Here is a 57,241-nt window from a genome sequence, read left to right on the forward strand (position 1 = left end):
CAGCGCCTCGCGCGCCAGGTCCTCGCGGCCGAGCGCGAGCGCCTTGCGGCCCTGGTCCTCCAGCTTGGACGACTGCGACTGGAGCTGGTTCAGCTGCAGTTCGAGGCGCTTGCGGCTGGTCGCCACGTCCGCGACGCCGCGGCGCACCTTCTGCAGCAGCTCCAGCTGCTTCTGGTACGAGTAATCGAGGGTCTCGCGCGGGTCCTCGGCCCGGTCAAGGGCCTTGTTCGCCTTCGCGCGGAAGATCATCCCCATACGCTTCATGACACCGCTCATGGGCTTCGCGCGCCCCCTTCTGACAGTTACGACCGGCCGTTCCAGCCCCAGCACTGCGACAGAACCCAGCCTACGGGCCCTTACTCCATTACCGCACTGTTCGAGCACCGATCGACTCCTCCCCAAGAAGGACTGCGAGGCCGGCTGCTCCAGCCCAGGGAGTAGGTGATCGACGTGGCGATGAAGGGGAAGGTCCCCTTACATCCCCTTGCGGTTGCCTTTGAGCACGTCCGCCGTTGCCGGATCGTTCCCCGCCAGGCTGTGGTCGACACCGGCTACCCCGTACCCTTGGGTTTTGTGTTCCGTAGCCGTTCCAAGGAAGAGAAGGCCCCGACCGCCAAGGCGCCGGTAGCCGACTCCAAGCAGCCCCGCGACCCGCAGGCACCCAAGGGTCGCCCCACCCCGAAGCGCAGCGAGGCCCAGTCGCAGCGCCGCAGCGTGGCGAGTACGCCGACGAACCGCAAGGAGGCGGCCAAGCAGCAGCGCGAGGCCCGCCGTGCGGACATGGCGCGCCAGCGCGAGGCGCTCGCCAGCGGTGACGAGCGCTATCTGCCGGTGCGCGACAAGGGCAAGGTGCGCAAGTTCGCGCGCGACTTCGTCGACTCGCGTTTCTGCATCGCCGAGTACTTCCTGCCGATGGCGGTGATCATCCTCGTCCTCAGCATGCTGCAGAACCGGCAGCTGCAGAACATCTCGCTGCTGCTCTGGCTGGGCGTGATCCTGCTGATCGTCATCGACTCCATCGGCATCTCGATCCGCCTGAAGAAGCAGCTCCGCGAGCGCTTCCCCGACGAGCCGAAGCGCGGCGCCGTCGCGTACGCGCTGATGCGCACGCTCCAGATGCGCCGACTGCGCCTGCCCAAGCCGCAGGTCAAGCGCGGAGAGCGGCCCTGAGCGCACTCGGTTTCGAGGGGGGCGCGGCCGGTTGGCTGAAGGGCCTCGGCGGCCTGCGGAACGTCGTACGACAGGAGCTGGTCGCGCGCCAGCTCGACGAGCAGATCGCTGCCCGGTTCCCGGTCGGACAGCGGCTGCGCGTGCTCGACGTCGGCCTCGGCCAGGGCACCCAGGCGCTGCGGCTCGCGCGCGCCGGGCACCAGGTCACCGGCATCGAGTCGGACGCCGAGATGCTGGCGGCCGCCCGTGCGGCGCTCGCCGCCGAGCCGGACGGCATCCGCGCGCGGGTGCGGCTCCTGGAGGGCGACGGCCGGGACACCGGCGTGCACTTCCTGCCCGGCTCCTTCGACGTGGTCCTCTGCCACGGCGTCCTGATGTACGTGGCCGAGCCGGACGGGATGCTCGCCGGCCTGGCCCGGATGCTGGCGCCCGGCGGGCTGCTCTCGCTGCTCGTGCGGAACGCGGACGCGCTCGCGATGCGCCCCGGCCTGTCCGGCGACTGGTCCGCGGCGATCACCGCGTTCGACACCGCGACGTACACCAACCGCATCGGCCTCGACGTGCGCGCCGACCGCCGGGCCACCCTGACGTCGACGCTCGCGGGCATCGGCGCCCCGCTGCACGCCTGGTACGGCGTACGGGTCTTCACGGACACGGCCCCGGACGACGCCGAGCCGCCGTCGGAAGCGGAACTCACGGCGCTGCTCGCGGCGGAGGAACGCGCGGGGCGCACCGACCCCTACCGGGCGGTGGCGGCGCTCACGCATCTGTGCGGGGTGCGGGGCTGAATCCACGCGGACCGGGTCCGACCGGCATCCAACCCGTCATTTCGGAACGCCCAACTCCCCTTCTGCTGTGAGCAGTAGGGGAGTTCGTGTGTCAGTGGGGTGGGGCAGGATGGGACGCGTGACCAACCAGCAGCAGCCACCGAACCACCCGTACGCCGCCCCGCCGAACCAGCAGTACGCTCCGCAACAGCCGAACCAGCCCTACGCACCCCAGCAGCAGCAACCGCCTCATCCGTACGCGGCCCAGCAGCCCCCGCACCCGCACCCGCAGGCGGCTCAGCAGCCGGGCCCGTATCAGCAGCAGTACGCGCAGCATCCGTATCAGCAACCGCCTCAGCATCCGACGCCGTCCGTGCCGGAGGCGGTCGGGGACTTCCGGCGATGGGGCGCCGCCCTCGTCGACGGCCTGATCGCCCTCTTCGGCGGTTTCAAGCTCGCGGACCTGCTGACCCAGGGCGAGAGCGTCGGGACCTTCTGGGGGTACCTGGTGGGCCTCGTCCTCGGGATCTCGTTCGTGCACCACGTCTTCGGGGCGCTCATCTTCCGCACGACCGTGGGCAAGTTCCTCTGCACCACGCGCGTGGTGCGCTCCGAGGACTGCGGACGGCCGCGCTTCTGGCAGACCGTCCGGCGCTGGCTGCTGGGCCTGACCTGGCTCCCGATGCAGCTGCCCCTCAGCCTGATATCGGGCGAGGGCGAGCCGTACGACGACGACCACTGCGGGCTGCGTTACGTCCGCAGCAAGGATCTCGGCTGAGCCACCGATTCCGTGCCGAGGGCCGGCTCCGTGGGGCAGACCCCACGGAGCCCTCTCGCTCAGTCCTGCGCCGCTTCCTCCGGGTGCAGGCTCATCGGGCCGTAGATCTCCGTGCCGTCCTCGAAGAGGCGGACCTGGTCGGCGCCGCCGTCCTGGAGGTCCTTCCAGACCTCGCCGATCCACGACTCCGCGTCGCCCTGGGTCGTGAAATCCTCGGGCTGCACGGCCGGTTCCACCTCGGTGCCGTCGGACCTCTCGAACCGCCACGTCCACGCCGCCATGTCAGCCTCCCAGGTGCTGGTCCAAGATCCGACTTCTGGCAGCAGCCTATCCAAGCGCGCAAGACCGTCTCGGAAGCGGCAGGATCGTCCCCGTGGAACTGACACTGCTCGGCACCGGCGCCCCCGACGGACTGCCCCGCCCCGACTGCCCCTGCGCCGCCTGCGCGAGCGCCCTCGGCGACGACGTACGCGCCGCGACCGCGCTCCTCGTGGACGGAGTGCTGCTGCTCGACCTGACGCCCGGCGCGGCGTTCGCGGCCGCCCGCGCCGGGCACTCGCTCAGCGGCGTGCGCCAGGTGCTGCTCTCGCACCCGCAGGAGGGCCCGGCCTTCGAGCACCCGGCGGGCCTGCCCGCTGCGGGGCGGGTGCCGGAGGGCCGCGAGCTGGCGCTGCTCGACGGGCACCGGGTGCGGGCGCTCGCGATGGACGCGCCGGGCACCGGTTACGAGGTGACGGGGCCTGACGGGGAGCGGCTGCTGTACCTGCCGCCGGGCTGCGCGCCCGCGGGCCTGAATCATCCGGCGCCGTACGACATGGTCCTGGCCGACGTCGTCGGGCGGCCCGACGCGCTGGCGCGGCTGCGCGCGGCCGGCGCCGTGACCCCCACGACGGACGTGCTCGCGGTGCACCTCGACCACGACGTGCCGCCGGGCGCGGAGCTGCAGCGCCGCCTTGCCGCCGCCGGGGCCCGCGCGGTGCCGGACGGTACGACGCTGGTGGTCGGCGAGTTCCACGCCGTACCGGACCTGCCGCGGCGGACGCTCGTCCTCGGCGGGGCGCGCTCCGGCAAGTCCGTCGAGGCGGAGCGGCGCCTGGAGTCGTTCCCGGAGGTCGTGTACGTGGCGACGGGCGGGAGCAGGGAGGGCGATGCGGAGTGGGCGGCCCGGGTCGGCCTGCACCGGGAGCGCAGGCCGGGCAGTTGGCGTACGGAGGAGACCTGCGAGCTGGTGCCGCTGCTCGACGCGGACGGGCCGCCGCTGCTCATCGACTGCCTGTCGCTGTGGCTGACCGACGCGATGGACCGGGTCGGCGCGTGGGACGACGACAAGTGGGCGGAGGGCGGCGAACGGGCCCTGCGGGAGCGGGTCGCCGAGCTGACGGAAGCGGTGCGCCGGACGGGCAGGACGGTGGTGGCGGTCTCCAACGAGGTCGGCTCTGGCGTGGTCCCCGCGACCGCCGCGGGCCGGCGCTTCCGTGACGAACTCGGCCGCCTGAACGCCTCGTTCGCGACGGAGTGCGAGCAGGTGCTGCTCGTGGTGGCCGGGCAGGCGCTGATGCTGCGGGGGTGAGGGCGCTGCGCGGTCGGGCCGGGTGGGGGGTGTGTTCGAAGGGTCCCGGTACTGTTCGGCGAATGAGCTCGCTGAATCTCGATGACTTCTCCGATCTGATCCAGCGCCCCGACGGCGGGGTGCGCCGCGACGCCGAAGAGCGCAGGGAGCGGCTCGCCGTGCCGCCCGGTGCGCTCGGCCGGCTCGACGAGCTGGGCGAGTGGCTGGCGGCCGCGCAGTCGACGGTGCCGGTGAAGGCGATCGAGCGGCCGCGCGTGCTGCTGTTCGCGGGCGACCACGGTGTGGCCGAGCTCGACGTCTCCGCGCGCCCGGCGGGCGGCGCCCACCGCCTCGTACGCGCCGTGCTCGACGGGGAGAGCCCGGTCGCGGTGCTCGCGCGCCGCGGCGGCGTGCCGGTCCGCGTCCTCGACCTGGCCCTGGACTGCGACCCGGACGAGCTGCCCGCCGATGTCGTACGGCACCGGGTGCGGCGCGGCAGCGGCCGGATCGACATCGAGGACGCGCTCACCCCGGACGAGGTCGAGCAGGCTTTCCGCACCGGCATGGCCATCGCCGACGAAGAGGCCGACGGCGGCACCGACCTGGTGGTCCTCGGCGACATCAGCGTGGGCGGCACGACGGCGGCGGCCACACTCGTCGCGGCGCTGTGCGGGACGGACGCCTCGGTGGTCACCGGGCGCGGCGGCAAGCACATCGACGACCTGGCCTGGATGCGCAAGTGCGCGGCCGTGCGCGACGCGCTGCGCCGGGCACGGCCGGTCCTCGGCGACCAGCTGGAGCTGCTGCGCACGGTGGGCGGCGCCGACCTCGCGGCGATCACCGGGTTCCTGCTGCAGAGCGCGGTGCGCCGTACGCCGGTGGTGCTTGACGGAGTCGTCTCCGCGGCGTGCGCGCTCGTCGCCCAGCGGGTCGCGTTCCGGGCCCCCGACTGGTGGCTCGCGGGGCACCGCAGCGGCGAGCCCGCCCAGGCCAAGGCGCTCGACCGGCTCGCCGTCGACCCGCTGCTCGACCAGGGCGTCACCGCGGGCGAGGGCACGGGCGCGATGCTGGCGCTGCCGCTGGTGCAGGCGGCCGCGGCGCTCGCGGCGGAACTCCCGGAGGCCAAGCCGGAGCCCGAGCCGGAGCCGGAACTCGACGAACCCCAGCCAGGGCTCGACCCCGAACAGCCGGGCGCGGAGTCGCAGTTGGGGAGCCAGGAGCCGGAGTCCCGCCGGTAATCCCCGCACGGGTGGGGTTCGGGCGGCAAGCCCGCCCGAATTCACCCCTTCCGCCCCATATGATCACCGTTCATGGGAACGGCAGAGGCGCTCGAAGCACCCGTAGAACAGACCCCTCCGGTCCGCGCTCCCGGCGAGGAAGCACCCCGCACCGGAACGGGCGGACCCACCGACGGCGCCCCCGGCACCAGCCCCCGCACCGGAACGCGCACCGGAACGGCCGCCGCGCGGGCCGCCGCGTTCACCGTCTGGTACCTGCGCGCCGTCACCTTCATCAACCTCCTCAGCGCCGTCTGGGTCTCCCTCGGCCAGGACCTGCGGCGGCACAACACCGCGGACCTCTTCACGCCGTACCTGCTGACCGCGGGCTTCGGGTCGGCGCTCGTCACGTTCTTCCTCGCCGTCACGATGCGCCGCCGCAAGCGGGCCGCGTGGATCCTCAACCTGGCGCTCAGCGGCCCCTTCCTGCTGCTCTTCGGCCTCGCGATGCTGTTCCCCGAGATCCGCGCGCACGCCCAGAACTGGATCTCGCTCGCCCTGACCGCGGGGTTCGTCGCCGCCCTGGTGGTCGGGCGGCGCGCGTTCTACGCGAAGGGCGACAGGGCCAACCCGAAGCTCGCCGCCGCCGTCGCCGCGGGCGGACTCCTGGTCTGCTCACTGCTCGCCGCGCTCCTCGTCACGCTCACCAACCACGCGCCGGACGCGGCGAGTTCGACGTTCACGGACCGCTGGCGGTACGGCGCGCTCCGGCTCGTCTCGCTCGCCGCCGACGACGCGCGCCTGCCCGGCATCGCCACCCCCGGGTGGGTCGACGTGACCGTGAACGCGATCAGCTTCCTGCTGCTGCTCGCCGTGCTGTTCGCCGCGTTCCGCTCGCGCCGCGCCACCGACCCGCTCACCCCGGCCGACGAGTCCCGCCTGCGCGCCCTGCTCGACCAGCACGGGGAGCGCGACTCGCTCGGCTACTTCGCGCTGCGCCGGGAGAAGAGCACGATGTGGTCGCCGACCGGGAAGGCGGCCGTCGTCTACCGCGTCGTCGGCGGCGTCTCCCTCGCCTCCGGCGACCCGATCGGCGACCCCGAGGCCTGGCCCGGCGCCATCGAGCCCTGGCTCGCCGAGGCCCGCGCGCACGGCTGGACGCCCGCCGTGATGGGCGCGAGCGAGGAGGCCGGCACGATCTACGCCCGGCACGGCCTCGACGCCCTTGAGCTCGGCGACGAAGCCGTCGTACGCACCGCCGAGTTCACCCTCTCCGGCCGCGCGATGCGCACCGTACGACAGGCCCACAACCGCGTACGGCGGTCCGGTTACGAGGTGCGCGTACGCCGCCACCGGGACATTCCCACGGCCGAGTCGGCGCTGCTCGTGCAGCGGGCCGACGACTGGCGGGACGGCGCGACCGAGCGCGGCTTCTCGATGGCGCTCGGGCGGCTCGGCGACCCGGCGGACGGGGACTGCGTGATGCTCGAATGCACCGACGAACACGGGGAGTTGAAGGCCCTGCTGTCGTTCGTGCCGTGGGGCCCGAAGGGGCTCTCGCTCGACCTGATGCGGCGCGACCGGGACACCGGGAACGGCCTGATGGAGTTCATGGTGATCGAACTCCTGCAGCGCGCCGGGGAGCTGGGGATCACTCGGGTCTCGCTGAACTTCGCGATGTTCCGGTCGGTCTTCGAGCGCGGCTCGCGCCTCGGTGCGGGCCCGGTGCTCCGGCTGTGGCGCTCCACGCTCGGCTTCTGCTCGCGCTGGTGGCAGATCGAGTCGCTGTACCGCGCCAACGCCAAGTACCGGCCAGACTGGGAGCCGCGGTTCGTGCTCTTCGAGAAGAGCGGCGACCTCCCGCGCATCTCGCTCGCCGCCGCCCGCGCGGAGGGCTTCCTCGAGCCCCCCGGCCTGCCGAGGCGACTGCGCCGCGGACCGTTGGGCACGCCACGCTGAGACGTGGCGGAGCCGCGTCAGGGGCGGTCGGACGGCCGGCCCTCGTCAGGCCCCGGGCCCGGGTCCAGTCCTGAAGGGTCCGGCCCTGAGGAGTCCGGCCCTGAGGAGTCCGGCCCTGACGGGTCCGGGTCCGGGCGGCCGCCGATCAGGTCCTGGAACTTGCGCCGCGGGCCGTTCCAGCGCCGGTCGTGGCGGAAGGCGCGCAGGCCCGCACGGGCCCGGGTGCGCGGCCGGTGACGGTAGAAGAGCTTCGCCCACGGCGAGGTCGGCCGGGCGAGCCGGACCGCCCCGAAGAGCGCGACGAAGGGCACCACCGCACCGATCAGCGCGACGCGCGGCTTGCCCTTGCCGAGGGCGACCAGGGCGAGGAAGAAGTTCAGGGCCGTGTTCATCACGACGAGCGCGCGGTTGTGCCGTTCCTCGGGCGAGAGCTCGTTCACCCCGAAGGGCAGGAACCCGCCGAGCACCAGGGCCACGAGGGCCGCGGTGAGCACGACGATCTCGACGCTCTTGCGCCCGGCCTCGCTCCAGTACACGTCGTCCAGATGCAGGATCAGCGCGAACTCGTCGAGCACCAGGCCCGCGCCGAGCCCGAAGAGCACGGCGGAGACCAGCGAGGCGAAGCTGTGCCGCCCGGCCGCGACCGCGCCGAAGCCGCCGATGACGGTGAGCACGATGCCCGGGACCACGTGGTGGATGTGCAGGGCGCCGGCCTTGACGTTGCCGAAAGGGCCGCGCCCGGCCCGGATCATCCGCGTGATCACCCGGGTGACCAGGAACGCGAACACGAACGAGAGGAGCGCGAGCAGCAGCGGCAGCTTCCCCGGCTCGACGATGTTCCGGTACCACCAGTCGCTCATCCACCGCTCCCGAATTGCCCGTTACGCGCAATTTAACGCGGTACGGCGCACCGGGCTCGGCCTCCGCCCCCCTGCTTCCGCCTCACCTCAGCCCCGCCTCAGCCTCCGAGGACGAGCACGACGAGCGCCGCCGTGGCCGCCGTCTCCGCGAGCGCCCCGAAGACATCTCCGGTCACCCCGCCGAACCTGCGCACACAGCGCCGCAGCAGCAACTCGGCCGCCCCCGCCGCCACCAGCACGGCGGCCCCGCAACGCAGCGACTCGTACGGCCCCCACAGCGCACCGCCCGCCGCGGCGAGCACCGTGGCGACGGCGAGGGCGAGCAGGGCCGAGCGGACCGTGACCGTGCCGGCGACGGCGGCGCCGAGACCGTCCGGTCGGGCGGCCGGGACCCCGGCGCGCGAGGCGAGGGTGAGCGCGACGCGAGCGGCGACCGCCGAGACGACCGCCGCGAGCGCACCCGCCGCCCAGCCCCCGGACTCGTACGCCCTGAAGAGCGCGGCCACTTGGGCGAGGAGCGCGAAGAGCAGCGTGACCACGCCGAACGGGCCGACGTCGGACCGCTTCATGATGTCGAGCGCGGCCTCGGCGGGCTTGTTGCTGCCGAGGCCGTCGGCGGTGTCGGCGAGGCCGTCGAGGTGCAGGCCGCGGGTGAGCGCGGCGGGCACGGTGACCGTGGCGACGGCGGCGAGCAGCGGGCCCGTGCCGAGGAGCAGCAGGGCCGAGCCGAGGGCGGCGGCGCACAGGCCGACGACGAGTCCGGCGAGCGGCGCGCAGAGCATGCCGGTACGGGCGGCGCCCCGGTCCCAGCGGGTCAGCCGGACCGGAAGGACCGTCAACGTGCCGAAGGCGAACCGGAGTCCGTGCTCCAGGCCGTCCCGCGCGTCCCGTATGCCGTTGCCGCTGTCGTCCCGCACGCCGTCCCCGTCGCCCACTGAGTTCACCGCGGCAGGTTATCGGCAGCCCGGCCCCGCCCACTCCGGGCGGCGGCCCCGGATGCCCGCGTAGGCTCGGCTGCAACGCTTTTCCGGCCCGGTCGTACGATGCGGCTGGGCCCGGTCGACCCGATCCCATCGGCCCCCACCTCAACGGAAGAGAGAATTCACCACCGTGACTGCTCTGACTCTGAAGCCCGCCGCCGCTGCCGGGCAGCGCGCCGACGTGATCGTCGTCGGTGTCGCGAAGGGCGCGAAGGGACCGGTCCTCGCACCGGGCGCCGCCGTCGTGGACGAGGCGTTCGGCGGCAAGCTCGCCGCTGTCCTCGAGACGCTCGGAGCTTCGGGCGGCGAAGGTGAGACGACGAAGCTGCCCGCCGGCGCCACGGGCCTGAAGGCCCCGGTCGTGCTCGCGATCGGGCTCGGCGCACTCCCGGAGAAGGACGAGGCGTTCGACGAGGACGCGCTGCGCCGCGCCGCCGGCGCCGCCGCCCGCGCCCTGGCCGGCACGAAGAAGGCCGTGTTCGCCCTGCCCGTCGATGGCCCGGAGGCCGTGGGCGCGATCGCCGAGGGCGCCGCGCTCGGCGCGTACACGTTCGGCGCGTACAAGGAGAACGGCGACGCGAAGAACGACAAGAGCCCGCTCGGCGAGGCCGCCATCGCCGTGGACAAGCCGCGCGACAAGGCCGCCAAGGCCGCCCTGGAGCGCGCCGTCGCGGTCGCCGAGGAGATCAACCGCTGCCGCGACCTCATCAACACCCCGCCGAACGACCTCACCCCGGAGGCCTTCGCCGCCGTCGCCACGGTCGCGGCCAAGGAGCACGGCATCAAGGTGCAGGTGCTCGACGAGAAGGCGCTCACCAAGGGCGGTTTCGGCGGCATCCTCGGCGTCGGCGCCGGCTCGGACGCCCCGCCGCGCCTGGTGAAGCTCGCGTACACGCACCCGAAGGCGCAGAAGTCGCTCGCGTTCGTCGGCAAGGGCATCACGTACGACTCGGGCGGCATCTCGCTGAAGCCGGCCGGGCACAACGAGACGATGAAGTGCGACATGAGCGGCGCCGCCGCCGTGTTCGCCGCGGTCGTCTCCGCCGCACGCCTCGGCCTGGAGGTGAACGTCACCGGCTGGCTGGCCCTCGCCGAGAACATGCCGTCCGGTTCCGCCACCCGCCCCGGCGACGTGCTGCGGATGTACAGCGGCAAGACCGTCGAGGTCCTCAACACCGACGCCGAGGGCCGGCTCGTCCTGGCCGACGCGCTGTGGAAGGCCTCCGAGTCGAAGCCCGACGCGATCGTCGACGTGGCGACGCTGACCGGCGCGATGATGATGGCGCTCGGCAACCGGACCTTCGGCATCATGGCCAACGACGACGCTTTCCGTACGTCGATCCACGAGATCGCCGAGGAGGTCGGCGAGCCGTCCTGGCCGATGCCGCTCCCCACCCACCTGCAGAAGGGCATGGAGTCCCCGACCGCCGACATCGCCAACATGGGCGAGCGGATGGGCGGCGGCCTCGTGGCCGGTCTGTTCCTGCAGGAGTTCGTGGGCGAGGGCATCACCTGGGCCCACCTCGACATCGCGGGCCCGGCCTTCCACGAGGGCGCCCCGTACGGCTACACCCCCAAGGGCGGCACCGGCACCGCCGTCCGCACCCTGGTCCGCCTCGCCGAGCGCACCGCCGCCGGCGACCTGGGCTGACGGGAATTCCCTGTGCGGCCCCGGAGTTCACGCCCCGGGGCCGTACGCATGACCACCGCCGGAGCCGGATTTCGCTCGCGACGAAACTCGTACGAAATCCGCAGCTCGATACGCAGCAGTAACCGACGAATTCGCTGAGGCGCCCGTCTCAGTCAGCGGCCCGGCGTCCCGTCCCCCGTCGACAAGTGCGAAGATGGGTTCTCGGCAGGACAGGGCCCCCACCACAGGGCCGAAGGAACAAGCGGCCGAACACCAGCCGCCGCGCGGTCATTGGAGACCGGCGTACGGCGCACATGCATGGAGGACGTGACGTGGCGAACGACGCCAGCACCGTTTTCGACCTAGTGATCCTCGGCGGTGGTAGCGGCGGTTATGCCGCAGCCCTGCGCGGAGCGCAGCTGGGCCTTGACGTCGCCCTGATCGAGAAGAACAAGGTCGGCGGCACCTGCCTGCACGTCGGCTGCATCCCGACGAAGGCCCTGCTGCACGCCGGCGAGATCGCCGACCAGGCCCGCGAGTCCGAGCAGTTCGGCGTGAAGGCCACCTTCGAGGGCATCGACATGCCCGCCGTCCAGAAGTACAAGGACGAGGTCATCACGGGCCTGTACAAGGGCCTGCAGGGGCTGATCGCCTCCCGCAAGGTGACCTACATCGAGGGCGAGGGCAAGCTCTCCTCCCCGACCTCCGTCGACGTCAACGGCCAGCGCGTCCAGGGCCGCCACGTGCTGCTCGCGACCGGCTCCGTGCCGAAGTCGCTGCCCGGCCTGGAGATCGACGGCAACCGCATCATCTCCTCGGACCACGCGCTCACCCTGGACCGCGTCCCGGAGTCCGCGATCATCCTGGGCGGCGGCGTCATCGGCGTCGAGTTCGCCTCGGCGTGGAAGTCCTTCGGCGCCGACGTGACGATCGTCGAGGGCCTCAAGCACCTCGTCCCCGTCGAGGACGAGAACAGCTCCAAGCTTCTTGAGCGCGCGTTCCGCAAGCGCGGCATCAAGTTTAACCTCGGCACCTTCTTCGAGAAGGCCGAGTACACGCAGGACGGCGTCCGCGTGACCCTGGCCGACGGCAAGACCTTCGAGGCCGAGGTCCTCCTGGTCGCCATCGGCCGCGGCCCGGTCTCGCAGGGCCTGGGCTACGAGGAGCAGGGCGTCGCGATGGACCGCGGCTACGTCCTGGTCGACGAGTACATGCAGACCAACGTGCCGACCATCTCGGCCGTCGGTGACCTGGCCCCGACCCTCCAGCTCGCGCACGTCGGCTTCGCCGAGGGCATCCTGGTGGCGGAGCGTCTGGCCGGTCTCAAGACCGTTCCGATCGACTACGACGGCGTGCCGAAGGTGACGTACTGCCACCCCGAGGTCGCGTCGGTGGGTCTCTCCGAGGCGAAGGCCAAGGAGGTCTACGGTGCGGACAAGGTCGTCGCCCTGAAGTACAACCTGGCGGGCAACGGCAAGAGCAAGATCCTGAAGACCGCGGGCGAGATCAAGCTCGTGCAGGTCAAGGACGGCGCTGTCGTCGGTGTCCACATGGTCGGCGACCGCATGGGCGAGCAGGTCGGCGAGGCGCAGCTCATCTACAACTGGGAGGCGCTGCCCGCCGAGGTCGCGCAGCTGATCCACGCGCACCCGACGCAGAACGAGGCGCTCGGCGAGGCTCACCTGGCTCTGGCCGGCAAGCCGCTGCACTCGCACGACTAGTCGCTCTCCCGCAGGGATCGCGCCCCCATATCCGTTCGTAGTTCGTTAGGAGCAACCGAAACCATGTCGGTTTCCGTAACCCTGCCGGCGCTCGGCGAGAGCGTTTCCGAAGGCACCGTCACCCGTTGGCTGAAGGCCGAGGGCGAGCGCGTCGAGGCCGACGAGCCGCTGCTCGAGGTCTCGACCGACAAGGTCGACACCGAGATCCCGGCCCCCGCCTCCGGTGTCCTCGCGTCCATCAAGGTCGCTGAGGACGAGACCGTCGAGGTCGGCGCCGAGCTGGCCATCATCGACGACGGCTCGGGCGCCCCGGCTGCTGCCCCGGCCGCCGCCGAGGCCCCCGCCGCCGAGCCCGCCCCGGCCCCGGCCGCCGAGGCTCCGGCCGCTCCGGCGCCCGCCGCCGAGGCCCCTGCCGCCGCCCCCGCCGGTGGTGCCGAGGGCACCGACGTGACGCTGCCCGCCCTGGGCGAGTCCGTCACCGAGGGCACCGTCACCCGCTGGCTGAAGGAGGTCGGCGAGGAGGTCGCGGAGGACGAGCCGCTGCTCGAGGTCTCGACCGACAAGGTCGACACCGAGATCCCGTCGCCCGCCGCAGGTGTCCTGCTCGAGATCGTGGTCGGTGAGGACGAGACCGCCGAGGTCGGCGCCAAGCTCGCCGTCATCGGTGCCGCGGGCGCCGCTCCGGCTGCCGCCCCGGCCGCCCCCGCCGCTCCGGCCGCTGCCGCCCCCGCCCCGGCTGCGCCCGCCGCTCCGGCCGCTCCGGCTCCGGCCCCGGCCGCCGCCCCGGCTGCGCCTGCCGCCCCGGCTCCGGCTCCGGTCGCGCCTGCCGCGCCCGCCCCGGCTGCCCCGGCTGTCGCCCAGGTGGACGACGGCGCCTACGTGACCCCGCTGGTCCGCAAGCTCGCGTCGGAGAACGGCGTGGACCTGTCGACCGTCAAGGGCACCGGCGTCGGCGGTCGTATCCGCAAGCAGGACGTCATCGCCGCCGCGGAGGCCGCCAAGGCCGCCGCTCCGGCCGCTGCCGCCGCCCCGGCCGCCGCCGCGCCGAAGACCCCGGCCCTGGAGGTCTCCCCCCTCCGCGGCCAGACGGTCAAGATGCCGCGCATCCGCAAGGCCATCGCGGACAACATGCACAAGGCCCTGCAGGAGCAGGCGCAGCTGTCCTCGGTCATCGAGGTCGACATCACGAAGCTGATGAAGCTGCGCAACAAGGCCAAGGACGGCTTCGCCGCCCGCGAGGGCGTCAAGCTCTCCCCGATGCCGTTCTTCGTCAAGGCCGCCGTCCAGGCGCTGAAGGCCCACCCGGTCATCAACGCGCGCCTGAACTACGACGAGGGCACCATCACCTACTTCGACTCCGAGAACGTCGGCATCGCCGTCGACTCGGAGAAGGGCCTGATGACCCCGGTCATCAAGGGTGCGGGTGACCTCAACATCGCGGGCATCGCCAAGAAGACCGCGGAGCTGGCCAGCAAGGTCCGCACCAACAAGATCGCCCCGGACGACCTGTCGGGCGCCACCTTCACGATCTCCAACACGGGTTCGCGCGGTGCGCTGTTCGACACGGTCATCGTCCCGCCGAACCAGGTCGCCATCCTGGGCATCGGCGCCACGGTGAAGCGCCCCGTCGTCATCAACCACCCGGACCTGGGCGAGACCATCGCCGTCCGTGACATGACGTACGTGACGCTCTCCTACGACCACCGTCTGGTGGACGGCGCCGACGCCGCCCGCTACCTGACCACGGTCAAGCAGATCCTGGAGGCGGGCGAGTTCGAGGTCGAGCTCGGCCTCTGACCTTCTGGTTTCCGTTGTACGGCGGCAGCCGCGAGTGACGGATCCCGCACCCCGCGCACACCCCAAGGACGTGGTGAACGCCGTATCGTCGTCCCATCGCACCTGCCTGAGGAGCCACCACCCATGAGTTCGAGCCCCGGGGCGGCCATGTCCGCGCCCGTCGTCCACTCGCTGCGCGACCAGATCCGCGAGCACATCGTGGAGGGGATCGTCAGCGGCCGCTGGAAGCCGGGCGAGCGCATCGTGGAGCGCCGGATCGCGGTCGAACTGGAGGTCAGCCAGACTCCGGTGCGGGAGGCGCTGCGCGAGCTGGAGTCGCTCCGCCTGATCGAGTCGGCCCCGAACAAGGGCGTACGCGTACGCAATCTGACCGCGGCCGACCTGGAGGAGAGCTACCCGGTGCGGGCCGGCCTGGAGCAGATCGCCGCCGAGCTGGCCTGCGACCGCCTGGCCGAGGACTGCTCGGCCCTGGAGGCGCACGTGGGGCCGCTGTACGAGGCCGACCGGAACGCCGACGGCACGGCGCAGGTGCGGCACACCGTCGGCTTCCACCGCGAACTGGTGCGCGCCGCCGGCAACTCTGTGCTGCTGCACACCTGGGAGGGCCTCGGCATCGAGGTGTTCACGGCCCTGTCGATCCGCTGGCTCGGCACCCGGCAGCAGTCGTACGCGGAGGAGCACGAGGCTCTTGTCGCGGCGTTCCGTCGCCGTGATCCGCAGATCGGGCCGCTGGTCAAGGAGCACGTTCTGGGTTGCGCGCCGCGGGCATAAGCGCGCCTGCACGACAGGCGACCTGTGCTCATCTGCGGTCGGGCCACGCCAAAATAGCGCCCGAAAAAGACCGAATTGGGCGGCACCCTGTGCCCGAAGCGCAGGCACCGGGTGCCGACTTCTCCGCGTAGAGAAAAATCTCCCCTCCAACCTTTGATCGATCATCGATCAGCGGCTTACAGTCGACCGCGGGCTGCACCCAGCCCGCCGCCCTGTCCTGCCAGATAGGGCCATCTCCACCCCCTCTTCCGCGGTGATGCGGAAGAACCTGTCCGGAAGGCGTCGATCATGACCGACCCCGTAGGCAAGCTTCCGAGCCAGCTGGACCAGCTGCCGGACCGCGACCCCGAGGAGACCGCCGAGTGGGCGGCCTCCGTGGACGCCGTGAGCGAGCACGCCGGTACGCATCGCGCCGAGTACCTGCTCCGTCGTACCCTCCAGCACGCCGAGGACGCGGGCCTCGCCCTGCCGCGGCTCCTGGAGACGGATTACGTCAACACCATCCCCACCTCCGCCGAGCCGGCCATCGACGGCGACGAGGAGATGGAGCGGAAGATCACCGCGTGGAACCGCTGGAACGCGGCCGCCATGGTGACCCGCGGCTCCAAGCACGGCGTCGGCGGCCACATCGCCACCTTCGCCTCCGCGGCCTGGCTCTACGAGACGGGCTTCAACCACTTCTTCCGCGGCAAGGAGCAGGACGGCTCCGGCGACCAGCTCTACATCCAGGGCCACGCCTCGCCCGGCATCTACGCCCGCGCCTTCCTGGACGGCCGCATCTCTGAGCAGCAGCTCGACAACTTCCGGCAGGAGTCCGGCGGCAACGGTCTGCCGTCGTACCCGCACCCGCGCCGCCTCCCCTGGCTGTGGGAGTTCCCCACCGTCTCCATGGGCCTCGGCCCGCTCTCCGCGATCTACCAGGCGCGGTTCAACCGCTACCTGACGAACCGCGGCATCAAGGACGTCTCCAACTCCCACGTGTGGGCGTTCCTCGGTGACGGCGAGATGGACGAGCCCGAGTCGACGGCGGCCCTCGCACTCGCGAGCCGCGAGGGTCTGGACAACCTGACCTTCGTCATCAACTGCAACCTGCAGCGCCTCGACGGCCCGGTCCGCGCCAACTTCAAGATCGTGCAGGAGCTGGAGGCCCAGTTCCGCGGCGCCGGCTGGAACGTCGTGAAGTCGCTGTGGGGCAACGCCTGGGACGAGCTCTTCCAGCTCGACACCAACGGCGCCCTGGTCCGCCGCATCCGTGAGGTTCCGGACGCGCAGATCCAGACGTACCAGACGCGTGACGCCGCCTACATCCGCGACCACTTCTTCGCGGGCGACCCGGCGCTGGTCCAGCTCGGCAAGTCGCTCAGCGACGACAAGATCATCGAGTGCTTCCAGCTGTCGCGCGGTGGCCACGAGCCGCGCAAGGTGTACGCCGCGTACAAGGCCGCCCTCGCGCACAAGGGCGCGCCGACCGTGATCCTGGCGCAGACCGTCAAGGGCTTCACCCTGGGTGAGGGCTTCGCGTCGAAGAACGCGAACCACCAGATGAAGAAGCTCACGACGGACGAGTTCAAGAACATGCGTGATCTTCTTGAACTGCCCATCAAGGACAGCGACTTCGTCGACGGCCAGGTCCCCTACGGCCACCCGGGCGCCGACTCCCCCGAGGTCCGCTACCTGCAGGAGCGCCGCGCGGCCCTCGGCGGCCCGGCCCCGGCCCGCCGTACGCAGCCGCTGCCCGCGCTGCCCGAGGCGTCCGCGAAGACCTTCGCCGCGTTCGACAAGGGCTCCGGCTCGCAGTCGATGGCGACGACGATGGCGTTCGTGCGTCTCGCCAAGGACCTGATGCGGGACAAGACCTCCGGCAAGCGCTGGGTGCCGATCGTCCCCGACGAGGCCCGCACCTTCGGCATGGAGTCGCTGTTCCCGTCGCTCGGCATCTACTCGCCGAAGGGCCAGACGTACGAGCCGGTCGACCGCGACCAGCTGATGTACTACCGCGAGGCCACGAACGGTCAGATCCTCAACGAGGGCATCACCGAGGCCGGCTCGATGGCCGACTTCATCGCTGCCGCGTCGGCGTACGCCACGCACGGCGAGACGATGATCCCCTTCTACATCTTCTATTCGATGTTCGGCTGGCAGCGCACGGCCGACCAGATGTGGCAGCTCGGCGACCAGCTCGGCAAGGGCTTCCTGATCGGCGCCACGGCCGGTCGTACGACGCTGACGGGTGAGGGTCTGCAGCACGCGGACGGCCACTCCCCCGTCATCGCGGCCACCAACCCGGCGGCGCTCACGTACGACCCGGCGTTCGCGTACGAGGTCGCGGCGATCGTCAAGGACGGCCTGCGCCGGATGTACGGAGAGGCCGCGCCGGGCGAGGACTCGGACGTCTTCTACTACCTCACGGTCTACAACGAGCCGATGCCGCAGCCGGCGAAGCCCGAGGGCGTCGACGAGGGCATCGTGAAGGGCCTGTACCGGTTCAACACCGCCGAGTCCGCGGGTCTGTCGGTCTCCGCCGACGCCCCGCGCACCCAGCTGATCTCCTCCGGTACGGCGATCCACTGGGCGCTCAAGGCCCAGCAGCTGCTGTCCGAGGAGTGGGGTGTGGGCGCCGACGTGTGGTCCGCGACCTCCTGGACCGAGCTGCGCCGTGACGCGCTCGAGGCCGACGCGGCGCTGCTGCGCGGCGAGGAGCGCACGCCGTACGTGCGGCAGGCGCTGGAGGGTGTCACCTCGCCGGTGCTCGCCGTCAGCGACTACATGCGGCAGGTGCCGGACCAGATCGCGCAGTGGGTCGAGCAGGACTACACGTCGCTCGGTGCGGACGGCTTCGGTCTGTCCGACACCCGTGACGCGGCCCGCCGCCACTTCGGGGTCGACGCCGAGTCGATCGTCGTTGCCGCTCTTGCGCAGCTGGCGCGGCGCGGTGAGGTGTCCGCTGCCGCGGTCAAGGAGGCTCGGGAGAAGTACGGGCTGTAAGCGCAGCTTGTGAGTCGGCCCCCGTCACGTTTCGTCGTGGCGGGGGCCGCTTTCTTTCCCCTCCCCGCCCCTTCCCGTAACTGGGGCTCCGCCCCAGACCCCGCTCCTCAAACGCCGGAGGGGCTGGATTTAGCCCCGACAGGGGCTGGTCTTTTAGGGGCGCGGGGAACTGCGCGACCAGCCACGACGGCGCGGCAGCCGAAAAGCAGCCGACGGCAGTCTTTCGGGAAGGGGCGGGGAAGGGAGGGGAACAGCTCGCCGCAGGCGGCTGGAGGGGTGGGGGCTCAAGGGGGAGAATGCCCCGCATGCGAGCCGCACGCCTCATCAAGATGGTGCTTCTGCTGCAGAACCGGCCCTCCATGACCGCCGCCGAACTCGCCCAGGAACTGGAAGTCTCCGAGCGCACCGTGACCCGCGACGCCCAGGCCCTCTCCGAGGCCGGCGTCCCCGTGTACGCCGACCGCGGCCGCCTCGGCGGATACCGGCTGATCGGCGGCTACCGCACCCGCCTCACGGGGCTCGCCCGCAGCGAGGCCGAGGCCCTGTTCCTGTCCGGCGTGCCGGGCGCCCTGCGCGAGATGGGCCTGGAGGACGCCGCCTCCGCCGCCCGCCTGAAGGTCTCGGCCGCCCTCCTGCCCAGCCTGCGGGACGCCTCGCGCAGCGCCGCGCAGCGGTTCCACCTGGACGCCCCGGCCTGGTTCCGGGAGGCGGACCCGCCCGAGCTGCTGCCGGTCGTGGCGGACGCGGTCTGGGACGACCGCCGGGTCACCGCCCGCTACCGCCGCCAGGACACCGAGGTGGAGCGGGAGTTGGAGCCGTACGGGCTGATCCTGAAGGCGGGCGCCTGGTACCTGTGCGCCCGGGTGCCGGAGCACGGGGCCCACCGGGTGTACCGGATCGACCGCTTCACCTCCGTCACGCCCGGCGATGACCGCTTCGTACGGGACGAGGAGTTCGAGCTGCCGCGGTTCTGGGAGGAGCGGGCGGCGCAGTTCGCGCGCTCGATCCTCCGCTCCGCGGCCGTCCTGCGCCTCTCCCCCGCGGGCGCGCGCAGCCTGCCGTACGTCACCGATCCGGCCGCGGCCCGCGAGGCGCTCGCCGCGGCGGGCCCCGCCGACGAGCGGGGCTGGGTGCGGATCGTGCTGCCGGTGGAGAACGACGATGTCGCGTACAGCCAGCTGATCGTGCTCGGCGCGGAGTGCGAGGTGCTCGAACCGGCCGCGCTGCGCGGCCGGTTCGAGCAGACCGCCGCCGGGCTGCGCGACCTCTACCGGTAACCGGTGACGTCCGCCTCGGGCGCGGTCTGGTCGACCTCCGTCAGGTACCGCCAGGCGTCCGGCGCCGAGCCGTCCACGTCGGTCACGCCGTAGACCTGCGCGAGGCCGCCGCTGGACAGGGATGCGCCGTTGAACCGGGCCAGGTCCGGGTCGGCGGCGAGCGCGGCCAGGGTGCGGCCGATGTAGGTCGGGGTCTCGGAGATCGCGAAGTGCGGGTTCTGCTCGCAGCCGTCGAGCCAGTTCTCCTCGGTGACCTTGAAGTGTGTGTCGAGCATCGCCTCGGAGCGCAGCCAGCCGGGGGTCAGGGCGACCGCCGTGCAGCCGTACTCCTTGAGCTCCTCGGCGAGGCCGCGGGCCATCCGCAGCGGGGCCGCCTTGGCGAGGTCGTAGTAGAAGGGTTCGCGGTAGCGGCGGTTGTACTCCTCGGTGCCGTCGGTGACCTCCACGACGAGGCCGCCGGGGTTGCGGATAAGGAGCGGGAGCGCGCAGCTGCTGGTGACGATGTGCGACTCGACGCCGAGGCGCAGCGCGCGCAGGCCCTTGTCGAGGTCGTGCTCCCACATCTTGCGGCCCCACTGGACGAAGCCGTCGCCGCCCCAGATGTCGTTGACGAGGATGTCGAGCCGGCCCTGTTCGCGGTCGATCCGGTCGACCAGGGCGCGGACCTGCGCGGGGTCGAGGTGGTCGGTCGGCACGGCGACGCCCCGGCCGCCGGAGCCCGCGTCCGCGCCCGCCGCGGTGACGAGTTCGGCGGTGCCCTCGATGGTCTCGTCGCTGCGGCCGACCTCGCTGATGTGCTCCCGGGTGGTGCGGCCCGTCGCGTACACGGTGGCCCCGGCCCGGCCGAGCTCCACGGCCATGGCCCGCCCTGCGCCCCGGGTCGCGCCGGCGACGAGGGCGACCTTTCCGTGCAGCGGGCCGTGGTCCTGCTGTTCGGTCGCGGTGTCGGAAGTGGCTGCGGCTGCTGTCCTGTTGTCACTCATACGTCGAGCCTGGCAGCGAATCCGGACATCTCCTGTCGGGTAGCCGTACGCGATCCGCGCGTCGCCGCATTCGTCTTACGAGTAAGTCGCCGCATTCGTCGTACGAGTAACAAGACCTGCACTCCGGGTGCGTCGGCCCCTTCCAAGGACGATGCTGGTCCCGTGATGGACGAGACGGAGTTCTGGGAGCTCATCGACAGCACTCGCACGGCCGCCGACGGCGACCCCGAGGACCACGCCGACCTGCTCGTGGAACGCCTGGTGAAGCTCGACCCGGACTCCGTCCTCGACTTCGCCCGGCACTTCGAGGCCCGCTACAACCGCGCCTACCGCTGGGACCTGTGGGGCGCGGCCGCCGTGCTGCTCGACGGGGCCAGCGACGACGCCTTCGACTTCTTCCGCTGCTGGCTGATCGGCCAGGGCCGGGAGGTCTTCGAGGGCGCGCTGCACGACCCGGACGCGCTCGCCGACCTCCTGGACGACTTCGACGACGAGATCGACGGCGACGCCGAGGAGTTGGGGTACGCGGCCGACGAGGCGTACGAGCAGCTGACCGGCGTGGTCGCCGCCGACCTGGGCATTCCGCCCGCCTCTGCCGAGCCGCAGGGCACGCCCATCGACTTCGAGGACGACGCGGCCCTCGCGCGCTACTACCCGAAGCTGTGGGACAGGTTCGGCCCGGAGGGCTGAGCGTCGGCGGGCTGACCGTCGGAGGGCTGAGCGCGGCGGTTCACGTACCGGACTCGGGGTCGGTCTCCATCGGGGCCAGCAGAAGCAGGGCCACGTCGTCCTGGACCTCTCCGGCGAAACCGCGCAGATCCCGCCACAGCGCGCCCACGAGCACCGCGGGATCGCCCTCGCGCACCTCGATCGGCAGCGCGGCAAACCGGTGCACCGGAACGTAGAGGGCGCCCTGCGCGTCCCGCGCCTCGGAGACGCCGTCGGTGTGCGCGAGCAGCCGGTCGCCCGGTGCCAGGTCGAGGTGGAGCGGTCGCGGCGGCGCGTATCCGGACAGGCCGAGGCCGAGCGGGGTGCCGGGCTCCGGCGCCAGCTCCTCGGCCACGCCGGCCCGCAGCAGCAGCGGCGGCGGGTGACCGCAGGTCAGGACGCGTACGGTCCTGGCGCCGGGCGCGAACTCGACGAGCAGCGCGGTGGCGAAGAGCTCGGCGTGGTCGGTGCGGGCGTTGTCGGTGACCAGGCGCCGGTCCAGCTTGGCGGCGAGGCCTTCGAGGTGCGGCTCGTCGAGCACGGCCTCCCGGAACGCCCCGAGGAGCGCGGCGACGGTGCCGACGGCGGCGAGCCCGTGCCCCTGCACGTCCCCGACCAACGCCCGTACGCCCCAAGGCCCTTCGCGTACGTCGTAGAGGTCGCCGCCGACGAGGGTGCCGCGCTCGGCGGCCCGGTAGAGGCCGGCGCAGCGCACCCGGCCGACGTGTTCGGTGAGCGGCGGCAGGACGGCGAGCTGGGCGGCCTCGGCGACCGAGCGCACGCTGACCAGCTGGGCGTCGCGGCGGCTGCGCACCCAGGAGATACCGACACTGAGCACCGCGACGAACGCGACCATGAGGATGTCGCTGTTGCCCGGCTGGGCGGGGCCGGTGCCGGGCAGGGTCACGAGCACCACGGCCGCGAGGCCCATGAAGCCGGTGGCGATCGGCCCGTAGGTGAGCGCGGCGAGCGGCGGGGTGGCGGCGAGCAGGAGGCCCAGCTCGATCTCGGGCGGGGTGAGGGCCTGCACCGCGCCGAGTACGGCGAGCAGGAGGGGCGGCAGTACGCGGGCCCAGCTCGGCGGGCTCGCGCCGCGGCGCAGCCAGGCACCCTGCCCGCCGCCGCGCGACTCGGCGTGCCGGCGGCGGTCGGCCTGGCCGGTCACGCTCCCGTTCCGGGGGCGCAGGGGGCTGCGGAGGTTTCCGGGGTGCTGTGGCTGCTGTGGGTTCTGCGGCTGCTGTCGGTGTTGGGGCTGCTGTGGGTTGCGGGGGCGCCGGAGGTTCCGGGCGGCGTGCCCGATCCGCTCCACCGGTGTCGGGCGGGGCGTCGCAGGGGGCTCATACGGCAACCCTGCGACGCGGCCCGCGCGGGCGCACTCCGGGCCGGTCGGTCAGGGTGACCGGGCCGGGCGGGGTGCGCCGCGCGCCGTCGCGTACGGGATCAGGCGTCGCGTACGGATCAGAAGTGCGTGCCGCCGTCGATGCGGATCTCGGTACCGGTGATGAAGCGACCGTCGTCCGAGGCGAGCATCGCGACGACGGAGGCGACCGTCTCCGGTCCCGCGAAGCCCTCGCCGAGCGCCGGGGCGAGCTTCACGAAGAGGCTCATGTCGGCGTCCTCGGGCAGGCCGGGGCCCATGCTCTGGCGGCTGGCGCCCGAGCCGTCGGTCATGCCGGAGGAGATGGAGCCGGGCTGCACGGCGGTGAAGCGGATGCCCTGCTTCCCGTACTCGCTCGCGAGGGCGTGCGTCATGGACTGGATGCCGCCCTTGCTGGCCGCGTAGGCCGCCATGTACGGGTGGGCGAACATCGCGGAGGTGGAGCTGAAGTTGACCACCGCGGCGCCCTCGCCCTGCAGCAGCGCCGGGATCGCCTCGCGGATCACCAGGAAGGTGCCGGTCAGGTTGATGGCGATGACCTGGTTGAAGGCGTCCAGGGTCGTCTCGTGGGTGTGCGAGGAACGCAGGATGCCGGCCGCGTTGACCAGGGCGTCGAGGCCGCCGAGGGTCTCGACGGCGGAGGCGACGCCGGCCCGGACCGAGGCCTCGTCGGCGATGTTCATCGCCAGGGTGGTGAGTCGCTCGGCGTCCGCGCCGGCCTTGGCGACGGTGTCCTTCAGGCCGTCCTCGCTGATGTCGGCCGCCACCACGCGGCCGCCCTCGGCGAGCATGCGCAAGACGGTGGCCTGGCCGATTCCGGAGCCCGCGCCGGTGACGAGGACGCGGCGGCCCGTGTAGCGATCGAGGTTCTGCATGACCTGCTCCCAGCTCTGCTGCTGTCGGTGGTTCTCACTGACTTCTCCTGCAGAGTACGCCCGGATGGCACGCTTTGCCACTATGGCGATGTACGCCGTAGTGGCGTCGGAAGGGCCGTCGGGGCGTACGCTTCCGGCGTGAGCACCAAGCCGCAGCCCCCCGCCGCCCGGACCTCCCCTTCCGCCGCCTCGCTGACCGAGCGCCGCAAGGCCGCCACGCAGCTGGAGATCGCACACGCCGCCGCCGAGCTCTTCACCGAACTCGGCCCGGACGCCACGACGACCGAGGCGATCGCGGCCCGCGCGGGCGTCGGGCTGCGCACCTTCTACCGGTACTTCCGCAACAAGCAGGACGCCGTGGGCCCGCTGCTCGCGGTCGGCGGGGAGCAGTGGCGGGCCCGCCTCGCCGCGACGGACCCCGGCACTCCGCTTCCGGCCGCGCTGCACTCCGCCGTCGCCGACGCGCTCACGCCCGCGGACGAGGCCGCGGCCGACGGGCTGCGCCAGGCCCGTGGGCTGCTCCGCGCCGCCGCCGAGGACCCGGCGCTGCGCGCGGTCTGGTACCGCGTCAACCAGGAGTCCGAGGAGCAGCTCAGGCCGGTGCTCGCCGCCCTCATGGGCCCGGACACGGACCCGCTGCGGGTGCGCCTCGCGGCCGCCACGGCGACGGCGGCGATACGGATAGCCCTGGAGACCTGGGCCGACCCGGAGCGGACGCCAGACGCCTCGGCCCCCGATGCGGACGTACGCGGCCCCGGCTCCCCCGCCGACCTGGCGGGGCAGTGCTTGCGGGCACTCATGCCCGAGTGAGTGCGGTCGGGGGGCGTGATCAGGGCGGCGCGTGATCAGGGGTGCGCCCAACAGCCGGTCACTGAGCCCTAGTTGAGCCCGTTCAGAGCGCCCGCCCCATGAGTACGTCGTCCACGTACTCCCCGTCGATCAGGAACTCCCCCGGCAGCACGCCCTCGACGACGAAGCCCTCGGCCTCGTAGAGCGAGCGGGCCGGGGTGTTGTGACCGAGGACGCGGAGCGTGATGCGGCGCGCGCCCTGCTCGCAGGCGCGGGCGCAGGCCGCTCTGACCAGGGCGCGGCCGAGGCCCAGGCCGCGAGCGCGGTGGGCGACGGCCAGGCCCTGTATCTGCCGCACATGCGCGTTGACGGCGAGCGGCGTGGGCCGCGCCAGGCGCACATAGCCGGATATCTCCTCGCCGGCCGCCGCCACGAGGAAGTCCTCCGGCAGATGCCGCTCGTCGAAGAACGACACGTCGGGCGCGGGCCTCGGCGTCACGGCGTGCAGCCGCGACCAGGTCGCCCGGTCGAGCGCGGCGAGCGCCTTCTCGTCGGACGGCAGGGCGGGGCGGATGCGGGGGTCGTCGAACGGCATGCGAGCCAGCGTAGAACCGCCCACTGACAGCGCGGCCGAACAGCGCAGCCGGGCACCGTGTCCGGCCGCCGCGCCGGGTGTCGTGACCAGGCGTCACGGCCGGGCGTCACGGCCGGGTGGAAGAAACCGCTCCCACGCGCGCGTGCACCCCTGATGCCGAAACCCGTCACCACGCGCGCGTGCGTCCGGGCGGTAGTGGTGCGGTCGTAGTCGCGACGGCTGTGGTCTGTGGGCAGGATGGGCCCATGGACGCGAAACAGCGCATCGCCATCGCGGGTGCGTCGGGCCTGATCGGCTCGGCGCTCGCGCGCTCGCTCGTGGCGGACGGACACCGGGTGGTGCGCCTGGTCCGGTCCCGCGCCGAGTTCCCGGACGAGGTCGAGTGGGTCCCGGAGTACCAGTACGTGGACGTGGCGGGCCTCGCCGGCTGCGACGCGGTGGTGAACCTGGCCGGGGCGGGCATCGGCGACCACCGCTGGACGGACGCGTACAAGCGGGAGTTGCGGGACAGCCGGGTGCTCGGCACCGCCACGCTCGCCGCGGCCGTGGCCTCCCTCGACACCCCGCCGCGGGTCTTCCTGAGCGGCAGCGCGGTCGGCTACTACGGCGACACCGGCGACCGCGCGGTGGACGAGAGCGCCCCCGCGGGCGACGGTTTTCTGCCGTCCTTGTGCGTGGAGTGGGAGGAGGCGGCGGGCGCGGCGGTGGAGGCCGGGGTGCGCACCGTGTTCGCCCGCTCCGGCTTGGTCGTCTCGCGCCGGGGCGGCGCCTGGGGCCGGATGTTCCCGCTGTTCAAGGCCGGGCTCGGCGGCAGGCTCGGCGACGGCAGGCAGTACTGGAGCTTCATCTCGCGGCACGACGAGGTGGCCGCGCTGCGCCACCTCCTGGACACGGAGTCCCTGTCGGGACCGGTCAACCTGACGGCCCCGCACCCGGTGACCAACCGCGAGGTGACGGCGGCGATGGGCCGCGTCCTGCACCGCCCGACCCTGTTCCCGGCCCCCGAGCCCGCACTGCGCCTGGTCCTCGGCGAGATGGCGGCGGACGTGCTCGGCAGCCAACGGGTGCTGCCCACACGGCTCTCGGAGTCGGGCTTCCGCTTCGCGTTCCCGACGATCGACGACGCCGTACGAGCAGCACTGCACTGAGCCACGACCGGCGGCAGGGGTCCGGACCGCCGTCGCCGCGCCCCCACGCGCCCCGGCGTACGCCCGAAATGGGCTGTGCGCGACCGAATGCGACCTCGTGCGACCGTGCCCGGTGCATGCGCGACTGCACCTGACCGGATCCCCTCCTAACCTCGTGCGAACTCGGGTATTCCCGGGTCGAGTTGGGGCATCACGACCCCAACAGCCGCAACCTCGGGGAGGGGCACGTGCATGAGCCCGCGGAACAGGCGGACGTCGTCATCGTGGGAGCCGGGATCGCCGGGCTCTCCGCCGCACTCCAGCTGACCGAAGCCGGAGTGAGCACCGTCGTACTGGAGGCGGCCCCCACGGTCGGCGGCCGGATGAGCACGGAGCGGATCGACGGATTCCGGCTCGACCGGATCGGCCGACTGCTCTCCACGGCCGATCCCGAACTGCGCCGCACCCCGGCCCTGGACGCCCTCGCGCTGCGTACGTTCGCACCGGGCGTCCTGGTCCACAGCGGCGGCCGCGCCCACCGCACCTGGGAGGCCGGGAGCGCGCTGAGCGCCGCGCTCAGCGGCCGCCGGAGCGCGAGGGGCGCACGGGGCGCACTCACTGCCGCGCGTGCGCTGGCCGGCGCTCCACGGTCGTCACGGGCGCCGCGCCCCGCACTGCGCCCGCAGCGCACCCGCCCGGCCCTGGGCAGTCCGCTCGACCACGCCCGGCTCGGGGCCGCCCTGACCCGGCTCGCGGCCACCCCGGTCGACCGGCTGCTCGCGCGGCCCGAACTGTCCACCGCCCAGGCCCTGTCGACGCGCGGCCTGCCCGCCCGCACCGTCGACGGCTTTCTGCGCCCGCTGCTCGCCGCGCTGCTCTGCGACCCGGACCTGGACACGTCCAGCCGGTGCGCCGACCTCGCGCTGCGCGGCTTCGCCCGGGGGCGGCTCTGCGTGCCCGCGGGCGGCGCCGACACGCTGCCCGCGCTGCTCGCGGCCGCGCTGCCGCCGGGCACGGTGCACACCGGGGTGAAGGCCGTGGAGGTCGCCACCACCTCCGTACGCACCGCCGACCACGGTGAACTCCCGTGCCGTTCCGTGCTGTTGGCGACCGGGGCGCGGCAGGCCGCCGAGCTGCTGCCCGGACTGCGGATGCCGTCGTTCCACGCGGTGACCGTGCTGCACCACAGCGCCCCCGAACCGCCGCTCGCCGAGCCCGCGTTGCTCCTCGACGCGGACCGCTCGGGGCCGGTCGCGCACACCGCCGTGATGAGCGAGGTCGACCCGTCCCGGGCCCCCGCGGGCCGCGCCCTGATCACGTCCGCGGTCCTCGGCGCGCCCCCGGCCGAGCGCGAGGTCCGGGCCCAACTCGCCCGGCTCTACGGCGCGTCCACGGCGGACTGGGAGCTGCTCGCCGTCCACCACGACCCGGAGGCGGTCCCCGCGATGCCCGTGCCGCACGATCCGCGGCGCCAGGTGCGGATCCTGGCGGGGCTGTACGTGTGCGGCGACCACCGGGACACCAGCTCGGTCCAGGGTGCGCTGCACTCGGGGCGGCGGGCGGCGCGGGCGATCCTGCGGGACCTGGGGGTGCCGGTGCGATCGGGGGCACGCACGACGTCCGCGGCGGCCTGACCTTCTCCCCTCCCCGCCCCTCCCCGAAGTCCTGCGGAGCTTCGGGGGCCAGCCCCCGGACCCCCTCCCCCAAGCTCTCGGCTGCGCTCGAGCAGGGGAGACCCCCATCTCAAACGCCGGAGGGGCTGAATCAAGCCCCGACAGGGGCGCGGGGAACTGCGCGACCAGCCACGACGGCGCAGCAGCCGAACGAGCACCGCCGGAGGCTTTCGGGAAGGGACGGGGAGGGGAAGGATCAGCCGATCGCCGCCACCCGGTCCCGGTACCCCCGTACCGGCATCGCATCGCGGTACGGCTCGAGGCGGCGCTCGAAGTCCCGTACGTACTCGAGCGCGCGGGCCGAACGCATCTCCGAGGCCTGCTGCGCCGCCTCCGCGCCGAGCGCGCAGGCCTGGTCCAGCTCGCCGAGGCCGAGGCGGGCCGTGGCCAGGACGACCCGGCTGAAGAGGCGCGAGCGGGCGAACGCGGGCGCGCGCAGATGCAGCGAGCGCTCCGCGTGCTGCGCGGCCGACCGGTACTGCTGCAGATCGCGGTGGCAGTGCCCGAACTCGTCGGCGAGCTGCGCCTCGTCGAAGAACCTTGCCCAGTGCGGTACTTCGTCCCCCGGCCGGGCCGCTTCGAGGGCCCGCTCCGCCCGTACGAGCGCACCGGTGCAGGCGCGGACCTCGCCGAGCACGCCGTGCCCGCGCGCCTCCACCGCGTGCAGCAGCGCCTGCACCACCGGCGGCGCCGCCGCGCCCACACCCTGCTGCGCGACCCGGGCGAGCTGCACCGCCTCCCGCCCGTGCCCGAGATAGACCGCCTGCCGGCTCATCGTCACCAGCACATAGCTGCCGTACGCCCGGTCCCCCGCCGCCTGCGAGAGCCGCAGCGCCTGCACGAAGTACCGCTGCGCGAGTCCGTGCGCCGCGATGTCGTACGAGGTCCAGCCCGCGAGCCGGGTCAGGTCGGCGGCCGCCGAGAAGAGACGGCGGCCGATCTGCTCGCCGTACACGCCGCGCAGCATCGGCTCGGCCTCGTGCTCCAGGTACCGCACGAGGGCCTGGCGGGCGTGGCCGCCGCCGTAGGCGTGGTCGAGGGCGCGGAAGAGCTCGCCGACGGAGCGCAGCGCCGCGATGTCGCCGCCGGTCACCTTCTGGCCGGGGCCGCGCTCGGTCTGGCTGCGCTGCCGGGGCATGCCGGGCCGACCCTGCACCGGTACGCGGGCGGGCCCTGCCGGGTCGGCGCGGCCCACCCGCTCGTCGGCCCGGCCGATCAGCCAGTCCCGGCTCGGGACGACGAGGCCCGCCGGGGTGAAGGCGATCTTCTGCAACTCGGCGTGGCTGCCGGAGTCCTTGCGCCACAGGCCGCTGACGATGTCGACGGCCTCCTCGGGCGAGCCGGCGAACTCCAGGCCCGCGTAGACCGGGGCGCAGGCGTCGAGCCCGAGGTCCTGGGCGGAGAGGCGGCGGCCGAGTCTGCGGGTGAAGACCTCGGCGATCAGGGCGGGCGTGGTGCCGCGGGGCTGCTGGCCGCGCAGCCAGCGGGTCACCGAGGTCTTGTCGTAGCGCAGGTCGAGACCGTGCTCCAGGCCCAGTTGATCGACCCTGCGGGCAAGCCCCGCGTTGGAGAAGCCGGCCTCGGCGATCAGCGCGGCTAGTTGGCGGTTGGGCGTGCGCTGCGGGGGTCGATCCGTCATCGGCTCTGCGGTCTCCTGCCTTCCGGGCCGGGGTACAGCCCTCATGAACGGCGCGAATGTAACGGCCGCCGGAGCCCGCACAGCACCCCTGGCCTCGCATTCATCCGATCGTGTGAGGATCGGGCGGAGGGGGTGACGGGTTTGGGTCGCCACGGGCGACTCGAACGGGTTACGCGCCGGGTCGTACAGTGGCTCAGGGCGCGAAACGTGCACGGTGAAAGTTTTCAGGGAGGCGCTTGCCGTGAGTGAGCTGCGATTCGTACGTCTCGGCTTCGGCCGGGACAAGGTCGACTACGTGGAGGCCTGGGAGGAGCAGCGCCGGGTGCACGCCGCCCGCTTCGCCGACGAGGCGCCCGACACCTGCCTGCTCCTGGAGCACCCCTCCGTCTACACCGCGGGGCGTCGTACGGCCGACAACGAGCGGCCGCTGGACGGCACCCCGGTCATCGACGTGGACCGCGGCGGCAAGATCACCTGGCACGGTCCCGGCCAGCTCGTCGGCTACCCGATCCTGAAGCTGCCGCGGCCCGTGGACGTCGTCGCGCATGTGCGCCGTCTGGAGGAGGCGCTGATCCGCGCCTGCGCCGAGCTCGGCGTGGTGGGCAGCCGGGTCGAGGGGCGCAGTGGCGTGTGGGTGCTGGGCGACGCCAAGGACCCCGCGGAGCAGCAGCTCGGCGGGCTCTCCCTGGACTTCGACCCGCGGCTGCAGGACGAGGAGTTCGACCCGCGGCTGAACGGCCCGGAGTACGCGCCGTCCAACGCGGGCCAGCGCCGGGAGGACCGCAAGCTCGCGGCGATCGGCATCCGCGTCGCCAAGGGCGTCACGATGCACGGCTTCGCGCTGAACGTGAACCCGGACAACACCGAGTTCGACAAGATCGTGCCGTGCGGCATCCGGGACGCGGGCGTCGCCTCGCTCGCGAACGAGCTGGGCCGGGACGTCACGATCGAGGAGGTCCTGCCGATCGTCGAGAAGCACCTGCGGGACGTCCTGGAGAACGCGGAGTTGAAGCCCCGCGAGATCGTCCGGGAACCGGAGGCCCAGCCGGCCGCCTGAGCGGAGGGAACCCCGCGGGGAACCCGTGGGGAATGCGGGCCACCGTCCACAGGTTGGCCGCTAGGAAGAGCGTACGAACAACGGGCGTACCCTGGTGGACGCCGAAGAATCGAAGCTGTAGGGAGCCGGTCGTGTCCGCAGTCGCACCCGACGGACGCAAGATGCTGCGCCTGGAGGTCCGCAACAGCCAGACCCCCATCGAGCGCAAGCCCGAGTGGATCAAGACCCGGGCGAAGATGGGCCCCGAGTACAAGGACCTGCACAACCTCGTCAAGAGCGAGGGCCTGCACACCGTGTGCCAGGAAGCGGGCTGTCCGAACATCTTTGAGTGCTGGGAGGACCGCGAGGCCACGTTCCTCATCGGCGGTGACCAGTGCACGCGGCGCTGTGACTTCTGCCAGATCGACACGGGCAAGCCGCAGGCCCTCGACGTCGACGAGCCCCGTCGCGTCGGTGAGTCCGTCGTCAAGATGGACCTGAACTACGCCACGATCACCGGCGTCGCCCGCGACGACCTGGAGGACGGCGGCGCCTGGCTGTACGCGGAGACGGTGCGCCAGATCCACGCGATGACGGCGGAGCGCGCGGCCGGCCAGACCAAGGTCGAGCTGCTCATCCCCGACTTCAACGCCGAGCCCGACCAGCTGGCCGAGGTCTTCTCGTCCCGCCCCGAGGTGCTCGCGCACAACGTGGAGACGGTGCCGCGGATCTTCAAGCGGATCCGCCCCGGCTTCCGCTTCGAGCGCTCGCTCAAGGTGATCACCGAGGCCCGCGAGGCCGGTCTGGTCACGAAGTCGAACCTGATCCTCGGCATGGGCGAGACCCGTGAGGAGATCAGCGAGGCGCTGCAGGAGCTGCACGACGCGGGTTGCGAGCTCATCACGATCACGCAGTACCTGCGCCCGACCGTGCGCCACCACCCCGTGGAGCGCTGGGTCAAGCCGCAGGAGTTCGTGGAGCTCAAGGAGGAGGCCGAGGAGATCGGCTACTCCGGCGTGATGTCCGGACCGCTGGTCCGCTCCTCGTACCGCGCGGGCCGGCTGTTCCAGATGGCCGTCGAGAAGCGTGGGGAGTACGCGGCCTCGCAGGCCGTGTGAAGTCACGCACAAGTGACTACCGGCCGGTAACGGCCTTGGTGGCGCGGCCCGTTGCGGTCCCTGCAGGTAGGGGGCGCCGCACGGGCCGCGTCCGGCTTTCCGGGGGCTCGCGTCGCGCGCACATCACGGCTTCATGGGTGTTTGACCGGCTGGTCATGCGCTGGTAACACCAATCAGTGACGCTGGCACTACGCCACGTACCCCCCTCACCCCCCGCTCCGCCCGGTCTTCCAGAGAGGGACCCGCCATGCAGGCCGTGCCCGTACGCGCCACCGCCATCCCTTCCGTCACCGACGCCCTGCGCGCCGTCGAATCGCTCCTCATGGGCAGCGGCCAGCGCACCGCCCGCCGCAACGCGTGGTCCTCGGTCGTCGAGGACCGGCGCCGCGCCAAGGACCGGGTGGAGGCGCAGCGGGTGCTCGAAGCGGCAAGCACCGCCCGCACGTCGTAGTCCGTTCGAAGGGCACGTAAACTTCGAGTCATGGCGAGGAAGGACGACGCAGCGAGCGCTGCGAACGCAGGGCGGCTCAAGCAGATCGCCCTCACTTACAAGATGACCCGGCGGGCCGACTCCAAGATCGGTCTCGTTCTAGCCGCAGTGGGACTTGTCACCTTCGGTGTCCTTCTCGGTATCGGCTTTCTGATCGGGCACCCGGTTTATCTGGGCATCCTCGGCGTTCTGCTCGCCTTCCTGGCGACGGCGATCGTCTTCGGCCGCAGGGCCGAGCGGGCGGCGTTCGGGCAGATGGAGGGGCAGCCCGGTGCTGCGGCCGCGGTGCTCGACAACGTCGGCCGTGGCTGGACCACGACCCCGGCGGTGGCGATGAACCGCAGCCAGGACGTGGTGCACCGCGCGGTCGGCAAGGCCGGCATCGTGCTGATCGGCGAGGGCAACCCGAACCGGCTCAAGGGCCTGCTCGCGGCCGAGAAGAAGAAGATGTCCCGGATCGTCGTCGACGTTCCGGTGCACGACTTCATCGTGGGCGACGGCGAGGGCCAGGTCCCGCTGAAGAAGCTTCGTACGACGATGCTGAAGCTCCCGCGCGTGCTGGCCGGTCCGCAGGTCACGCAGACCAACGACCGGCTGAAGGCGATGGGCGACCTGATGAGCAACATGCCGCTGCCGAAGGGTCCGATGCCCAAGGGGATGCGGATGCCCAAGGGTGGGCCCAAGATGCGGTGACGCCGGCCGCTGGGTTACTGGTTTTTACGTCTGTACGTCCGCTACGTCGATGGGGCGCCGGGAAGATCCCGGCGCCCCATCGACGTGCGTGGTCGTTCTCGTGCCGTCGGCTCGGGCACCGTGATCGCCCTCCGGGCTCGTCCTCAAGCGCCGGACGGGCTGGATTTGGCTGGTCCGAGCAAGCACCGACGGGCTGGGCTTGGCTGGCCCGAGAAGGCCCAGACGGGCTGGGTTTGACCGGGCAGCCCCAGAACGCCCCGACGGGGGATCAGCCGGGGCGGACGTGAACCTGGGCGGGGTGCCTGGGTCAGATGCGGACCTGGATCGCCTTGGCCAGGCGGTCGTGGAGGCCGCGGCCGTCTCGGTCCCAGATCAGGGCCGGGATCGCCAGGCACAGGAGCAGGCTGCGGAGCAGGACGCGGCCGACGCCCAGGCGGCTGCCGTCCTCGGACACCACGCGAAGGCCGAAGAGCCGCTTGCCGGGGGTGGAGCCGATCGTGCCGACGGTGAGCGCGCTCAGCACGAAGAAGACGCCGAGGGCCCAGTTACCCATCGCCTGCTGGTTGCCCTGAGCGAGGAGGCCGTATGCGATGAGCATGCAGCCCGCCCAGTCGACGACGACCGCGCCGAAGCGGCGGCCGAGCGGGGCGATGGCGCCGGGGCCCTCCTTGGGGAGGCCCAGCTGCTGGCCCCGGTAACCGAAGTCCGCGCCCATGTCCTCGGCCGCCTGGCGGGGGCCGGAGAGCCACGATCCGATTGCCTGTCTGTTGTCCACCCGTCCACGGTACTGCGCCCCCTTTCGCACCCGGGCGGCTGGGGTCGTGGAAGGGCGCTCGGCCCGTCAGTCGGTTAACTTCGACGAAACAAATGGGTCATGCTTGAGAAATCCCCCGTCCTTATGGTCAGGACCAGCGTGTGCCACCGCACTGGCAGCACTCAAGCGAGACAGTCCCCGGCTCCACCCCGGACCGGGAAGTAGGAGGAGCCGGATGTTCCAGAACGCCGACGATGCCAAGAAGTTCATCAAGGACAATGACGTCAAGATGGTCGACGTCCGGTTCTGCGACCTCCCGGGCGTGATGCAGCACTTCACGATCCCGGCGACGGCGTTCGACCCGTCCGAGGAGCTGGCCTTCGACGGCTCGTCGATCCGCGGCTTCCAGGCCATCCACGAGTCGGACATGGCGCTGCGCGCCGACCTCTCGACGGCTCGGGTGGACCCCTTCCGCCGCGACAAGACGCTGAACATCAACTTCTTCATCCACGACCCGATCACGGGCGAGCAGTACAGCCGTGACCCGCGCAACATCGCGAAGAAGGCCGAGGCGTACCTCGCGTCGACCGGCATCGCCGACACCGCGTACTTCGGCCCCGAGGCCGAGTTCTATGTGTTCGACTCGGTCCGCTTCGAGACCTCCGCGAACCAGGGCTTCTACCACATCGACTCCGAGGCCGGCGCCTGGAACACCGGTTCGGAGGAGAACAACCGCGGCTACAAGGTCCGCTACAAGGGCGGTTACTTCCCGGCCCCGCCGGTCGACCACTTCGCCGACCTGCGCTCCGAGATCTCCCTGGAGCTGGAGAACGCCGGTCTGCAGGTCGAGCGCCAGCACCACGAGGTCGGCACCGCCGGCCAGGCCGAGATCAACTACAAGTTCAACACGCTGCTCGCCGCGGCCGACGACCTGATGCTCTTCAAGTACATCGTGAAGAACGTCGCCTGGCGCAACGGCAAGACCGCGACCTTCATGCCGAAGCCGATCTTCGGTGACAACGGCTCGGGCATGCACGTCCACCAGTCGCTGTGGCAGGGCGGCTCCCCGCTGTTCTACGACGAGCAGGGCTACGCGGGCCTCTCGGACATGGCCCGCTACTACATCGGCGGCATCCTCAAGCACGCCCCTTCGCTGCTCGCCTTCACCAACCCGACGGTGAACTCGTACCACCGCCTGGTGCCCGGCTTCGAGGCCCCGGTCAACATGGTGTACTCGCAGCGCAACCGCTCTGCGGCCATGCGTATCCCGATCACCGGCTCGAACCCGAAGGCCAAGCGCGTCGAGTTCCGCGCGCCGGACCCGTCCTCCAACCCGTACCTCGCCTTCTCGGCGCTGCTGCTCGCGGGCCTCGACGGCGTCAAGAACAAGATCGAGCCGGCCGAGCCGATCGACAAGGACCTGTACGAGCTGGCTCCCGAGGAGCACGCCAACGTCCAGCAGGTCCCGACCTCGCTCCCCGCGGTCCTCGACGCCCTGGAGGCGGACAACGAGTACCTGCAGCAGGGCGGCGTCTTCACGTCCGACCTGATCGAGACGTGGATCGACTACAAGCGCACGAACGAGATCGCCCCGATCCAGCTGCGCCCGCACCCGCACGAGTTCGAGCTTTACTTCGACCTCTAAGCCGCGGTTTCCTGAAGGCCGCCACCCGCTTCCGGGTGGCGGCCTTCGCCGTGCGGTCGGCAGGGCTGGAGACGGGCGACGTCAGGCAGTGGGCGGCTCGGGGATGCGCCAGGTGATCCGGAATCGTTCGGCGTCCGGCAGCCCGTAGTGCCCCACCGGACTTATCTGCTTGATCAGGTAGCCGAACACCATGTGCTGCGCCTACTCCGACACCTCGTCCCAGGTGTCCGGAGTCACGATCATCAACTCGCGCAGCAAGCTCGGGGCCGACTCGCTCTCCAGCATCTCCGCCCTGTCGTCCCGGTCCATCGTCTCGTCGCTGCGCATGGCGTGGATGGACTCCGCGAGGAGGTTCGGCTCGCGGCCGAGGCGTCGGAGCAACTCCTGGCAGCCGTAGCGAAAGGCCGCTCGGGCTTCCATGGCCTCCCGGTCGGGGTTGCGGTAGCCATACGGTGCGCCCTCGTCCGCGCCGACGTAGTCGCCCTTGAGCAGGTGCAGCAGGACACGTAGCGCGTGCTCGGCTCCAAGCTCCTCGATCAACTGCGCCATCCCATGGACCCATTGGTCCTCGGCTATCAACGGGTTCGTGCGGGGCGGCCAGCGAAGGGTGGATCTCGATGGCGCTGAAGGGGTTGATCAACATTCCCATGGCCAGTTCCGGCGTCCACTTGCCGTCCTCACTGCCCCAGCCGGTGTTGACCAGCTCCTGAAACGACTTCAGGGCACCGGCCTCCCCTTCCCCGATCGCGCGCCACAGCCGCCGGAGCCTGCCCGTCTCGGACTTTTCGTCACGGCCGCAGAGACCGGCCAGTACCACGACGATGTCGTGGACGGTCTCCCAGCGCGGCACCCGGGACCCGTTGAGAGTGGTGCGTACGGTCTCGTGGCTGGCCGCCGACAGCCGCTCCTCGCGACGCTGGATGAGCTCGCTCAGCTTCCGGAGACTCACCCCTCCTGCGGCACGGTGGAGTTCCTGCAGGGCTTCGGTCAACTCACCGTGCGCGCCTGCTGGTTGAGGTGGAGCGGCGTCAGGGTTCACAGGGCCTCCTGCCTGCTCAACATGTCAAGTTCCGGCTCTACGCTAGGAGCGGCCGGCCGAGGGCGCGTCAGTGTGCGTCAAGTTGTCCGGCCGCGCCGTCAAACCGTGACTCGCGGTCGGCCGGCGGGACAAGCATGGGACTGGCGCCGATGGAGCGCCTCGTCGAAGGAGTTGCCCCCATGCACATCCCCGCCTACGCCCACGACTTGATTCGCGCAGCCTTGCCCGGCATGCCCACGTCCCGACAGGTGGGCGGTCTCGAATGCTGTCTGTGCAGCGCAGCGTTCGGCGAGGAGCTCGCTGCGATACCGCTCGGCCCGACACCGACGTCCGGCCTGTTCGCCTGCAGACCTTGTCTGGAGCTCTTGGTGAAACGGGCACGGCGCGCCCGCGACGCTGCACGGGCGCAGGGAGCCGAGCAAGCCCGAGCGGAGTCGGCCGAGTGGTCGTCGGTGCAGAGACGGCAACTCGCCCGCCTCGACAAGGTGCGGCAGGCAGCGGAGTCCGTGGCCGCGCTCGCCCAGAACGACGACACCGAAGCACTACGGATCGCCTGGCTGCTGGTGTCACTGGAATCGGCGTACGCCTGGCTCCCGGAGACGCCCGAACCGCCGGCCTCTGTGGAGCACAGGGACGGAGAGCTGGAGCAAGCTGCGTTTCGTCTCGACCTGGCCATGGTCACAGCGCGCGAGGCGGTGGCGGAGAGGCTCGCCCACCACCTGATCGACCAAGCGCAGCCCGAAGAGCCGGAGTTGTGCGCGGAGTTGGACTGCCCCGGAGGCTGTACGGGTCGACACCGCTCCTCGCACATCGATTGCGGGCCGGAAGCCGTTTTCGACGACCTTGTGGAACACGGGATCGTCGTCGAACCACCAGAACCCGAACCCTTGTCGCCCAGGTTCGCGGCCCTCCTGGAGCCCCATCAGGCCGAGGAGAAGCGCACACCACTGCCGGACCTGGAGGAGCAAGTACCCGTTGTCCTGGCGCACTTGGGCGTGGACGTCTCTGACACAGACGTACTGCTGAGCGCGGCGGTCGGCCTGGTCGCCGACGCGTGGCGCGAAGGGCCGCTGGACTTCATCCACGCTGCGGAGGGCGGGCCGAACGACGGCGAGATCTTCGCCCAGAGCGTCGATCTGTACCGCAGGGCGCACAGGGTGCTCGTCTCCGACCGGGACGACGGCCCCGAGGCGCTGCTTCCGTTCACGGCCGTCGCCTCGGACGTGGATCTTCCATGGGCCGGGGGTTCACGCTTCAAGCTGCGGACGGCGACGGTGTCCGGATCCCGAGGCGAGGGCGGGCCCGCGACGGAACCCGAGGAGGACCCCGTCACGGAATTCGTCCGCCCCGTCGACGACCGCGTGTGGTTCACGGCAGAGGTGATGCGTGAACAGGGCTGGCGTGCGGGCTTGTTGCACAGGGCGGCCTCCGCAGCGTTCAAGGCGTCCCACCACTTCGGCATGCCGGGCTGGCCCGCCGCTGTCGTTGCGGCGATGGAACGGCTCGACAGGCTGGACCGTACGAAAGCACCCGAAGCTCTGGCCGATCTCGCGACTGTCGAGGCCGCGCTGCTGGAAGCGCCCGACCGGTTGGGGGCGGACGCCCTCGACCGGCTGGCCCGACACGGCCTGTTCGGCTGATGTCGATGAAGTGGGACGACGTGACTCTGGTCGTGCTTGCCGCGTCCGGATGCATCACGCTGCTGCTGACGCAGATCAGCGAGGTCCTTTCACGGCTGCCGGAGATCATCCGTGCGTGGCGGCACGTACGCCGTGAACTCGGCGCCGGCACCGATCCTGACGCCCAGGACCCACCGGCACGCGTCACCGACCCTGGTCCCAGGCAGTCCCCGGGTCCTGGGCGAGAACATGCTCCACCAGGGAGATGAGGACGTCCTTGCCCGAATCGCGGTCGCGTACGTCGCAGAGGAGTACCGGGGTCGTGGTGGAGAGGTCGAGGGCGGTGGCGATGGCTTCGGGGGTGTGGGTGCGGATTCCGTCGAAGCAGTTGACGGCGACGATGAACGGGATGTTCCGGCTCTCGAAGTAGTCGACCGCCGGGAAGGAGTCCGCGAGGCGGCGGGTGTCGGCGAGGACGACCGCGCCGAGGCAGCCGGTGGCCAGCTCGTCCCAGACGAACCAGAAGCGGTCCTGGCCCGGGGTGCCGAAGAGGTAGAGGGCCAGGTCGGTGCGGAGGGTGATGCGCCCGAAGTCCATGGCGACGGTGGTCGTGGTCTTCGTCGACACCCCCTGGAGGTCGTCGACCGGGCGGGAGGCCTCCGTCAGCTGTTCCTCCGTGCGCAGCGGGCGGATCTCGCTCACCGACTCGACCAGTGTGGTCTTCCCGACGCCGAAGCCGCCGGCGATCAGGAGCTTCAGGGCGGTGAAGTCGGCGGTGAAGTCTGCGGTCGAGTCGACGCGGTCAGAGTGCGCGTAGGCCATGGATCACTTCTCGCAGGAGGTGGGCGTCGGGGCGGGTGCTGGTCTGCGGGGCCGCGTCGGGCGGGGTGATGGCGATCAGTCCGGCCGCGGTCAGGTCGCCGAGCAGGACGCGTACGACGCCGAGGGGCAGGCCCGAGTCCGAGGCCAGGTCGGCCACCGGGCGCGGGCCTCGGGTGCAGAGGGCGAGCAGGTCGCGCTGCTCGGGCGGGAGCGGGCCGGGCGGGGGCGCCGCGTCGGGGCGGGCCCGCACGATCGCCATCAGGTCGACCCGCTCGGCGCCGTTCGCGGTGCGCGCCCGGCCGGCGGTCATCGCGTAGAGGCGGACCAGGGGGCCGGCCTCGTCGTCGTAGCGGTCGGTCCAGGCGTCCGGGTGGTCCGGGTGGTCCGGGTGGGCGTTCGGGTCCGTCATGGGGTCTCGCCGTCCGGCCTCGCGGGGGCGTCGGCCGACCTGGTGGGGACGCCGAGGTGCTCGCGTACGCGGTCCACGAGGAGGGCCATCTCGTACGCCACCAGGCCGATGTCGGCGTGGCCGTCGGTGAAGACGGCGAGGCAGGAGCCGTCCCCCGCGGCGACCACGAACAGGAAGCCGCCCTGCAGTTCGACCATGGTCTGGACGACGCCGCCCGCGTCGAAGTGCCGGCCCGCGCCCTTGGCCAGGGAGTGGAAGCCGGAGGCGATGGCCGAGAAGCGCTCGGACTCGTCGCGGCCCATGCCGGTGGAGGCGCCCACGCACAGGCCGTCGTTGGAGAGCATGACCGCGTGCCGGACCTCGGCGACCCGGTCGACCAGGTCGTCGAGGAGCCAGTCGACGCCGCCGCGGCCCTCGCCGCCGGACCGGTCGGCGCCGCCCAGGTTGGTGACGGTGTACGTCGGGGTCATCGGGGTCCTTGTCCTTCGTCGTCGGTCGGGGTGGCGTGCGGGACGCGGTCGCCTTCGCTCGGGGCGGGCGGCGGTGCTGCGGCTTCACGGGCGGCTCGGGCGCGGTGCCGGCCGGAGCGCAGGGAGGCCATCGTGGCGCGCGCCGCCTCCGGCGAGCGGCGACCCGGCAGCTGCGGTTCCGGTTCCGGTCCGGCCTCGGGTTCGCGCAGCTCGGGGGCCATGTTGGCCTGGCGTACGCGGCGGGGCAGGCCGTCGTCGAGGGGCGCTGGGTGTTCCACGGGGGCGGGTTCCTCCGGGGGGAGGGGCTGAGGTTTCGGCTGCGTTCGCGGCTGGGGCTGAGGCTGGAGCGGGGGGCGTATCGGTTCGGGTGCCGCGCGTACGGGCTGCGGTTCCGGGCGTACGGGTTCAGGCGCCGCGCGTACAGGCTGCGGTGCCGGGCGTACGGGCTCCGGGTTCGGGTCCGGGTGCGGGGGCGCGGGTTGGAGGGCCGGGCGGCGTTGCGGGAGTTCGGGGAGGGGGCGGAGGCCCGGGTGCGGGGCCTCCAGGAGCTCCTTCGGCACGAACACGACCGCCGTGATGCCGCCGTAGACCGAGCGGCGCAGGGTGACGTCCACGTGCTGGCGTTCGGCGAGGCGGTTGACCACGAACAGGCCGAGCTGGCGGGAGTCGAGGAGGTCGATGTCGGGGGCGTGGATCTTCTCGTTGGCCGCGGCGAGGGCCTCGTCGCCCATGCCGAGGCCGCGGTCCTCGATCTCCAGGACCGCGCCGGCCCCGACCTCCTCGCCGCGCACCACCACGGGGGTGTGCGGAGGCGAGAACTGGGCGGCGTTCTCGGCGAGTTCGGCGACGAGGTGGACCAGGTCGGCCACGGCGGAGCCCGCGAGGAGCAGGTCCGGGACGTCGTGCAGCTGGACCCGGTCGATGTCGGCGGTCTCGGCGATGCCCGCGCGTACCGCGTCGATCAGCGGGACCGGGTTGCGCCAGGCGCGGCCGGGGGCGGAGCCGGAGAGGATGAGGAGGGACTCCGCGTGCCGGCGCATGCGGGTCGTCAAGTGGTCGAGGCGGAAAAGGTCTTCGAGGTCGGTGGGGTTCTCGGTGCGGCGCTCCATCGTGTCGAGGAGCTCCAGCTGGCGGTGGAGCAGCACCTGGCTGCGCCGGGCCAGGCTGACGTACACGCCGGAGACTCCGGTGAGGACGGCGGCGCGGCCCGCGACGGCGCGCAGGGCGGCGCGCTGCACGGTGGTGAGCGCCGCGCCGACCTGGCCGACCTCGTCCCTGATGGGGGTGCGGGCGAGCGGGGCCTCGGTGTCGAGGTCGACGACCTCGCCGTTGTGGATGCGGCGCATCGCGGTGGGCAGCCGGGTGGCGGCCAGGTCGAGGGCGCGGTTGCGCAGGCCGGTGAGGTCGTTGACGAGGCCGCGGCCGATGCGTACGGAGAGGATCAGGGCGAGCACCACGCCGAGCAGGCCGAGGAGCACCGCGAGGCCCGAACTGCCCAGGGTGGCGAGGGAGTACGGCTCCGCGGCGGCGGCCGGGGCTGCGGTCGCGCGCTCGGCCCGGTCGAGTCCGGTGAGGGTCTCCCCGGCGGCGGCGTGCCAGCTCCCGGCGGGCACGGCCCCGACGGCGTTGCCGGCGCTCGCTTCGAGTACGTCGTCCTGGGCGGTGCGCAGGTCGGCCGCGGCGGGCGAGTCGAGGACCGCGCGGTAGGCGGTGGCGTCGCGCGGGGCGAGGTCGGCGGCGGCGCTCTTCGTGAGGCTGCGCTGGAGGGCCACGTCACCGACGAAGGTGCGGTACTGCTCCGCGGTCATCTCGCCGTCGGCCTGCGCGGCCCCGTACACCGCGTTCTGGCGGCTCAACGCCTCACGGGCGCGGGCGAGTTCGAGGACGGCGCGGGTGTCGGCCGCCGCGCCCGCGCCGTCGGCGCGGGCGAGCGCGGAGCGGACGGCGAATCCGTGCTCGACGGCGGTGCTGTAGCGGGCGAGCGCGGCGGAGCCGGTGTCCGCCTCCCGTCCGGTGAGCGTCTCGGCGCTGTGCAGCAGCCGCTGGATGCGGCCGGGCAGGCCGGCGTCGATGCCGGCGATGTCGGTGCTGCTGGAGCGGACGCCCGCGCGCAGGGCCGCGGCCGCCTTGTCCGTACGGGACTTGGCGGCGTCGTAGGCGCTGCGGGCGGCGGGACCGGGGGCGGCGTACTGCACGAGGGCGGCGGAGCGCTCGTCCTGGACGGCGCGGGTGAAGTCCGATACGGGCTGTACGAGCGCCGAGTTGACCTGCTTCAACTGCTCGGCGTCCGAGACCTGGGTCGCGGTGGTGACCGCGGCGTGGCCCCAGAGCGCCATCAGGGAGACCACCGGCACGGTCAGCAGGGTGACGACCTTGGCTCTGATCGACTTGGGCCGCAGCCGTTCGGGCAGCGGTAGGCGTACGGGCATGACGGAGTGGCTCCTCGGCGGCACTCGGCGGTGCGGGAGTGCGGGAGTTGTGCGGGCGAGGGACGGCTCGGCCCTGGGGGAGGTCGGGTGGGGGTGAGGTGGCCCGAGGCGGGGCCGGCCGGCTCAGGTCGCCGGGAGTTCCACCTCGCGCAGCGGGCGGGCCGCGGCCTCGTTCTCGGCGCTTTCCCGCGCCGTCGGCGACAGCGCGACGAACGCGCAGGTCAGGAAGAGGAACGAGCCGAGCACCACGGCGAGCGGCAGGATGAACGCCGGTGCGCTGGCGCCCGTCAGGGGCTCGGTGCTCGCGGCCACGGAGACGGAGACGGCGGCCATGCCGGTGTAGTGCATGCTGCTCACGGCCAGGCCCATCACCAGCGCGGCGACGGCGGCGATCACCGGTCCGCGTACGGCGAGCGCGGCCCACAGCGCGGCGGACGCGGCGACGACGGCGATGACGACGGATGCGGCGACGAGCGTCGGGTCGTAGGCGAGGCTGCCGTTGAGCTCCACGGCGGACATGCCGATGTAGTGCATCGCGGCGACGCCGAGCCCGGTGCCGAGGCCGCCGAGGAGGACGGAGCGGGCGCGCGATCCGCCGTAGCCGGCGACGAAGACGCCCGCGCCGACGACGGCGACGGCCACGACGAGGCTCAGCAGGGTGAGCGGGATGTCGTAACGGATCGGTGTGCCCTCGACCTTGTAGCCGAGCATCGCGATGAAGTGCATCGTCCAGATGCCCGCGCCGATCGCGGCGGACGCGGTGATCAGCCAGTTCCTCTTGGCCCGCCCCCCGGCGGCCAGGCCGCGCACGGTGCAGCGCAGTCCGAGCGCTGCTCCCACGACGGCCATGACGTAGGACAGGACCGGTGTGATCCAGCCACCGTCCATGTGCTGCATGTGACCCACGGATTTCCTCTCGCTCTGCGCGGTCGGCCCCCCGGTCGGACGGGGACGCTAGCACGCAGTGGATCTCCGGTCTCGGGCCTGAAACGGCGGGCCCGTTCCGGGGTTACCGCAGGTTTGACCCCGAGTTCAAAGGGCTTGCGGGGCAAGGGAAATGGTGGGCCGCCGAGTGCCGATGCGACTCATGTCACGGCACACCTCAGGGCCCTTCGGACATTAAGGGCCAAGGATGATACGGACCTTTCGGTCACCTGCGCGGAGACTGTGGAGAGTTGTCGAAGGTTTTCGGCCACGGCGGCAGGAGTTCCTCACGCGTACCGCGTGAACGCTTCCGCGATGTCCTCGGTCGTCGCGCCCTCCGTCATGAGCAGGAGCCGCAGCAACACCCGTGCCTTGTACGGGTCGAGGAGGCCGGCGTTGAGGAGGCCGCGCCGTTGGAGGTCGGACTCGGAGCCGGGGGCGCCGTAGGTGTGGCGCAGGACGGAGCCGGCGCCGGTGCGGGAGGTGAGGACGACGGGGATGCGGGTGGCGAGGTCGCCGAGGACGGGGGCGAGGCGGCTGGAGACGTGGCCGACGCCGAAGCCGGCGACGACCAGGCCTCGCACGCCGTCGTCCTCGCCGAGGCGGGTGAGCGCGTGGCCGTCGTCGTCGAGCGTGACGGTGTGCAGGGCGACGCGGGCGGGTGCGGCCGGGCCGGGGGTGAGCGGGGTGCGGCGGGGCGGGCGGGTGAGGATGCGCGGGGTGCCTTCGATGACGTGCCCGACGGGGCCGGTGTCGGGGGAGGTGAACGCGGCGGTGCTGGTGGCGTGCGCTTTGCGGACCGAACGGGCCGCGTGGATCTCGTCGTTGAGGACCACGAGCGCGCCGAGGTCGCGGGCCTCGTCGGCGGCGGCGACGCGGGCGGCGGCGAGGAGGTTGGCCGGGCCGTCGGGCCCCGCGAGGGTGGGGTTGCGCATGGCGCCGGTGAGGACGAACGGCTCGGGGTGCGGCCACACCAGGTCGATGAGGAAGGCGCTCTCCTCCAGGGTGTCGGTGCCCTGGGTGACGACGACGCCGCGGGCGCCCGCGCGTACCGCCTTGGAGGCCTGCTCGACCAGGTCGAGGAGGCCGCGGAAGGTGAGGTCGGGGCTGGGGACGGACTGGGTGTCGTGGACGTCGAGGGGGATGTCGAGTCCGGGGACGGCCGCGGCGAGGTCGGCGCCGGTGAGACGGGGGACGACGGCGCCGCCGCGCTCCCCCGCCCCGGCGTCGGCCATCGCGATGGTCCCGCCGAGGGTGAACAGGGCTACGGTCACGGGGAGTTCCCTTCGCTGGGCGTGCGGCGCGGGTTTCGCGGGGGGGCGCGGCGCGGGTTTCGCTGGGCGCGCGGCTCGGGTTTCGCTGGGCGCGCGGCTCGGGTTTCGCTGGGCGCGCGGCTCGGGTTTCGCTGGGCGCGCGGCTCGGGTTTCGCTGGGCGCGCGGCTCGGGTTTCGCTGGGCGTGCAGTGCGGTGTCGGGTTGCGGTCTCGGGGTGTGCTCTCGGGTTGCGGTGAGGTTAGCGGCCGGGCTCGCCGGTGATCACGGTCCGCTCCTTCGAGAACGCGCCCCAGTTCCCGTCGGGCAGTTTCGCGCGGAGTTTGACGCGGTACGTCCGCCCGGCCTCGCGGGTGATGAAGAAGCTGTGCTCGGCCCGGCCTTCGGGGGCTTCGGCGCCCCACATGAGGGTCGTGGCGGGTCTGCCGTCGAGGTGGATCTGGTACTCGCTGACGTCCCCGCCGGTGTCGGGCGGGGTCCAGGAGAGGTCGAGGTGGTGGGCGCCGTCGTCGACGTGGGTGCCGACGCGGAAGTCGGCGGGCGCGGTGCCCGCGGACGTGCCCTCGGCCCCTTCGGGCGCCGCCGCCGTGGTGAGGCCGACGGGGTCGGCGGCGCGGGAGCTGTTGTCGGCGGCGTCGCGGGCCTTGACGGTGAAGGTGTAGTCGATGCCGGGGCGAAGTCCCGTGACCAGGGCGGCGGTCGAGTCCCCGTCGACGCTGTGGATCTTCGAGCCGCGCTGGTAGACGTCGTACGAGGTGACCTCCTCGTTGTCGGTGGCCGCGCGCCAGGACAGGGTGGCGGCGCGGGGGCCGGAGGCGTGGGCGCGCAGCCGGGTGGGGGCGGTGGGCGGCTCGCTGTCGGCGGTGGCGCGCGAGCGGGTGGTGACGGTGACGGCCCGGCTCAGGGGCGAGGCGGTGCCGTTCTTGGCCTTGGCCCGGACGGTGAACTTGTAGGTGGCGGCGGGTTTCAGGCCCGTGACGTCGACCATGAGGCGGTCGGCGGGGACGGTCTTGACGCGGGTGGTGCCTCGGTAGATCTCGTACTCCTCGATGTTTCCTGTGGCTGCTTTGTTCCACATGACGTGGACCGAAGTGGCGCTGGAGGCCTGGGCGGTGAGGCCGCGCGGCGCGACCGGCTCCGGCTCGGCGGCCCTGGTCTCGCCGGCGCAGCCGGTCAGGGACGCGCAGAGGGCGACGGCCAGGGCCGTGGCCAGGGCGGCGGAGTCGGTCCATCGGGTGGGCTTGCTACGTCGCACGGTGCGGCCTTCCGTTCGACGGCGCGCGCACGCGGCGCTCGGCACGCACCGGCCCGACAGCATTGGTCTGGACATGTTCGCCACAGGGTCGGCCGTGCTTCAAGAGGGCGTGCACGATTCCAGGTGCCGCCACCAAGTGGCCGTACCTGAACGGAAGTTGCCCCCCCGGCCGAGGGGTGCGGGACAGCGATGGACGCCGCCCCGCACCCCGGCCGTGGACCTCGCGCGTCAGCGGCTGTAGCGCATCAGCGCGCGGACCATGTGGCAGGTGATGTCCGACGGCTGGTGCACGCCGACGAGTTCGGCCGTGCTGCGTATCTTGCGGTTGTTCGCCTGCTCCGCGCGGAGCACGCCCGAGTCGAGCAGGGCGATGGCGAGACGCATGGCCTTCAGGCGGCGGTTGTGCATGATGTAGAACTCCCGCGGGCGGCCCGCGGGGAGCGGCTGCTTCACCAGCGGCATGTACGGAAGGTCGATCGGCAAGGGCTTCGGGACAGCGGACAGGACAGCGGCCATGAACATCCTCCTGGGTGGTCGGGGGTGGGACACACCGCTTCCGCGGCAGTGCCCAACCCGTCTCGAACACTGCTTCTATTCTATGGCCCACCACTGACAATCGCCGCTGGCAGCAAGGGCGTTGAGGGGCGCAGAAGAGCTCCCCCGCGCGCCCCCTCGGAGCGGAGTGCTGGCTTACGCTTGCGGCATGGAGATCTGGATCAACCCGGCCTGTTCGAAGTGCCGCAGCGCGGTGCAGCTGCTCGACGAGGAGGGCGCCTCGTACACGGTGCGCCGCTACCTGGAGGACGTGCCCAGCGAGGACGAGATCCGCGCGGTCCTCGACCGGCTCGGCCTCGAACCGTGGGACATCACCCGCACCCAGGAGGCGGACGCGAAGGAGCTGAACCTCAAGGACCGTGAGGAGTGGCCGCGCGAGCCCGCCGCCCGCGACCGCTGGATCGCCGCGCTCGCCGCCCACCCGAAGCTGATCCAGCGCCCGATCATCACGGCGGACGACGGCACGGCGGTGGTGGGGCGCACGGAAGAGGCCGTACGGGACGCCATGGGGCGCTGAGCCGCACCCGGGGGCCGGCCTGCTGAGCGTCCCGCCCCCTGCGGAGCCGGGACGTCAAGGCGCTACAGCAGCGAGCGTTCCGCCTCCGCCAAGATCTCCGTCACGCGCAGCCCGAAGCGCACGTCGCAGGCGTGCGGGACGCCCGTGCGCGCCGCTGCCAGGAGGGCGTCGACGGCGCGCGCGTAGGCGTCCAGCGGCCCGTCGCCCCACACCTCGGGGAGGGTCACGACGCCGGACGCGCCGCGCAGTTCGACCGTCACGCCGCCCGCCTTCTCCGGCGCGGTGAGGCTCAGCGTGGCCGTCGAGGAGGCGCCCGACCCGTGGCGCAGCAGCAGATGCGTGGTGTCCAGCGGGCCGCGCGCCGCCGTCACCGACGTCACGTCGCCGAGCGCGGGCACCAGCAGCGACAGGGCGTGCGGCCCCACGTCCCACAGCGCGCCCTTCTCGCGCCGCCAAGGGGACTCGGCGTACGGACTCTTCGTGTCCGGGGCGTAGATGCTGCCGAGCCACTCGGCGCGACCGGTGAACCAGCCGCCCGCTGCGGCCTGTTCGGCCGGCCACGGGGCGCTGGCCGTCGAGAAGCGCAGCGTGAAGAACACGACGGACGCCACGTCGGCGGCCGCGGCGGCCAGTGCACGCGCGGCGGCCACGTCGGTCGCGACCGGCTTGTCGAGGAGCAGGTGCCGCCCGGCCCGCGCCGCGCGTGCGGCGATTTCCGCCTGTACGTCGGGCGGCAGGGCGAACGCGACCGCGTCGACGTCGTCGATCAGGGCGTCCGCCTCGGCGTACGCGCGCGTGCCGAGCTGTTCGGCGAGCGCACCGGCCGCATCGGGCCTGCGCCCCCACACCCCGGTGAGCTCCACCTCGGGGTGCGCGGCGAGCGCCGGACCGTGCACACGCGCGGCCCACGGTCCCGTACCGAACAGGCCGACGCGCAGCGGCACGGTGGGGTTCTCAGCCGCGGGGTGGTCAGCCACGGGGTTCTCAGTCGTGGAGTTCTCGGGGCTTCTCGGTGGGGTCGCCATGGGGGCCAGTCAATCGCGTATACGACGCACACGGCCACAGAAGCCGGGTTGCGAGCCGTGTTACACGGGGTTCACAGACGGGCAACGGTCGGGAAATCGCACCTTGGCAGGCTGCGTGCAGCGCGACAGCACCGCCGCGACCCACCCGCATCGCACGCACAGCCCGCAAAGGATGGCGCCCCCGTGACGTTCAAGGCCGAATACATCTGGATCGACGGCACCCAGCCGACGGCGAAGCTGCGCTCCAAGACGAAGATCATGACCAGCGGTCCCGTGGGCCTCGACGAGCTGCCGATCTGGGGCTTCGACGGCTCCAGCACCAACCAGGCCGAGGGCCACGCCTCCGACCGCGTCCTCAAGCCGGTCTTCACGTGTCCTGACCCGATCCGCGGCGGCGACGACATCCTCGTGCTGTGCGAGGTCCTCAACACGGACATGACGCCGCACGTCTCCAACACCCGGGCCCCGCTCCGCGAGGTCGCCGAGAGGTTCGCGGGCCAGGAGTCGATCTTCGGCATCGAGCAGGAGTACACCTTCTTCAAGGGCGCGCGTCCGCTCGGCTTCCCCGAGGGCGGCTTCCCCGCGGCGCAGGGCGGCTACTACTGCGGTGTCGGCTCGGACGAGATCTTCGGCCGCGACGTCGTCGAGGCGCACCTGGAGAACTGCCTGAAGGCCGGTCTCGGCATCTCCGGCATCAACGCCGAGGTCATGCCCGGCCAGTGGGAGTTCCAGGTCGGCCCGCTGGCCCCGCTCGAGGTCTCCGACCAGCTGTGGATCGCCCGTTGGCTGCTGTACCGCACCGCCGAGGACTTCGACATCTCCGCGACCCTCGACCCGAAGCCGGTCAAGGGCGACTGGAACGGCGCCGGCGCGCACACCAACTTCTCCACCAAGGCCATGCGCGAGGGCTACGCCGCCATCATCACCGCCTGCGAGTCCCTCGGTGAGGGCTCCAAGCCGATGGACCACGTGAAGAACTACGGCGCGGGCATCGACGACCGCCTGACGGGCCTGCACGAGACCGCCCCGTGGAACGAGTACAGCTACGGCGTCTCCGACCGCGGCGCCTCGGTCCGCATCCCGTGGCAGGTCGAGCAGGACGGCAAGGGCTACATCGAGGACCGCCGCCCGAACGCGAACGTCGACCCGTACGTCGTGACCCGGCTCATCGTCGACACCTGCTGCACCGCCCTGGAGAAGGCCGGCCAGGTCTGATCCAGCCGCTCGTACGCATACGCAGGGGCGCCCTCCGACCGGTGGGCGCCTCTCGGCGTTCCCGTCCATCTGGTGGGCGGCCCCTGCCGGTTGCTGTGGGGCGTCTGCTTCAATGGGGGGCATGGCCAGCTTCCAGAACTCCGTGCCGGGTCGTCACGACCTCGAGCCGTTCTGGCCGTCACGTCAGCATCACGACTTCGACCGGGTCTGTTGCCGCGCGCTGAACGCGCCGGCCCGCTAACGCCGTTCACCTCTGCGTACGGCCTTCGGTCGGCGCGCGAATGAGTACGTTCCCCAGACGCCTCTCGCGCGAATCGAGCTGACCCCTCATGACGAACCCCCAGAGCGCCTCCTCGGCCACTCCCCCTCCCGCCTCTCTCAAGCGGCACCATCTGCGGGCCATCGGCCGCGACGAGATGGTCGACGTCGCCGAATTCCTGCCGCCCGGCGCGACGTGGCTGCCCGCGCCGCAGCACGCCGTGCCGACGCTGCCCGGACATCCGCCGATGATCGGCTACTTGGTCCTGGTCCCCGCAGAGCAGCAGGGGCGCCCGACCACCGTGTCCGCAGTGGCGGCCCCTGCACCTGGGCCATCGGCATCGGCGCAGGAGGCTTCGGCCGAGGTGCTCGGCGACGGCCTTCCGGTGCGCGTCTACCCCGTGCAGCGCACCGCCGAGGTCGACGGCGTCCGACTCGACCTGACGTACCTGGAGTTCGAGCTCCTCGCCCACCTCGTGGCCCATCCGCACCGGGTGCACTCCCGCGACCAGCTGGTCACCACGGTCTGGGGGTACGGGCACGTCGGCGACGGCCGGACCGTCGACGTCCACATCGCCCGCCTGCGCCGCAAGTTGGGCGCCGAGCACCGGCAGGTCATCCAGACGGTGCGCCGGGTGGGGTACAAGTACGCGCCCGTCTCCAAGCGTTGACCTGACGCATCGCCCCCAGGGGCCGTGCTCGTACGTCATACCTGAGTCGTACGTACACGGCCCCTGGCGCGCGTTCAGTCGCTGGAATTCAGTCGCTGGAATTCGCCCTGCGGGCCCGCGCCAGGCGGCCGATGCCCACGTCGAGCACCAGGAAGACGAGCAGGCTGAGCCCGAGCAGCGGTACGAACCAGCCGACCGCGGCCGTCGCCGCGGCGAGCGGCACGAGCAGCAGCGGGGGCGCCTTGCGCCAGGCGCCGCGCGGCAGCGGCCGGCCGAAGCTCAGGGCGCGGCCCTTCGTCGGCCTGCGCAGCCACCACATGCGGTAGCCCCACACGATGAGCAGCACGGTGGCGACCATCAGGGCGGCGAGCGCCAGCTGGTTGGGCAGGCCGAGGAAGACGCCCATGTGCGCGTCGATGCCGAACCGGGTGAGCTTGGCGAGCAGCGGGTAGTCGGCGAACGCCACCTCGTCGACGACCTTCCCATCGGTCGGGTCGACGGCCACCGAGTCGAGGTGGACGGGGAGTTGGGCGTCGGTCTCCTTGACCACGTAGCCCTGTCCGTCGACCGGCAGGGTGACCGCGAGCTGACCGCCGTCGATGCCCTGGCCCCGGGCGATCTCCAGGGCCCGGTCGACGCCGATGTCCGCGCTCCCGTGGCCGCCGCCGTGACCACCGCTGTGGCTGTCGCTGTGGCTGTCGTCCCGGCCGTGCGTCTGGCCGGAGGCGCTTCCTCCGTGGCCCTCGTGGCCGCCGCCGGAGGGCGTGCCTCCGGCCAGGGTCGCGTCGACCACGGGGGTGGCGCCGCCGAGTTGGGCCTTCAGCTCGCCGATGTTGCCGCCGGCGTGCTGGGACCAGGTCAGGCCGGTGGCCGAGAGCGCCACGAGGCCGAGCACCGCGCACAGTCCGAGGGCGCCGTGCCGGTTCAGGGTGCGGGTACGCCCCTTGGCCTGGCCCTTCGCGGGTACGACGAGGTCGCGGCGGCGGGTACGACGGCGGCCGAACCACAGGGCGAGGCCGCCGAGCGCCACCACCCACAGCCAACTGGCCGTCAGCTCGCTGTAGTTGCGGCCGAACTCGCCGAGGTGCAGGTCGCGGTGGAGCTCGTCGACCCAGGTGCGCAGCGGCAGGGCCCCGGAACTGCCGTAGCTGGTGAGCTCGCCGCGGACCTCGGCGTCGTAGGGGTTCACGAAGACCGCGAGGGAGCGGTCATCGGGCACATCGGGCGTGGAAAGCAGCACGCGCGTGGTGCGGTTTTCGGCGGGCGCGGGCCACACCTCGGTGACGGTGCCCTCGGGATGCGCCGCACGCGCGGCGTCGATCTGCTCGCTCAGCGGCAGCGCGGCGCCGCCTGCGGGGACCTCCAGCTCGTGCGCGTACACGATCTTCTCCGCCTGGAAGGAGAGCGAGTACAGCAGACCGCTCACGGCGGCGACGAGCAGGAACGGGGCGATGAGCACCCCGGCGTAGAAGTGCAGCCGCAGGAGGAGCGGCCGCAGGGCGGACCAGAGGCCGGAGCCTTGCTCCTGGGGCTGTTGTTCCTGTCCCCGTTCCTGTTGCTGGTGCTGGTTTTGCTGGTCCGATTGGTCCGGCTTGGGCCGGTCTTCGATGGCCATGACGTCCTTCGGTGGTCGTACGACGGCAGGGGAAACTCACCCCGTGGCGTCGTACGAGAAGGTGCGCGGCTCGCAGGAGCGCGGCTCAGGACGCCAGGGGCGCGGGTCGGAGAAGGAGCCCCTGGGCGGGTGGGCCGCGCCGGGTGACGGCGTACGCGAGAACGGCTGCACGCGCGCGTGCGACCGGGCGGGGACGGGGCCGGCGCGTGAGACGGGGCGGCAGCGGCAGCCGCACCGCGGTGAGCAGCAGCCGCAGCGGGGCGAAGGCCAGCGAGTCGACGGCGGCGAGGAGTTGGAAGAACGCCGCCTCGCCGCGTGCCAGCCAGAGGGCGCAGACGAGTGCGGCGAGCACGTGGACGGCCAGCATGCCCAGGGAGCTGTGGTCCAGGTGCGCCCCTGCGCCGCTCGCAGGGGCTCCGCTCGCATGGGAACCGCCCATGTGCCCATGTGAGTGGGACCCGCCCATGTGGGACCCACCCATGGAGGCGGTATCGGTCTGCGAACCGGCGAACGTCAAGTGCAGGGCGGCCTGCATCGCGAGCAGTCCAGTCGCGATCGACGGGATACCTCGGCGTCGATGGCCGACACCCCAGGCCGCGAGCCCGGTGACGACGAACGCCACCAAGAGGGCGCCGAACGGGACGTCCTGGCCCGACATGGACGAATGCCCCACAGCAGCCAAGGAGACGCCCACCGCCGCGAAGATCGCGGCCCGAAAGGCGCGCAGCGGCGACCGGGCATCCGTCATCGGCGCCATGCTGCCACCCCGGCGCCCGGCCGAGGACACCGGCCGTAGCCCCTGCGCGAACCCTGGGAAAAGGCGGATAGTTCCCGCTTCTGCTCGCGGCCTTCGCGAATCTTCTGTCAGCAGAGCGCCATTCCGTCGCGGCGCTTCGGCGGGCAAGCTCGGGCGCATGAGACTTCTGATCCTCGGTGGTACGGAATTCGTGGGCCGCGCCGTGGCCGAGTCCGCGCTCGCCCGCGGCTGGGACGTGACGGTGTTCAACCGCGGCCGGCACGCCCCGCCGGCCGGCGTCCGCGCGCTGCGCGGCGACCGCACGGCGCCCGACGGCCTCGCGGCCCTCGCCGACGGCGCGTGGGACGTCGTGGTCGACACCTGGTCGGCGGCGCCCCGCGTCGTCCAGGACAGCGCGCGGCAGCTCGCCGACCGCGTCGGGAGATACGCGTACGTGTCGAGCGGCTCCGTCTACGCCTGGGCGCCCCCGGCCGGCTTCGACGAGAGCGCGCCCCTCAACGACGGCGCGGCCGACGCGGAACAGACGGAGTACGCGCAGGACAAGCGCGGCGGCGAGCTGGCCGTCCTGGAGTCCTTCGGCGCCGACCGCTCCCTGCTCGTGCGGGCCGGCCTCATCATCGGGCCGTACGAGAACATCGGACGGCTGCCCTGGTGGCTGGGCCGGATCGCGCGCGGCGGCCCCGTCCTCGCGCCCGGCCCGCGCGAGCTGCCCCTCCAGTTCATCGACGTACGCGACCTCGCGGAGTGGACCCTGGACGCGGCGGCAGCCGAGCTGAGCGGTCCGTACAACGTGCTCGCGCCCCCCGGCCACACCACGACCGGCGCGCTGCTCGACGCCTGCGTGCAGGTCACCGGGAGCGGCGCCGAACTGCGCTGGACCGCGCCGGAGGTGATCGTCGAGGCGGGCGTCGAACCCTGGACCCAGCTGCCGATCTGGGTGCCGCCGCACACCGACATGCACGGCGCCCTGCACAGCGCGGACGTGTCGAAGGTCCTGGCGGCGGGCCTCAGGTGCCGGCCGGCCGAGGAAACCGTGCGGGACACCTGGGAGTGGCTGCAGTCCATCGGCGGCGTCGCACCCCAACGCCCCGACAGACCACAGGTGGGCCTCGCCCCCGAGACGGAGGAGAAGATCCTGGGCACCTCTTAGATCCTGGGCCGGCGGCACGAACGCGCCAGCTCCGCAAGCACCGTTGAGCACCGCCGACCGCCCCGTTAGCGTGCGCCGCAGCAGACGACAGAGGGGGGCACCACATGACTGACCCGTCCCGCCGCAGAGTCATCGGGACGGCCGGAGCCGTCGGACTCGGCACCGTCCTCGGCACACCCGTCCCGTCCCACGCGACAGCTCGGCGCACGCAGACGCCCGCCCTCGACCCGGACCCCGTGCGCGCCGCACTGGACCGGCTCCTTCCCGAGCACGCAGACCAGTTCCAACTGGAGCAACTCCCCGGCCCCGGCGAGCAGTTCAGGGTGAGCGGCTCCACCGGCCGGATCACCGTCGCCGGCAGTGGGCCGTCGGCGCTCCTCAGCGGCGTGCACTGGTATCTGAAGTACGTGTGCGGCGCGCACGTCTCCTGGTCGGGCAGCCAACTCGACCTGCCGCAGCGGCTCCCCGCCCCCGAGCACCCCCTCGAGCGCGCCGCCACCGTGCCGCACCGCTTCGTCTTCAACGACACCCACGACGGCTACACCGCCCCGTACGCGGACTGGCCCCGCTGGCAGCGCATGATCGACGTGCTCGCGCTGCACGGCTGCAACGAAGTGCTCGTCACCGCAGGCCAGGAAGGCGTCTACCACCGGCTCCTGCAGGACTTCGGCTACTCCGACGCCGAGGCCCGCAGCTGGCTGCCCGCCCCCTCGCACCAGCCGTGGTGGCTGCTGCAGAACATGAGCGCGTACGGCGGACCGCTCAGCCCCCGACTCATCGAGCGGCGCGTCGAGTTGGGGCGGAAGCTCGCCGACCGGATGCGGGAGCTCGGCATGAAGCCGGTCCTCCCCGGCTACTTCGGGACCGTCCCCGACGACTTCGCCGCGCGCAACCCGGGCGCCCGCACCGTCCCGCAGGGCGACTGGAACGGCCTGCGGCGGCCCGCCTGGCTGGACCCGCGCACGGACGCGTTCACCCAGGTCGCGGCCGCGTTCTACCGGCACCAGGCCGAACTCTTCGGCGAGATCGACCTGTTCAAGATGGACCTGCTGCACGAAGGCGGCGACCCCGGCGACGTACCGGTCCCCGAGGCCGCGCGCGCCGTGGAGCGGGCGCTGCACGCCGCACGCCCCCGGGCGATCTGGACGATCCTGGGCTGGCAGGCCAACCCGCGCCGGGACGTGATCGACGCGCTGGACAAGACCCGGCTGCTCGTCGTGGACGGCCTGTCCGACCTGGAGACCGTCACGGACCGGGAGAAGGACTGGGGCGGCGCGCCGTACGCGTTCGGCACCATTCCCAACTTCGGCGGACGCACCACCATCGGCGCGAAGACCCACATGTGGACCGAGCGGTTCACGCTCTGGCGGGACAAGCCGGGCTCGACCCTCGCCGGCACCGCGTACATGCCGGAGGCCGCCGAACGCGACCCGGCCGCCCTGGAGCTGTTCACCGAACTGGCCTGGCGCGAGGAGGCCGTGGACCGCGCCGCATGGTTCCGCGACTACGCCGACCTGCGCTACGGCGGGCCGGACGAGCAGGCCAGAGCGGCGACAGCGGCACTGCGCGACACGGCGTACCGGATCACCAGCAAGGACGGCCGGCCGCACGACTCGATCTTCGCGGCGCGCCCCAGCCTCACCGCCAACTCCGGTACGTACTACGCGACGCACACGCCCGCGTTCCCGCCCGGCGGCTTCGACCGGGCGTTCGCGGCGCTGCTCGGAGTGCGGGAGTCGCTGCGCGGCTCGGACGCGTACCGCTACGACCTCACGGACCTGGCGCGGCAGGCCCTCGCCAACCGGTCCTGGCAGCTGCTGCCGCAACTGCGGGCCGCGTACGGCAGGAAAGACCTGGAGACCTTCCGCGCCCTGGCCCGCCTGTGGCTGAAGCTGATGCGGCTCAGCGAGGACGTCACCGGCGCGCACCGCGCGTTCCTGCTCGGACCGTGGCTCGACGACGCGAAGCGCATGGCCTCGACCCCCGCAGAGGAAGTCCAACTGGAGCGCACCGCACGGGTGTTGATCACCACGTGGGCGGACCGCCCCACCGCGGACGGCGGCCGCCTCGCCAACTACGCGAACCGCGACTGGCACGGCCTGATCGGCGACTTCCACCTGCCGCAGTGGACGGCGTACCTGGACGAGCTGGAGGACGCGCTCACGGAGAGCCGGGAGCCTCGGACCTTCGACTGGTATGCGATCGAGGAGCCGTGGACACGGGAGCGGAAGGCGTACGCACTGCGCCCGCCCAACGACGCGTACCGCACCGCGAAGCAGGCGCATGACGTGCTGGCCCACGCCCCCTACCAGGGCAGCGTCAGCGTCTCGGCGGAGCCGCCCGCGTTCCCGCCCGGTGGGCACGCGCGCGTGCGGGCGGTTTTCACCAACGTCAACGGGTTGCGCGCCACCGGCCGCGTGGACTTCGCCCTCACCGGCCTCGACGCCGAACCGGAGAGCGGCACCTCCCTGACGTCCGTGCCCGCAGCAGGCGAGGGCGAGGTCGCCTGGCGCGCCGCGGCCCCCGACGAACCACTCACCACACCCCTGAAGCCCCTGCCGTACGAACTGACCGTGCGGTACGGCCCGCAGGGCGAGGAGCGGGTGACGAGCCTGGTCGCGGGCAGCCTGTACGTGGCCGGGCCCCTGGACGAGATGTGGCGGACGTACACCAACAGCGGAGCCGTCTTCGGGCAGGCGGACGAGCGGTACGCGATCAACGGCGGCGGCCAGGACCTGTGGAAGGGGACGGCCGAGTTCGGCGCCGCATACCGCGAGGGCGCGCTGCGGGACGGGGTCGCGGTGACGGTGCGGGTGGACGCGCAGGACGCCACCGGCCCCTGGGCGCGCGCCGGCCTCATCGCCCGCAACTCCCTCGCCACCCCCGGCTCTTCGGGCTTCGTGAACCTGTCGGTGACGCCCGCGAACGGCGTGGTCCTCTCCTACGACACGAACGGCGACGGCACCCTGGACACGTACAAGCGGATCACCGGCCGCAAAGCCCCGGTGCTGCTGCGGCTCGGCCGGTCGGCCGGCGTCTTCCGCGGCGCGTGCTCGACGGACGACGGCGCGAGCTGGCAGACGGTCGCTGAGATACCCGTGGCGGGCGCGGCGGCGAGCCAGGACGTCGGCTTCTTCATGACGGCGACACACGGCGGCAGCGGGGCGCGGGGAACGGCGGAGTTCAGCGGGTTCCGACTGGAGTGAGGAACAGCCATGGGCCGTCAACTCCCCACGAACTGCGGCCTGTTCGAGTGACCATCTGACGATTCGCTCGTTCTGCTGAACGTGAGTTCTTCGGACGCCGCCACACGAACCGCCCCCGCCTCCTCCCCCGGCCCCGCCCCCGTCGTCGACGTGGAGCAGGCCGAAGCCGCGCTCGTCGAGCACTATCCGCGGCTCGTGCGGCTCGGCTACCTCGTCCTGCCGCCGTCCCTCGGCCGCAACCGGCGCGTGCTGACCGCGCACTGGCTCACCCAGCGAGCCCTGCCCCGCGCCCGCGCGACCGTCGAGCGGGCCATGATCCCGCCGCAGCGCGGGGCGAGTGGCTCGGGTGGGCCGGGTGGGCCGGGCGGCGACCCGGGATACGGGTATGTGCGCCTGCGGGTCCTGCGCAGCGCACTGGAGGCGGGGCTTCCGCTGCGGCGGCGGGCCTGGCCGCGGCGCGCCCAACTGCCGCCGCTGCTGCCGCAGGTGTGGGGCCTAAGACTCTTCCCCCGCTCCGGCGGCGCCGACGAACTCGCCCTCGACCAGCAGCTCACCGCGCTCAGCGGCCCGGCGCGCGCCGCGTACGTGCTGCGCGGCCTGGAGAGACTGCCCGACGCCGAAGTGCGCCGGATCCTCGAAGGCGTCGGCGTCGCGGACCCGCACGCGGCGCTCGCCGAGGCGGACGGAGTGACCGCCCCGTACGAACTGCTCGACTCCCCCGAGTTCGACCCGTGCTCCCTCCAGGCCCGGCCGCCGGATCTGATGCGGCGCAGGCAGCACGGCCGGGCCGCGCTCGCCGCCGCGGCCGCCGCCCTGGTCTGCGGCACGCTCCTCGCGCTGCCCGGCGACGGACTCGCACCCGGCGGCGGGGCGGCCCCGGCATACGCACGCAACCCGGCGGCCGAGGCGGCCCTGGACCCGGCCCGGTTGACCCGCGTGGGAGCGGACGAGTGGCGGCGCTCGGCGCGCACCGACTTCTCCGTGTGGCCGGCCCGCGGCGCACTCACCGGCGACCGCGAGCTGCTCGGCCGCGCCCTCGCCGTATGGGCCCGCCCTGGGCCGACCGTGCA

Annotated in this window: 50 protein-coding genes (2 of these 50 only partly in view); 28 read left to right on the forward strand and 22 right to left on the reverse strand. The window is 72.4% G+C overall.

The window, feature by feature from the left end:
• On the reverse strand, positions 1-276 hold the 5' portion of the coding sequence (locus QIS96_RS04585; RefSeq protein ID WP_282541042.1) for a PspA/IM30 family protein. It extends 522 nt beyond the left edge of the window; the window shows 276 of its 798 coding nt (coding positions 1-276); it begins with the start codon at positions 274-276; its stop codon lies beyond the left edge, outside the window.
• 297 nt (positions 277-573) lie between these two features.
• Between QIS96_RS04585 and QIS96_RS04590 the strand changes: the two genes are divergently transcribed.
• From QIS96_RS04590 to QIS96_RS04600, 3 genes are all read left to right on the forward strand, one after another.
• Positions 574-1,170, forward strand: coding sequence for a DUF3043 domain-containing protein (locus QIS96_RS04590; RefSeq protein WP_282541043.1), 597 nt, complete (start codon positions 574-576; stop codon positions 1,168-1,170).
• A gap of 53 nt (positions 1,171-1,223) precedes the next feature.
• Positions 1,224-1,958 (forward strand): class I SAM-dependent methyltransferase, encoded by a 735-nt coding sequence (locus QIS96_RS04595; protein WP_408907126.1) that lies wholly within the window; start codon positions 1,224-1,226, stop codon positions 1,956-1,958.
• Positions 1,959-2,076: 118 nt separating this feature from the next.
• The gene (locus QIS96_RS04600) at positions 2,077-2,715 is read left to right on the forward strand and encodes an RDD family protein (protein WP_282541044.1); all 639 of its coding nucleotides are present in this window, start codon (positions 2,077-2,079) and stop codon (positions 2,713-2,715) included.
• A gap of 59 nt (positions 2,716-2,774) precedes the next feature.
• On the opposite strand, the gene QIS96_RS04605 is transcribed toward QIS96_RS04600, so the two are convergent.
• Positions 2,775-2,996: a hypothetical protein gene (locus tag QIS96_RS04605; RefSeq protein ID WP_282541045.1), complete on the reverse strand. Its 222-nt coding sequence runs from the start codon at positions 2,994-2,996 to the stop codon at positions 2,775-2,777.
• Positions 2,997-3,088: 92 nt separating this feature from the next.
• Here QIS96_RS04605 and QIS96_RS04610 point away from each other — a divergent pair, with 92 nt between their 5' ends.
• The 3 genes from QIS96_RS04610 to QIS96_RS04620 all read left to right on the forward strand — a co-directional run bounded on the left by QIS96_RS04610 (position 3,089) and on the right by QIS96_RS04620 (position 7,440).
• The gene (locus tag QIS96_RS04610; protein WP_282541046.1) at positions 3,089-4,285 is read left to right on the forward strand and encodes a bifunctional adenosylcobinamide kinase/adenosylcobinamide-phosphate guanylyltransferase; all 1,197 of its coding nucleotides are present in this window, start codon (positions 3,089-3,091) and stop codon (positions 4,283-4,285) included.
• Between the two features lie 62 nt (positions 4,286-4,347).
• A complete protein-coding gene (gene cobT / locus QIS96_RS04615; RefSeq protein WP_282541047.1) occupies positions 4,348-5,502 on the forward strand; it encodes a nicotinate-nucleotide--dimethylbenzimidazole phosphoribosyltransferase in 1,155 nt (384 codons plus the stop codon).
• 72 nt (positions 5,503-5,574) lie between these two features.
• Complete coding sequence (locus QIS96_RS04620) at positions 5,575-7,440, forward strand: phosphatidylglycerol lysyltransferase domain-containing protein (RefSeq protein WP_282541048.1); 1,866 nt, start codon at positions 5,575-5,577, stop codon at positions 7,438-7,440.
• A gap of 17 nt (positions 7,441-7,457) precedes the next feature.
• Here the strand turns inward: QIS96_RS04620 and QIS96_RS04625 are convergent, their stop codons facing one another.
• Complete coding sequence (locus QIS96_RS04625) at positions 7,458-8,300, reverse strand: hypothetical protein (protein WP_282541049.1); 843 nt, start codon at positions 8,298-8,300, stop codon at positions 7,458-7,460.
• Positions 8,301-8,398: 98 nt separating this feature from the next.
• On the reverse strand, positions 8,399-9,172 hold the full coding sequence (locus QIS96_RS04630) for an adenosylcobinamide-GDP ribazoletransferase (RefSeq protein WP_408907127.1): 774 nt from the start codon (positions 9,170-9,172) through the stop codon (positions 8,399-8,401).
• A 238-nt stretch (positions 9,173-9,410) separates the two neighbouring features.
• Here QIS96_RS04630 and QIS96_RS04635 point away from each other — a divergent pair, with 238 nt between their 5' ends.
• From QIS96_RS04635 to QIS96_RS04660, 6 genes are all read left to right on the forward strand, one after another.
• Positions 9,411-10,931, forward strand: a complete 1,521-nt coding sequence (locus QIS96_RS04635; protein WP_282541050.1) for a leucyl aminopeptidase — start codon at positions 9,411-9,413, stop codon at positions 10,929-10,931.
• A 311-nt stretch (positions 10,932-11,242) separates the two neighbouring features.
• Complete coding sequence (lpdA, locus tag QIS96_RS04640) at positions 11,243-12,631, forward strand: dihydrolipoyl dehydrogenase (protein ID WP_282541051.1); 1,389 nt, start codon at positions 11,243-11,245, stop codon at positions 12,629-12,631.
• Between the two features lie 63 nt (positions 12,632-12,694).
• Positions 12,695-14,428 carry a 2-oxoglutarate dehydrogenase, E2 component, dihydrolipoamide succinyltransferase gene (gene sucB / locus QIS96_RS04645; RefSeq protein WP_282541052.1) on the forward strand — a complete coding sequence of 578 codons (1,734 nt, stop codon included), beginning with the start codon at positions 12,695-12,697 and terminating at the stop codon, positions 14,426-14,428.
• 147 nt (positions 14,429-14,575) lie between these two features.
• Positions 14,576-15,199, forward strand: a complete 624-nt coding sequence (locus QIS96_RS04650) for a GntR family transcriptional regulator (protein WP_282541115.1) — start codon at positions 14,576-14,578, stop codon at positions 15,197-15,199.
• 288 nt (positions 15,200-15,487) lie between these two features.
• Positions 15,488-18,184 carry a pyruvate dehydrogenase (acetyl-transferring), homodimeric type gene (gene aceE, locus QIS96_RS04655; RefSeq protein WP_282541053.1) on the forward strand — a complete coding sequence of 899 codons (2,697 nt, stop codon included), beginning with the start codon at positions 15,488-15,490 and terminating at the stop codon, positions 18,182-18,184.
• Between the two features lie 305 nt (positions 18,185-18,489).
• Positions 18,490-19,461 carry a helix-turn-helix transcriptional regulator gene (locus QIS96_RS04660; protein WP_282541054.1) on the forward strand — a complete coding sequence of 324 codons (972 nt, stop codon included), beginning with the start codon at positions 18,490-18,492 and terminating at the stop codon, positions 19,459-19,461.
• On the opposite strand, the gene QIS96_RS04665 is transcribed toward QIS96_RS04660, so the two are convergent.
• The gene (locus QIS96_RS04665) at positions 19,452-20,444 is read right to left on the reverse strand and encodes an SDR family oxidoreductase (RefSeq protein WP_282541055.1); all 993 of its coding nucleotides are present in this window, start codon (positions 20,442-20,444) and stop codon (positions 19,452-19,454) included. The two genes, QIS96_RS04660 and QIS96_RS04665, sit on opposite strands and share 10 nt — an antisense overlap.
• 165 nt (positions 20,445-20,609) lie before the next feature.
• On the opposite strand from QIS96_RS04665, the gene QIS96_RS04670 reads away from it, so the two are divergent.
• Positions 20,610-21,134: a DUF4240 domain-containing protein gene (locus QIS96_RS04670; RefSeq protein ID WP_282541116.1), complete on the forward strand. Its 525-nt coding sequence runs from the start codon at positions 20,610-20,612 to the stop codon at positions 21,132-21,134.
• A 40-nt stretch (positions 21,135-21,174) separates the two neighbouring features.
• Here QIS96_RS04670 and QIS96_RS04675 read toward each other — a convergent pair whose 3' ends face one another.
• Positions 21,175-22,317 carry a PP2C family protein-serine/threonine phosphatase gene (locus QIS96_RS04675; RefSeq protein ID WP_282541056.1) on the reverse strand — a complete coding sequence of 381 codons (1,143 nt, stop codon included), beginning with the start codon at positions 22,315-22,317 and terminating at the stop codon, positions 21,175-21,177.
• 293 nt (positions 22,318-22,610) lie between these two features.
• Positions 22,611-23,405: an SDR family NAD(P)-dependent oxidoreductase gene (locus tag QIS96_RS04680; protein WP_282541057.1), complete on the reverse strand. Its 795-nt coding sequence runs from the start codon at positions 23,403-23,405 to the stop codon at positions 22,611-22,613.
• A 138-nt stretch (positions 23,406-23,543) separates the two neighbouring features.
• Between QIS96_RS04680 and QIS96_RS04685 the strand changes: the two genes are divergently transcribed.
• Complete coding sequence (locus QIS96_RS04685; RefSeq protein WP_282541058.1) at positions 23,544-24,215, forward strand: TetR/AcrR family transcriptional regulator; 672 nt, start codon at positions 23,544-23,546, stop codon at positions 24,213-24,215.
• 82 nt (positions 24,216-24,297) lie between these two features.
• Here the strand turns inward: QIS96_RS04685 and QIS96_RS04690 are convergent, their stop codons facing one another.
• Positions 24,298-24,789: a GNAT family N-acetyltransferase gene (locus tag QIS96_RS04690; RefSeq protein ID WP_282541059.1), complete on the reverse strand. Its 492-nt coding sequence runs from the start codon at positions 24,787-24,789 to the stop codon at positions 24,298-24,300.
• A gap of 245 nt (positions 24,790-25,034) precedes the next feature.
• Between QIS96_RS04690 and QIS96_RS04695 the strand changes: the two genes are divergently transcribed.
• Both QIS96_RS04695 and QIS96_RS04700 read left to right on the forward strand, forming a co-directional pair.
• Entirely contained in the window at positions 25,035-25,937 is a 903-nt protein-coding gene (locus QIS96_RS04695) for a TIGR01777 family oxidoreductase (protein WP_282541060.1), read from the forward strand.
• A gap of 227 nt (positions 25,938-26,164) precedes the next feature.
• Entirely contained in the window at positions 26,165-27,550 is a 1,386-nt protein-coding gene (locus QIS96_RS04700) for an NAD(P)/FAD-dependent oxidoreductase (protein ID WP_282541061.1), read from the forward strand.
• A 235-nt stretch (positions 27,551-27,785) separates the two neighbouring features.
• Here the strand turns inward: QIS96_RS04700 and QIS96_RS04705 are convergent, their stop codons facing one another.
• A complete protein-coding gene (locus QIS96_RS04705; protein ID WP_282541062.1) occupies positions 27,786-29,228 on the reverse strand; it encodes a regulator in 1,443 nt (480 codons plus the stop codon).
• Positions 29,229-29,469: 241 nt separating this feature from the next.
• Between QIS96_RS04705 and lipB the strand changes: the two genes are divergently transcribed.
• The 4 genes from lipB (at position 29,470) to QIS96_RS04725 (ending at position 32,565) form a co-directional block, all read left to right on the forward strand.
• A complete protein-coding gene (lipB, locus tag QIS96_RS04710) occupies positions 29,470-30,285 on the forward strand; it encodes a lipoyl(octanoyl) transferase LipB (RefSeq protein ID WP_282541063.1) in 816 nt (271 codons plus the stop codon).
• Positions 30,286-30,416: 131 nt separating this feature from the next.
• Positions 30,417-31,382: a lipoyl synthase gene (gene lipA, locus QIS96_RS04715; protein WP_282541064.1), complete on the forward strand. Its 966-nt coding sequence runs from the start codon at positions 30,417-30,419 to the stop codon at positions 31,380-31,382.
• Positions 31,383-31,629: 247 nt separating this feature from the next.
• Positions 31,630-31,833 (forward strand): SCO2195 family GlnR-regulated protein, encoded by a 204-nt coding sequence (locus QIS96_RS04720; RefSeq protein WP_282541065.1) that lies wholly within the window; start codon positions 31,630-31,632, stop codon positions 31,831-31,833.
• A gap of 30 nt (positions 31,834-31,863) precedes the next feature.
• Entirely contained in the window at positions 31,864-32,565 is a 702-nt protein-coding gene (locus QIS96_RS04725; protein WP_282541066.1) for a DUF4191 domain-containing protein, read from the forward strand.
• A 307-nt stretch (positions 32,566-32,872) separates the two neighbouring features.
• Here QIS96_RS04725 and QIS96_RS04730 read toward each other — a convergent pair whose 3' ends face one another.
• Entirely contained in the window at positions 32,873-33,340 is a 468-nt protein-coding gene (locus tag QIS96_RS04730) for an RDD family protein (RefSeq protein WP_282541067.1), read from the reverse strand.
• A 214-nt stretch (positions 33,341-33,554) separates the two neighbouring features.
• Between QIS96_RS04730 and glnA the strand changes: the two genes are divergently transcribed.
• On the forward strand, positions 33,555-34,964 hold the full coding sequence (gene glnA, locus QIS96_RS04735; protein ID WP_282541068.1) for a type I glutamate--ammonia ligase: 1,410 nt from the start codon (positions 33,555-33,557) through the stop codon (positions 34,962-34,964).
• Positions 34,965-35,165: 201 nt separating this feature from the next.
• On the opposite strand, the gene QIS96_RS04740 is transcribed toward glnA, so the two are convergent.
• Positions 35,166-35,513, reverse strand: a complete 348-nt coding sequence (locus QIS96_RS04740) for a hypothetical protein (protein ID WP_282541069.1) — start codon at positions 35,511-35,513, stop codon at positions 35,166-35,168.
• A gap of 942 nt (positions 35,514-36,455) precedes the next feature.
• Here QIS96_RS04740 and QIS96_RS04745 point away from each other — a divergent pair.
• Positions 36,456-37,643 (forward strand): hypothetical protein, encoded by a 1,188-nt coding sequence (locus QIS96_RS04745; RefSeq protein ID WP_282541070.1) that lies wholly within the window; start codon positions 36,456-36,458, stop codon positions 37,641-37,643.
• A gap of 183 nt (positions 37,644-37,826) precedes the next feature.
• Here the strand turns inward: QIS96_RS04745 and QIS96_RS04750 are convergent, their stop codons facing one another.
• From QIS96_RS04750 to QIS96_RS04785, 8 genes are all read right to left on the reverse strand, one after another.
• On the reverse strand, positions 37,827-38,444 hold the full coding sequence (locus QIS96_RS04750; protein ID WP_282541071.1) for a GTP-binding protein: 618 nt from the start codon (positions 38,442-38,444) through the stop codon (positions 37,827-37,829).
• On the reverse strand, positions 38,425-38,853 hold the full coding sequence (locus tag QIS96_RS04755; protein ID WP_282541072.1) for a DUF742 domain-containing protein: 429 nt from the start codon (positions 38,851-38,853) through the stop codon (positions 38,425-38,427). The genes QIS96_RS04750 and QIS96_RS04755 overlap by 20 nt, the downstream gene beginning before the upstream one ends.
• The gene (locus QIS96_RS04760) at positions 38,850-39,323 is read right to left on the reverse strand and encodes a roadblock/LC7 domain-containing protein (RefSeq protein WP_282541073.1); all 474 of its coding nucleotides are present in this window, start codon (positions 39,321-39,323) and stop codon (positions 38,850-38,852) included. Before QIS96_RS04760 ends, QIS96_RS04755 begins: the two co-directional genes overlap by 4 nt.
• Positions 39,320-41,752, reverse strand: coding sequence for a sensor histidine kinase (locus QIS96_RS04765; protein ID WP_282541074.1), 2,433 nt, complete (start codon positions 41,750-41,752; stop codon positions 39,320-39,322). The genes QIS96_RS04760 and QIS96_RS04765 overlap by 4 nt, the downstream gene beginning before the upstream one ends.
• 123 nt (positions 41,753-41,875) lie before the next feature.
• Positions 41,876-42,658, reverse strand: coding sequence for an MHYT domain-containing protein (locus tag QIS96_RS04770; protein ID WP_282541075.1), 783 nt, complete (start codon positions 42,656-42,658; stop codon positions 41,876-41,878).
• 305 nt (positions 42,659-42,963) lie between these two features.
• Positions 42,964-43,950 carry an asparaginase gene (locus QIS96_RS04775; RefSeq protein WP_282541076.1) on the reverse strand — a complete coding sequence of 329 codons (987 nt, stop codon included), beginning with the start codon at positions 43,948-43,950 and terminating at the stop codon, positions 42,964-42,966.
• 238 nt (positions 43,951-44,188) lie between these two features.
• On the reverse strand, positions 44,189-45,202 hold the full coding sequence (locus QIS96_RS04780; RefSeq protein ID WP_282541077.1) for a fibronectin type III domain-containing protein: 1,014 nt from the start codon (positions 45,200-45,202) through the stop codon (positions 44,189-44,191).
• 228 nt (positions 45,203-45,430) lie between these two features.
• Entirely contained in the window at positions 45,431-45,724 is a 294-nt protein-coding gene (locus tag QIS96_RS04785; protein WP_408907120.1) for a hypothetical protein, read from the reverse strand.
• 181 nt (positions 45,725-45,905) lie between these two features.
• Between QIS96_RS04785 and QIS96_RS04790 the strand changes: the two genes are divergently transcribed.
• Positions 45,906-46,274, forward strand: a complete 369-nt coding sequence (locus QIS96_RS04790) for an arsenate reductase family protein (RefSeq protein ID WP_282541079.1) — start codon at positions 45,906-45,908, stop codon at positions 46,272-46,274.
• A 62-nt stretch (positions 46,275-46,336) separates the two neighbouring features.
• Here QIS96_RS04790 and QIS96_RS04795 read toward each other — a convergent pair whose 3' ends face one another.
• Positions 46,337-47,212, reverse strand: coding sequence for a Gfo/Idh/MocA family protein (locus QIS96_RS04795; protein ID WP_282541117.1), 876 nt, complete (start codon positions 47,210-47,212; stop codon positions 46,337-46,339).
• 270 nt (positions 47,213-47,482) lie between these two features.
• On the opposite strand from QIS96_RS04795, the gene glnII reads away from it, so the two are divergent.
• Both glnII and QIS96_RS04805 read left to right on the forward strand, forming a co-directional pair.
• Positions 47,483-48,514 (forward strand): glutamine synthetase, encoded by a 1,032-nt coding sequence (glnII, locus tag QIS96_RS04800; RefSeq protein ID WP_282541080.1) that lies wholly within the window; start codon positions 47,483-47,485, stop codon positions 48,512-48,514.
• Between the two features lie 329 nt (positions 48,515-48,843).
• A complete protein-coding gene (locus tag QIS96_RS04805; RefSeq protein WP_282541081.1) occupies positions 48,844-49,443 on the forward strand; it encodes a winged helix-turn-helix domain-containing protein in 600 nt (199 codons plus the stop codon).
• An 88-nt stretch (positions 49,444-49,531) separates the two neighbouring features.
• Here QIS96_RS04805 and QIS96_RS04810 read toward each other — a convergent pair whose 3' ends face one another.
• Entirely contained in the window at positions 49,532-51,058 is a 1,527-nt protein-coding gene (locus QIS96_RS04810) for a PepSY-associated TM helix domain-containing protein (protein ID WP_282541082.1), read from the reverse strand.
• 85 nt (positions 51,059-51,143) lie between these two features.
• Positions 51,144-51,806 (reverse strand): hypothetical protein, encoded by a 663-nt coding sequence (locus QIS96_RS04815; RefSeq protein ID WP_282541083.1) that lies wholly within the window; start codon positions 51,804-51,806, stop codon positions 51,144-51,146.
• A 166-nt stretch (positions 51,807-51,972) separates the two neighbouring features.
• Here QIS96_RS04815 and QIS96_RS04820 point away from each other — a divergent pair, with 166 nt between their 5' ends.
• The 3 genes from QIS96_RS04820 to QIS96_RS04830 form a co-directional block, all read left to right on the forward strand.
• Positions 51,973-52,965 (forward strand): SDR family oxidoreductase, encoded by a 993-nt coding sequence (locus tag QIS96_RS04820; protein ID WP_282541084.1) that lies wholly within the window; start codon positions 51,973-51,975, stop codon positions 52,963-52,965.
• Positions 52,966-53,069: 104 nt separating this feature from the next.
• Entirely contained in the window at positions 53,070-56,171 is a 3,102-nt protein-coding gene (locus QIS96_RS04825; RefSeq protein WP_282541085.1) for an alpha-N-acetylglucosaminidase, read from the forward strand.
• Between the two features lie 81 nt (positions 56,172-56,252).
• Positions 56,253-57,241: the 5' end (the start) of a hypothetical protein gene (locus tag QIS96_RS04830; RefSeq protein WP_282541086.1), read on the forward strand. Its footprint extends 994 nt past the window's final position; 989 of the gene's 1,983 nt are visible here — the first part of the coding sequence; the start codon lies at positions 56,253-56,255; the stop codon falls past the right edge of the window.

The sequence above is a fragment of the Streptomyces cavernicola genome (genome assembly GCF_029968035.1).
GTDB lineage: Bacteria > Actinomycetota > Actinomycetes > Streptomycetales > Streptomycetaceae > Streptomyces > Streptomyces cavernicola.

Bases quoted from the DNA above. Each gene is read 5' to 3' on its own strand.
- QIS96_RS04705 (WP_282541062.1), bottom strand. From the start codon at position 29,228: ATGACGGATCGACCCCCGCAGCGCACGCCCAACCGCCAACTAGCCGCG.
- QIS96_RS04760 (WP_282541073.1), bottom strand. From the start codon at position 39,323: ATGACCCCGACGTACACCGTCACCAACCTGGGCGGCGCCGACCGGTCC.
- cobT (WP_282541047.1), top strand. From the start codon at position 4,348: ATGAGCTCGCTGAATCTCGATGACTTCTCCGATCTGATCCAGCGCCCC.
- QIS96_RS04665 (WP_282541055.1), bottom strand. From the start codon at position 20,444: ATGAGTGACAACAGGACAGCAGCCGCAGCCACTTCCGACACCGCGACC.
- QIS96_RS04790 (WP_282541079.1), top strand. From the start codon at position 45,906: ATGGAGATCTGGATCAACCCGGCCTGTTCGAAGTGCCGCAGCGCGGTG.
- QIS96_RS04690 (WP_282541059.1), bottom strand. From the start codon at position 24,789: ATGCCGTTCGACGACCCCCGCATCCGCCCCGCCCTGCCGTCCGACGAG.
- QIS96_RS04750 (WP_282541071.1), bottom strand. From the start codon at position 38,444: ATGGCCTACGCGCACTCTGACCGCGTCGACTCGACCGCAGACTTCACC.
- QIS96_RS04785 (WP_408907120.1), bottom strand. From the start codon at position 45,724: ATGTTCATGGCCGCTGTCCTGTCCGCTGTCCCGAAGCCCTTGCCGATC.
- sucB (WP_282541052.1), top strand. From the start codon at position 12,695: ATGTCGGTTTCCGTAACCCTGCCGGCGCTCGGCGAGAGCGTTTCCGAA.
- QIS96_RS04765 (WP_282541074.1), bottom strand. From the start codon at position 41,752: ATGCCCGTACGCCTACCGCTGCCCGAACGGCTGCGGCCCAAGTCGATC.
- QIS96_RS04805 (WP_282541081.1), top strand. From the start codon at position 48,844: ATGACGAACCCCCAGAGCGCCTCCTCGGCCACTCCCCCTCCCGCCTCT.
- QIS96_RS04815 (WP_282541083.1), bottom strand. From the start codon at position 51,806: ATGACGGATGCCCGGTCGCCGCTGCGCGCCTTTCGGGCCGCGATCTTC.
- QIS96_RS04725 (WP_282541066.1), top strand. From the start codon at position 31,864: ATGGCGAGGAAGGACGACGCAGCGAGCGCTGCGAACGCAGGGCGGCTC.
- glnA (WP_282541068.1), top strand. From the start codon at position 33,555: ATGTTCCAGAACGCCGACGATGCCAAGAAGTTCATCAAGGACAATGAC.
- QIS96_RS04660 (WP_282541054.1), top strand. From the start codon at position 18,490: ATGCGAGCCGCACGCCTCATCAAGATGGTGCTTCTGCTGCAGAACCGG.
- aceE (WP_282541053.1), top strand. From the start codon at position 15,488: ATGACCGACCCCGTAGGCAAGCTTCCGAGCCAGCTGGACCAGCTGCCG.
- QIS96_RS04620 (WP_282541048.1), top strand. From the start codon at position 5,575: ATGGGAACGGCAGAGGCGCTCGAAGCACCCGTAGAACAGACCCCTCCG.
- QIS96_RS04720 (WP_282541065.1), top strand. From the start codon at position 31,630: ATGCAGGCCGTGCCCGTACGCGCCACCGCCATCCCTTCCGTCACCGAC.
- QIS96_RS04755 (WP_282541072.1), bottom strand. From the start codon at position 38,853: ATGACGGACCCGAACGCCCACCCGGACCACCCGGACCACCCGGACGCC.
- QIS96_RS04670 (WP_282541116.1), top strand. From the start codon at position 20,610: ATGGACGAGACGGAGTTCTGGGAGCTCATCGACAGCACTCGCACGGCC.
- QIS96_RS04820 (WP_282541084.1), top strand. From the start codon at position 51,973: ATGAGACTTCTGATCCTCGGTGGTACGGAATTCGTGGGCCGCGCCGTG.
- QIS96_RS04825 (WP_282541085.1), top strand. From the start codon at position 53,070: ATGACTGACCCGTCCCGCCGCAGAGTCATCGGGACGGCCGGAGCCGTC.
- QIS96_RS04680 (WP_282541057.1), bottom strand. From the start codon at position 23,405: ATGCAGAACCTCGATCGCTACACGGGCCGCCGCGTCCTCGTCACCGGC.
- QIS96_RS04695 (WP_282541060.1), top strand. From the start codon at position 25,035: ATGGACGCGAAACAGCGCATCGCCATCGCGGGTGCGTCGGGCCTGATC.
- QIS96_RS04625 (WP_282541049.1), bottom strand. From the start codon at position 8,300: ATGAGCGACTGGTGGTACCGGAACATCGTCGAGCCGGGGAAGCTGCCG.
- QIS96_RS04740 (WP_282541069.1), bottom strand. From the start codon at position 35,513: ATGGCGCAGTTGATCGAGGAGCTTGGAGCCGAGCACGCGCTACGTGTC.
- QIS96_RS04650 (WP_282541115.1), top strand. From the start codon at position 14,576: ATGTCCGCGCCCGTCGTCCACTCGCTGCGCGACCAGATCCGCGAGCAC.
- QIS96_RS04605 (WP_282541045.1), bottom strand. From the start codon at position 2,996: ATGGCGGCGTGGACGTGGCGGTTCGAGAGGTCCGACGGCACCGAGGTG.
- QIS96_RS04810 (WP_282541082.1), bottom strand. From the start codon at position 51,058: ATGGCCATCGAAGACCGGCCCAAGCCGGACCAATCGGACCAGCAAAAC.